The following is a 42,607-nucleotide window of genomic DNA, read 5'->3' on the forward strand; positions in this document are numbered from 1 at the left end:
GCCGCCGCCGCGGAGGCGGCCGCCGCGCGTTCGGCCGCCGGGCGTGGCGGGCAGATGGGGCCCATGGGGCCCGGTGGGCGCCGGGGCGAAGGCGAAGAAGACGACGAGCACCAGCGGCCGGACTACCTGATCGAGGCCGATCCGGACGCGATCTTCGGGACCGACCAGCGGACCAGCCCGCCGGTCATCGGCGAATAAGGCGAATAAGGCGAACAGGGCGACCAAAGCGAACAAGAGGCAGGTGGACGTGGCAACAGGCCGGGTGGACGTTCCGGTCGAGGCGCTGGCCGCGCTGGCCGACCGGGAACAGGTCGGCCAGCTGCACCTCACCCTGCGTCCGGAGCCTCTGTGGCTCTCGGACGACGAACGTGAGGAAGCCGGCAAGCGGGTCGACGCCGCGCTCGCCGAGGCCGGGCTCGTCGATGCCCGCGGCCGGGCCACCGTCGACTTCCTCGACTGGCTTCCGCTGCTGGTCAGCCCCGCGCGGGAGTGCTACGGCTGGGTCGGCACCGGCGGCCAGACCTACGGCGTCCTCGCCGCCGCGAAGGGGCTGCAGGCCGTCCTCGCCGTCTCCGACGGGACGCACGTCGGCGTGCAGGAAATCGACCGGAACCGGCTGGCCGAGGCGCTCGTCGAGCAGCTGCCGCCGGTCGGGCCCGGCGGGGGACACCCGCGGACCGTGCGGGTGGCCGACCTGACCGAGGCCGCCCGGCGCGGGCAGGCCGCGTACCCGCTGGCTCCGGCGGTCGCCGACGTCGTGAGCCTCGTGCAGCGGCCCGTCTCGGGCAGCGGGGAGCTCTACGTCGGCCGTCGTGACGACGTCGGGCGGCACGCCTGCCTGCAGCAGCCGCTGCACTACGCCGACACCGACTGGGGCCGCTACCTCAGCTACACGACCGGCTCGGGCGACGACGCCGTCATCCACATCGGCCCGGCGGGCCCGCGGGAGCTGGCCGACACGCTCACCGAGCTGGCCGGCACCCTGGGGTGACCGAAAAACGCGTGCGCGGGAACGCGTCCAGGCGATAATGTGACAGCGCTGTTGTATCCGGGCGGGAGGACGCGCCGATGTACCCCGAGATCGAACCCTACGACCACGGCCGGCTCGACGTCGGCGACGGACACGAGATGTACTGGGAGACCTGCGGCAACCCGCACGGTAAGCCCGCGCTCGTCGTGCACGGCGGCCCCGGCTCCGGCTGCTCGGCGAACGTCCGCCGGTTCTTCGACCCCGCGCGCTACCGGATCGTCCTGGCCGACCAGCGCGGCTGCGGCCGCAGCACCCCGCACGCCGGTGCCCCGGTCGCCGACCTGTCCGCCAACACCACCGGCCACCTGGTCGCCGACTTCGAGCGCCTGCGCACCCACCTCGGCATCGAAAAGTGGTTGCTGTTCGGCGGTTCCTGGGGTTCCGTGCTCAGCCTGACCTACGCGCTGCGCCACCCCGGGCGCGTCAGCGAGATGGTCCTGATGGGCCTCGCGACCGATCGCTTCGTCGAGATCGAGATGCTCATCCGCGGCCTCGGCGCCTACTTCCCGGAAGGCTTCGCCAAGTTCCGCGAAGGCGTGCCGGAAAGCGAGCGCGACGGCGACCTTTCGGCGGCCTACCACCGGCTCCTGATGGACCCGGACCCCGCCGTCCACCACCGGGCCGCGAAGGACTGGTGTGCCTGGGAGGACGCGATGCTGCCGGGCGTCCCGCCGCCCGACGTCTTCGAGGACCCGGCGTACCGGCTCTGCTTCGCCCGGATCGTCACGCACTACTTCAGCAACCGCGCCTTCCTCGAAGACGGCGAGATCCTGCGCCAGGCCGGGAAGCTCGCGGGCATCCCCGCGGTGCTGGCGCAGGGCGTGCTGGACACCAGCAACCTCGTCGGCACGCCCTGGCTGCTGCACCACGCCTGGCCGGGCAGCGAGCTGGTGATGCTGGACGACGTCGGGCACACCGTGTCGGCCGCGACGATGCAGGACGTCCTGATCGGCGCGACCGACCGGTTCGCGCTCAGGGGATGAGCAGGCCCGGCTCGCCTTCCGGGGCGAGCGCGGCGTCGGCGCGCCGGGCGCGGTTGGCTTCGGCGAGCCGCAGCCCGGTGACGCGCAGCGGCAGCCGGTCCAGGTTCCACTCCGCCAGCAGCAGCGCGATCTTCGCCTGCATTTCGGTGCGCAGCCGCAGGAACGAGTCGGCCGGGTCCGCACCGACCTCGCCCAGCAGCAGCCACCACGCCCAGGCCGCCGCGCCCGCGTTGGCGACGAAGTCCGGCACCACCGCGATCCCGCGGGCCGACAGCGCGGCCTCCGCGTCCGGCGTCGTCGCCGCGTTGGCCGCTTCGACGACCACCTTGGCCTTCACCACGCTCTCGTTGTCCGGCCGCAGCGCGTAGGAGATCGCGGCCGGCACGAGGATGTCCGCGTCGATCCCGACGATCGTCTCGCGCGGCAGCGCACGGACCCCGGCGGGCAGCTGGGAGCGGTCCACCTCGCCGAAGCGGTCACGCAGGTCCAGCAGCGCCGGGACGTCGAGCCCGGTGGGGTCGTACAGCGTGCCCGCGGCGTCGGCCACCGCGACCACCTTCACCCCGGCTTCGTGCAGGTACCAGGCCGCGCCGCCGCCCATCGTGCCGATGCCCTGGATCGCCACCGTCGTCTCGCGCACGTCCCAGTCCCACGCCGCCGCGACGCCCAGGCACGCCTGCGCCACGCCGTAGCCGCCGACGACGTCGCCGAGCAGCAGCCCGCCGGGGACCGGGGCGTTGAGGCCCGCCTGCACCCGGCGCAGGGTGCGGGCCGGATCGGCCGAACGGCGGATCGCCGCGTGGTACGACTGCTCCAGCCCGAGCTCGGCGAACACCGAGTCGATCAGGTGCTGCGGGACGCCCAGGTCCTCGGCGGTCACCCAGTGCGCGTCCAGCCACGGCCGCAGGAACGCGCAGAAGCGCTTCAGCACGTCGAAGGCGCGCGGGTCCTTGGGGTCGAAGTCGAGGCCGCCCTTGGCCCCGCCGACCGGCAGGTTGAAGGTCGCGGTCTTGTTCGCCATGCCCCGGGCGAGGTCCTCGACCTCGGACATCGTGCAACCGGCCCGCATTCGGGTGCCGCCGGTGGCGACACCGGAGACCAGGCTGTGCACGACCAGGTAGCCGTGCGCGCCAGTGACGGGGTCGGTCCACGTGAGCCGCATCAGCGGTTCGGCGGGGGTCATCGGGCCACTCACCTCCAGGGAAGTCCGGGGCGGCCTCGTGACCGCCATCACGAGCGTGCGCCCCCGGTGGCCCGCCCGTCCATTTAACGCTGCTGCACGATCTCGTTTAAGTTTTGTGTATGGAGCTTTCGTTGCACCGCTTGCGGATGCTGCGCGAGCTGCACCGCCGGGGCACGGTCACGGCGGCGGCCGCGGCCCTGCACTACACCGCTTCGGCGGTGTCGCAGCAGCTTGCGCAGCTCGAGCGGGACGTGGGGGCGAAGCTGTTCGAACGGCTCGGCCGGCGCGTCCAGCTGACCGAACTCGGCACCCTGCTCACCGAGCACGCCGAGGAGATCCTCGGCTCGGTCGAGCGGGCGACCCTCGCCCTCGAGGAGGCCCAGGACGCCCGCACGGTCCGGCTGACCGCCGGGGTGTGGGCGTCGGTGGCCTCCGGCCTGCTGCCCACGGCCCTGACCGCCTTGGCCGGCGCACACCCCGGCATCGAGGTGCGCACCCGCGAACTGGCCCCGGAAGACACCGCCGAGGCGGTCCGGGACGGCAGCCTCGACCTCTCCTTCGTGATCGACTACTCCGACGCGCCGACGCCGTGGGACGCCGGGCTGGAACGCGCGGTCGTCGCCGTCGAACGGCTGCACGCCGCGGTGCCGCGGGGCGCCGTGCCGTCCGGATCGGCGGCCCTGGACGAGCTGGCCGAACACCCGTGGATCCTGGCCGGCGCCAAGTCGCACTTCGGGCGTGCGATGCGCACCGCCTGCCTGCGGCACGGCTTCTCGCCGAAGATCAACCACGAGGTCGAAGAACAGTCGACGGCGATGGCGATGGTGGGGGCCGGGCTCGGCATCACCCTCGTGTCCGACCTGGGGCTGCGCCTGCTGCGGCCGCCCGGGATCGACGTCGTCACGCTCACCACGCCGCTGCTGCGGACGGTGTCGATCGCCTACCGGCGCACCGCGTTCCGGCGGCCCGCGCTGCACCTCGTGATCGACGCGGTGCGGGCCTCCGCGGCCGAGCTCGGACTCGGCACCGAACCGGCTTTGCCCTGATCAGGGACTTCTTACAGGGTGGTGAACACCTCCCGGCCCGCAGGATCCGCCCTGAATTTGTCGTACCCCGCGTGTAGCGTCCGAAGGCGAGAAGTTCCCCCATCCACGGAACAGGAACGGACATGACAGCGGTGCACGATTTCCCCGAGAAGTCGGGTAGTGCGTCGAACCGCACCGCGCGGGTCCTGGCGGATCGCGCGGCCGGCGAGGCGTACGTCGCATCGGTGTGCTTCAAGCACGGACCACCGCGCCTGACCGGCGTGGAGCTGGAGTTCACCGTGCACCATGCCGACGACCCGGCCAGACCCCTCGATCCCGACGTCCTCGCCGCGGCGCTGGGCCCGCACACCCCGCGGACGCTCCGCCCCGGCAGTCCCGCCGCACCACTCCCGGCCGGCTCGCCCGTGAGCCTCGAACCCGGGTGCCAGGTCGAGATTTCCGCCCTTCCCCAGGCCTCGCTGCGCGAGCTCGACGCAGTCGTCACGGCCGACCTCCACCACCTGCGCGACAGCCTCGCCCGGCACGACCTCGTCCTGGGCGAAACGGGCATCGACGCCCACCGCGCGCCCCGCCGGCTCCTCCACACCCCGCGGTACGCGGCCATGGAGCGCCGGTTCGCGCCGATCGGTCCCGGCGGCCTCACCATGATGTGCAGCACCGCCGGCTTGCAGATCTGCCTCGATGCGGGGGAGCCCGAGCACTACGCGGCGCGGTGGGCGGCCGCGCACGCGATGGGCCCGCCGCTGCTCGCCCTCTTCGCCAACTCCCGCGTCCACGCCGGACGGGACACGGGACACGCCTCCGCCCGCTGGCTGGCGGTGCACGACACGGAAGCGGTGCGCACGCGCACGGCCGCCGTGGCGGGCGACGACCCGGCCGGCGCGTGGGCGGAGCGCCTGATGGACGTCCCCCTGATGGTGCTGCCCCGCGGCGACCGGCCGTGGGACGCGCCCGAGGGGCTGACGTTCGCCGACTGGATCGACGGCCGGGGCGCGGCGGCGCTGCTGCCGCGGCCGACGGTGGCCGATCTCGACTACCACCTCACGACCATGTTCACGCCGGTCCGCCCGCAGGGGTACCTGGAGATCCGGTACCTCGACGCGCAACCGCCGGACGAGTGGCTGGCCCCGGTCGCCCTGGTGTCGGCGCTGCTCGCCCGGCCCGCCACCGTCGAGAAGGTGCGCGAAATCTGCGCGCCGGTCGACGGCCGGTGGACCACGGCGGCGCGGCGCGGCCTGGCCGACCCGGACCTGGCGGCCGCCGCGGCGGCGCTGGCCGGCCTCGGCTGCGCCGAGCTGGGCGTGACCGGGCTGGCGGAGGAGTCGATCACCGGGATCAGCGAGAGCGTGCTGGGGCGCGCGGACCGATCGAGGAGCGAAGCATGAGCACGGAAGCACTGGGCGAACTGAGCGCGCAGGACCTGCGCGCGCGGGCGGCGGAGGCGCTGACCCGGGCGCGGGCGCGCAGTGTCGCGCTGACCGACGCGGTCGACGACGAAGACCTCGTCCGCCAGCATTCGAAGCTGATGTCGCCGCTGGTCTGGGACCTGGCGCACATCGGCGTCCAGGAGGAGCTGTGGCTGGTCCGCGACGTCGGCGGCCGGGAACCGCTGCGCCCGGACATCGACGACATCTACGACGCCTTCCAGCACGCCCGCGCCGACCGGCCGGAGCTGCCGCTGCTCGGCCCGGCCGAGGCGCGCGCGTACGTCAAACAGGTCCGCGAGAAGGCCTTCGACGTGCTGGAGCACGCGCCGATGGACGGCCGGCGGCTGACCGAGCAGGCGTTCGCGTTCGGCATGATCACCCAGCACGAGCAGCAGCACGACGAGACGATGCTGGCCACCCACCAGCTCCGCAAGGGCGATCCGGTGCTGCACGCGCCGGAGCCGCCCCCCGCGCGGTCGGGCACGCTGCCGGCCGAGGTGCTGGTCCCGGGCGGAGCCTTCACGATGGGCACGTCGGCCGAGCCGTGGGCCCTGGACAACGAGCGTCCGGCGCACGAGGTCGCCGTCGAGGCGTTCTGGATGGACACGGTGCCGGTGACCTGTGGTGCCTACGCCGACTTCCTCGACGGCGGCGGCTACGACGACCGGCGGTGGTGGAGCGAGGCCGGCTGGGCCTACCGGACCGAAAACTCCATCACCGCGCCGCGGTTCTGGAAGCGGGAGCAGGACGGCTGGTGGCGGACCCGCTTCGGCGTGTACGAGCGGCTGCCGGCCGACGAGCCGGTCGTGCACGTCTCCTACCACGAGGCCGAGGCGTACGCGGCCTGGGCCGGGCGGCGGCTGCCGACCGAGGCGGAGTGGGAGAAGGCGGCGCGGTTCGACCCGGCCACCGGCCGGTCGCGCCGGTTCCCCTGGGGCGACGACGAACCGGCGGCCGAGCACGCCAACCTCGGCCAGCGGCACCTGCGCCCGGCGCCGGCGGGGGCGTACCCGGCCGGCGCGTCGCCGACCGGCGTGCACCAGCTGATCGGCGACGTCTGGGAGTGGACGTCGACCGATTTCCACGGCTACCCGGGGTTCTCCGCCTTCCCGTACCGGGAGTACTCGGAGGTCTTCTTCGGACCCGAGTACAAGGTGCTGCGCGGCGGGTCGTTCGGCACCGACTCGGCGGCCATCCGGGGCACGTTCCGCAACTGGGACTACCCGATCCGGCGGCAGATCTTCGCCGGCTTCCGCACCGCCCGCGACGCGGCCCCCGGCGAGGTGGGGTAGGCGCATGTGCCGCCACATCGGCTACCTCGGCGAGCCGCTTTCGCCCGCCGAGGCGCTCTTCCACGCCCCGCATTCCCTGCTGGTGCAGTCGTACGCGCCGGCGGACATGCGCGGCGGCGGCTCGGTCAACGCCGACGGGTTCGGGCTGGGGTGGTACCCCGGCCCGGGCTCGCCGCCGCTGCGCCACCGGCGTTCGACTCCACTGTGGACGGACGAGACGCTGCCGCCGCTGGCCGCGGCGGTCGCTTCGGGCGCGTTCGTCGCCGCGGTCCGCAACGGCACCACCGGCCTGCCGGTGACCGAGGCGGCCGCGGCGCCGTTCACCGCCGGGCCGTGGCTGTTCAGCCACAACGGCGTCGTGCGCGGCTACCCGGATTCGCTCGCGGAACTGGCGAAGACCCTGCCGGTCACCGAACTGCTGACCCTGGAGGCGCCGACGGACTCGGTGGTGCTCTGGGCCCTGCTGCGCGCCCGGCTCGCCACGGGCGCGGACCCGCTGACCGCGGTGGCGGAACTGACCCTCGCCGTCGAAGCGGCCGCGCCCGCCTCCCGGCTGAACTTCCTGCTCACCGACGGCACCACGCTGATCGGCACGACCTGGACGCACGCGCTGTCCGTGCTGGAGACCCCGGCCGGAGTGTGGCTGGCGTCCGAACCCCTCGACGGCGACCCGCGCTGGCGGGCAGTCCCCGACCACCACGCCGTGCGCGCCACCGCAGCCGGCGTCGACCTGCTTCCCCTGACCCAGGAGCTGTCATGACCGAAGTCGATCTCGACCACCACCGCTCCGGCGACGCCGTCACCGCGGAACTGCGCGCGGACGTCGTCGCCGGGCTCACCGCGGCGCAGAAGTGGCTGCCGCCCAAGTGGTTCTACGACGCCGACGGCAGCGAGCTGTTCGAGAAGATCACCCAGCTGCCGGAGTACTACCCGACCCGCAGCGAGCGCGAGGTGCTGGCCGCGCACGCCGGCGACGTCGCCGAGCTGACCGGCGCGCACACGCTCGTCGAACTCGGCTCGGGATCGAGCGAGAAGACCCGCCTGCTGCTCGACGCGCTCACCGGCCACGGCACCCTGGAGGCGTTCGTCCCCCTGGACGTGTCCGAATCCGCGCTGGCCGAGGCCGCCGAGGCGATCTCGAAGGACTACCCGGAGCTGGCGGTGCGCGGGGTCGTCGGCGACTTCACCCAGCACCTCGACCTGCTGCCGGACGGCCAGCCGCGGGTGGTCGCCTTCCTCGGCGGCACGATCGGCAACTTCCTGCCCGCCGAACGGGCGACCTTCCTCCGGTCGGTCCGGGGGGTCCTGGACGAGGGGGAGTGGCTGCTGCTCGGCACCGACCTCGTCAAGGATCCCCGGATCCTCGAACGCGCCTACGACGACGCGGCCGGCGTCACGGCGGAGTTCGACAAGAACGTGCTGCGGGTGATCAACGCGCGGCTCGGCGCGAACTTCGACGTCGACGAGTTCGAGCACGTCTCCCACTGGGACGCGGAAAACGAGTGGATCGAGATGCGCCTGCGGGCCCGGCGGGCGCTGACCGTCGAGATCCCGGGGGCGGACCTGACGGTGCGCTTCGCCGAGGGCGAGCACGTCCGGACGGAGATCTCGGCGAAGTTCCGCCCGCGCGGCGTCGAGGAGGAGCTGGCCGCGGCCGGGTTCGCCCTCGAGCACTGGTGGACCGACTCCCAGCAGCGGTTCGGGGTGAGCCTGGCAAAATCCGTGCGTGGCTAATCCTCTCCGCGCGCTGGCGCGGGCCGCCGGCACGAAACCGTGGCTGATGCGCACGGCCCGGTTCGTCGTGTGGGCGGACCGGAAACTGCACAAGGCGTTCGGCGGCCGGGTGAGCCTCGTGGCGCTCGCCGGGCTGCCGTCCCTGCGCCTGACGACAACGGGCCGCAAGAGCGGGCTGCCCCGCAGCACCAACCTGCTCTACTACCCCCGCGGCGACGGTTTCGTGCTGACGGCCTCGAACTGGGGCCGCCGGCACGACCCGGCCTGGGCCCACAACCTGCGGGCGAACCCGAAGTGCACGGTGGCCCTGGCGGGCAAGCCGGTCGACGTCGTGGCGCGGGAGCTGGCCGGTGACGAGTACGAGCGGATGTGGGCGGAGCTGCTCGCCTTTTGGCCGGGTTATGCGATGGAGCAGCGTGAGGCGGCCCGGACGTTGCCGGTTTTCGTGCTGGCGAGGGTGGCTCGATAGGTTCTGACCATCCGTTCGGCCGGTGCCGGGATTCACCGGTTTGTGCCAGTCTCTCCCGGGTAACGCGCCGTGACGTCGTGACCTCGCGGCGAAGTGTGCGACCCAGGGAGGAACCATCTTGCCGAGATCCACACAGGGCCGGGTGCGGTCGTTCGCGCTGGTGGGGGCGCTCGTGGCCGGCGTGGGGCTGGCCGGGCCGGCCGGGACCGCCGCCGCGGCGGAAGACTCGGTCGTCAAGCCCGCCGCCGTCGGCGCGACCCCGGCCGTCGCCTGGGGCACCTGCGCCGGCGACGTCCTCGCCGGCGTGCCCGCCGACCAGGTCAAGTTCTACAGTTGCGCCCGCTACCGCGTCCCCATCGACCACGACAACGCTTCGCTGGGCACCATCGACATCGCGCTGCTCAAGCGCGCCGCGCGCACTCCCGGCCAGCGCGTCGGGTCGCTGTTCCTCAACCCCGGCGGTCCCGGTGGCCCGGGCCTGACCCTGCCGATCGCCGGCCAGGCGATCTTCCGGCCGCAGGTCCTCGACCGGTTCGACCTGATCGGCTTCGACCCGCGCGGGGTCGGCGCGAGCAACCCGCTGCGCTGCTTCACCACCCAGGAAGACGCCGACGAGGTCTTCGCCGCCCAGATCGGCGTGCCGATTTCGCGCGCCGAAATCTCGGGCACCCTGGCCAGTTACCGCGACTACGGCCGGTTCTGCAAGAACAACGCCGGTTCGCTGCTCGACCACATGTCCACCAAGGACGTCGTCCGCGACCTCGACACGCTGCGCGCCGCCGTCGGCGACCGGAAGCTGAACTACGTCGGCTTCTCCTACGGCACGCTGATCGGCTCGACGTACGCGGCGATGTTCCCGAAGCAGTCGCGCGCGATCGTGATCGACGGCAACGTCGATCCGGCCCTGCGCACCAGCGACGGCGTGCAGTACGACCGGGAACGCGCGCAGGGCTTCGAGATCGCGCTGGACGCCTTCCTCAAGCGCTGCGACCAGGTCGGCCCGAAGTGCGCCTTCAGCGACGGCAACCCGCGGGCGAAGTTCGACGAGCTGCGGGAGTACCTCCGCAAGCAGCCGATCACGCTTCCCGGCTCCGACCCGCTCGACATCAGCGAGTTCACCGGCACCGTGGGCGGTGTCCTCTACAGCCCGGGTGCGTTCGCCGCCCTGGCCGACTGGCTGCAGACGCACTACACCGCGATCCACCCGTCCGCGCAGGCGCAGACGCAGTCGCTGCGGCCCCGGCCGCTGACGGCACCCGCCCTCGGGCACCGGGGCCTGGCCGACCTGAGGCCGGACAGCCCCTACACCGGCGACGACTCCTACTTCGCCGTCAACTGCGCCGACAAGCCGTTCCGGATCAGGCAGGAGCAGGTGCCGGACATCGCCGCGAAGTGGGAGCGCGAGTCGCGGACCTTCGGCCGGTCGCAGGCGTTCTCGGACACCGCGGCCTGCCCGGTGTGGCCGGCGAAGAAGCCGGACGCCTACCGGGGTCCGTGGCGCGCCAAGACCGACGTCCCGGTGGTCGTGGTCGGCAACTACTACGACCCGGCCACGCGGTACAAGTTCGCCCAGCGGATGGCGGCCGAGCTCGGCAACTCCCGGCTGCTGTCGGTCGACGCGTTCGGCCACTGCATCCTGGGCGACTCCCTCGGTGTCGACCAGGCCGTGGCCGACTACCTGACCGACCTGAAGGTGCCGGCGAACGGGCAGGTGTTCCAGCCGAACGTCCAGCCCTTCGGAGTGTGAGCCCGGTCCCGCGGCCCTTCCCCGGGCCGCGGGACCGGCTACCCTGGCCGGGTTGATCATCGACGAACACGGGAAGCGAGGTGAGCGGCACATGCCAGCGGACAGTCCCCGGACGGCCGGGCGCGCGCTCACCGGAGGTTTCCGGCGGGGCTAGCTTCCGGCCGCCCCCTGTCCGGCAGTGCGCGCACGCCGGAAAAGAGCCGGATCATGACCATTTTCGACATGCTGCTGCGCGTGGGCGCCGGTGTCGGCCTGGGTGCCGTCATCGGGGTCGAGCGCCAGTTCCGCGCCCGGATGGCCGGGCTGCGCACCAACGCCCTGGTCGCGGTGGGTGCCACCTTGTTCGTGCTGCTGTCCGCCCACGGCTTCGGCGGCCTGGCCTCGAGCGGTGACGCCGACCCGACCCGGGTCGCGGCGCAGATCGTTTCGGGCATCGGGTTCCTCGGCGCCGGAGTGATCCTGCGTGACGGCCTCAACGTCCGCGGCCTCAACACGGCCGCCACGCTCTGGTGCTCCGCGGCGGTGGGCGCGCTGGCCGGAGCCGGGTTGTACGTCGTCGCGGCGGCCGGGACGGCCGTCGTGGTCGGAGTGAACGTGGTGCTGCGGCCGCTGGGCCGCGTCGTCGACCGCCGGCCCGACGCCGGCGACGAGACGCCGACGAGGTACGCGTTCCAGGCCGTCACACGCGATGCGACGGAAGCGCACGTACGTGCGTTGCTCGTGCAGTCGTTGACGCGCACCGACTTCCGGTTGCTGTCGGTGCTGAGCACGGACCGGGACGACCGCACCGTGGAAGTCCGCGCCGAGCTGGTCGGCGACCAGCGCGACGACGCCCAGATGGAGGCGGCGGTCTCGCGGTTGTCGCTGGAGCCGTCGGTGTCGAGCGTGCGCTGGGAAGCCGTGCCCGCATGAGAAAGGGCCTCCCCGCTCGAGCGAGCGGGGAGGCCCTGAACCGCAGAACCCTTACGCCTGCGTCATCTTCCGCAGCACGTACTGCAGGATGCCGCCGTTGCGGTAGTAGTCCGCTTCACCCGGGGTGTCGATGCGGACGACCGCGTCGAACTCGACCTTGGTGCCGTCCGCCTTGGTGGCCGTGACGTGCACCGTGCGCGGGGTCGAGCCCTCGTTCAGCGCCGTGATGCCCGCGATGTCGAACGTCTCCGTGCCGTCCAGGCCGAGCGACGAAGCCGACTCGCCCGCCGGGAACTGCAGCGGGATGACGCCCATGCCGATCAGGTTGGACCGGTGGATGCGCTCGAACGACTCGGTGATCACCGCGCGGACGCCCAGCAGCGACGTGCCCTTGGCCGCCCAGTCGCGCGACGAGCCCGAGCCGTACTCCTCGCCGCCCAGCACGACCAGCGGGGTGCCCGCCGCCGCGTAGTTCTGGGCCGCGTCGTAGATGAACGCCTGCGGGGCGCCTTCCTGCGTGAAGTCGCGGGTGTAGCCGCCCTGGACGTCGTCGAGGAGCTGGTTGCGCAGCCGGATGTTCGCGAACGTGCCGCGGATCATCACCTCGTGGTTGCCGCGCCGCGAGCCGTAGGAGTTGAAGTCCTTCTTCTCCACGCCGTGCTCGGTCAGGTACTGCGCGGCCGGGGTGCCCGGCTTGATCGCGCCGGCGGGGGAGATGTGGTCGGTGGTGACCGAGTCGCCCAGCTTCGCCAGCACGCGCGCGCCGGTGATGTCGGTGACCGGGGCCGGCTCCGGCGTCATGCCCTCGAAGTACGGGGGCTTCCGGACGTAGGTGGACTCGGCGTCCCACTCGAAGGTCTTGCCCTCCGGGGTGGGCAGCGACTTCCAGCGCTCGCCGCCGTCGAAGACGTCCGCGTAGTCCTTGGTGAACATCTCCTGCGTGATCGCGTGGTCGATGGTCTCCTGGATCTCCTTGGCCGTCGGCCAGATGTCCTTGAGGAAGACGTCGTTGCCGTCGGTGTCCTGGCCCAGCGGCTGGTTCGCGAAGTCGAAGTCCATCGTGCCGGCCAGCGCGTAGGCGATGACCAGCGGCGGCGACGCGAGGTAGTTCATCTTCACGTCGGGGTTGATCCGGCCTTCGAAGTTCCGGTTGCCCGAGAGCACCGAGACCGCGGTGAGGTCGTTCTCCTGGATGGCCGCGGAGATCTCGTCCGAGAGCGGGCCGGAGTTGCCGATGCAGGTGGTGCAGCCGTAGCCGACCAGGTGGTAGCCCAGCTTCTCCAGGTACGGCCACAGGTTGGCCTTGGTGTAGTAGTCGGTGACGACCTGCGAGCCCGGCGCCATCGACGTCTTCACCCACGGCTTGACCGCGAGGCCCTTTTCGACGGCGTTGCGGGCGAGCAGCGCGGCGCCGAGCATGACCGACGGGTTCGAGGTGTTGGTGCACGAGGTGATCGAGGCGATCACCACGGCGCCGTGGTCGAGGACGAACTCGCCGCGGTCGGCGGAGCTGACCTTGACCGGCTTGCTCGGGCGGCCGGACGCGCCGTTCGCGGCGGAGCTGGTCACCGGCGCGGCGTCGTCCTCGGCGAACGACAGCGACGGGGCGTCACTGGCCGGGAAGGACTCCTCCGAAGCCTCGTCCATCTTGGTGTGCGGCGTGGAGTCCTCGCCGTCCACGTAGTCGTGGATCGACTTGCGGAACGAGGACTTCGCGTCGGACAGCTCGATGCGGTCCTGCGGGCGCTTCGGACCGGCGATCGACGGGACGACCGTCGACAGGTCCAGCTCCAGGTACTCGGAGTAAGAAGCCTCGCGCGACGGGTCGTGCCAGAGGCCCTGCTCCTTGGCGTAGGCCTCGACCAGCGCGACCTGCTCGGCCGAGCGGCCGGTCAGCTTGAGGTAGCGGACGGTCTCGTCGTCGATCGGGAAGATCGCCGCGGTGGAGCCGAACTCCGGGCTCATGTTGCCGATGGTGGCGCGGTTGGCCAGCGGCACCTCGGCGACGCTCTCGCCGTAGAACTCGACGAACTTGCCGACCACGCCGTGGCGGCGCAGCATCTCGGTGATGGTGAGCACGACGTCGGTGGCGGTGACGCCGGCCGGGATCTCGCCGGTCAGCTTGAAGCCGACGACGCGCGGGATGAGCATCGACACCGGCTGGCCCAGCATGGCCGCCTCGGCCTCGATGCCGCCGACGCCCCAGCCCAGCACGCCCAGGCCGTTGACCATGGTGGTGTGCGAGTCGGTGCCGACGCAGGAGTCGGGGTAGGCCTGGCCGCCCCGGCTCATGACCGTGCGGGCGAGGTGCTCGATGTTGACCTGGTGCACGATGCCGGTGCCCGGCGGGACGACCTTGAACTCGTCGAAGGCGCCCTGGCCCCAGCGCAGGAACTGGTAGCGCTCGCGGTTGCGCTCGTACTCGATCTCGACGTTGCGCTCGAAGGCGTCGGCGCGGCCGAAGACGTCGATGATGACCGAGTGGTCGATGACCAGCTCGGCCGGGGCGAGCGGGTTGACCTTGTCGGGGTCGCCGCCGAGGTCGGTGACCGCCTCGCGCATGGTGGCCAGGTCGACCACGCAGGGGACGCCGGTGAAGTCCTGCATGATCACGCGGGCCGGCGTGAACTGGATCTCGATCGACGGGTCGGCGTTCGGGTCCCACGAGCCGAGCGCGCGGATGTGGTCGGCGGTGATGTTCGCGCCGTCCTCGGTGCGCAGCAGGTTCTCGAGCAGGATCTTCAGGCTGTAGGGCAGGCGCTCGGCGCCCTCGACCTTGTTCAGGCGGAACACCTCGTACGAGGCGTCGCCGACCTTCAGCGTGTCTTTGGCGCCGAAGCTGTCCTTGCTGGCGGGTGAGGTCACGTCTAACTCCAGTGGCGGGGACACCGCGCCGGTGCGGCGCACGTCCCGGGTCAGTTCGGTCGGTTCGGTGGTGGCGAGTCTTGCGCACCCCCACCGTAGGACCGGATTCGGGATGCCACACCTCGCGGTGCTTCAAACAGTACGCGTGTCCTGTTTAACGGACAAGACGACACGCGGTGTGGGCTGCGCCATCTGATTCGTGGGTCCCTCAATGAGGGGAATTGGTGCCTACGTTGTGTAAGTTTCCGCTGATGCTTGTGATAGTGGTGTGACTGCAGTGACACGCGGTGTGCGCTGGTGAGCGGAGGTGGCGGTCTTGTTTGGACGGTGCCGTGATCCGAGGGTGCCGCGCGGCCGCCGGGGACTCAGCGTGAGCGCGCTCACGCTGGTGATCCTGCTCGGGGCCGGCGGCACGGGCCTCGCGGCGCCCCCGCCACCGCCCAACCCCAGCGACTCCGAGATCCAGGCCGGCAAGGCCGAAGCGAACGCCAAGGCCGGTGAGGTCGGCCGGCTGACCAACCAGCTGGCCCAGGCCGAGCAGAAGCTGACGCAGCTGCAGGACGACGTCGAGCTCAAGCAGGAGCAGGCCAACAAGGCCCTGGTCGACCTGCAGGCCGCGCAGGACGACGCGGCGCGGGCGGAGAACGACGCGAAGGCCGCGCGCACCGAGGCGGACGCGGCCTCGGCGGCGATCGAGCAGGCCCGGGCCGACCTCAGGACGTTCGCCGCGGCGAGCTTCCAGCAGGGCAGCACGGTCGGCTCGCTCTCGGCGTACCTGAGCGCGGACAGCCCCAAGGACATGCTGGCCCGCGCGCAGCTGCTCGACGCCGTCGGCGGCAACCGGCTCAACGCCCTCGACCGGCTCCAGCAGGCGCAGACCGAGAAGGCCAACAAGGACGCCGCCGCCCGCAAGGCCGCCGAGATCGCCCAGCAGAAGCAGGACGCGGCGCGCCGGGCGAAGAGCAGCGCCGACGCGGCGCAGACCACCGCCGAGCAGGCCCAGGACGGTCAGGCCGCGCAAAACGCCCATCTGGAGAAGAACAAGACCGACGTCGAGCAGCAGCTCTACGCCGCCCAGGCCAAGGTCAGCGGCCTGCAGGGGCAGCGGCAGCGGTACCAGGACTGGCTTGCCCAGAAGCAGCGCGAGGACGAAGAACGCGCTCGTCAGGCCGCGCTCGCCGCGTCCGGGGGCGGCGGCCGTCCCGCGGGCCGCCCGGCGCCGTCGGGCCCGGCCGGCTCGTCGATCGAGGCGGTGATCGCGCGGGCGATGTCGAAGCTCGGCATGCCGTACGCGTGGGGCGGCGGCAACGCGAGCGGCCCGACCCGCGGCATCCGCGACGGCGGGGTGGCCGACCGCTACGGCGACTACAACAAGATCGGCTTCGACTGCTCCGGCCTGATGATCTACGCGTTCGCCGGGGTCCGCGCGCTGCCGCACTACAGCGGCTACCAGTACTCGTCGGGCCGCCAGGTACCGCTGTCCCAGATGCGCCGCGGCGACCTGCTGTTCTGGGGCGGCCCGGGCGGCATCCACCACGTGGCGCTCTACCTCGGCGGCGGGCAGATGGTCGAGGCACCGCAGTCCGGCCTGCGGGTGCGGGTCGCCCCGGTGCGCTACGGCGGGATCATGCCGTACGCGACCCGGCTGATCGGCTAGCCGCCGGCGGCCTTGAGCTTGCGCCAGCCGCCCGCGCGGTTGTTGGCGATGATCTGGCGGAACATCGCCGTCAGAGCCGGGGCGTTGATCCGCTCGCCCTCGCGGAAGGCGACCGTCCGCGCGGTCTTGTTGCCGTGCCCGGCGGTGATGATGCCGTCCGGGTCGGGGACGATGCCGCCGTCGTAGACGAACACGTTGACGTGGTCCTTCGCCGCCAGCAGGGCGCAGATGTTGCCCTCGAGCACGAAGTAGGGCTGCCGGGTGCGTTTGATCGTCTCGACGACCTCGGGGTCGGCGGCGTGCACCAGCTCCCGGACCTCCCGGCAGATCGCCTGCTGCCAGCCGGGCAGGGCGTCGATGTAGGCGTCCACGCGAGGCTCGACGACGTAGGTCATGGGGCGAGTATGCGCGAAAACCCGGTCGACGGGGTCGCCGTCGGGGCTCCAGGATCGCCGGGTGGACGACGAACTGAACGCGCTGCGGCGCACCCGGATGCGCTGGAACACGCCCCTGTCCGAACCGCACGCGGAACTGCTGCTCGACCGGATGGCCCTGGACGGCGGGCACCTCGTCGACCTCGGCTGCGGCTGGGGCGAGCTGCTGCTGCGGGCGCTCGACCGTGCCCCGGTCCTGCGCGGGACCGGCGTCGACACCGACGAGACGGGGCTGGCGCGGGGCCGGGCGGCGGCCGCGGAGCGGGGTCTGGCGGCGGAGTTCACCGCCTCGGACGCCGCGACCTGGGACGTCCCGGCGGAACGCGCGTTCTGCATCGGCGCGGCCCACATCTTCGGCTCGACGAAGGCCGCCCTGGAAGCGCTCGCCCGGGTGGTGCGGCCCTCGGGCCGGCTGCTCTACGGCGACGGCTTCTGGGCGGCTCCGCCCGGCCCGGCGGCCCGCGGGATCTTCGGCCCCGACCTGCTGACCCTGCCGGAACTGCTCGACGCGGCCGACGGCGCCGGCTGGCGCGTGCTGCACTTCAGCACCGCCGACCAGCTGGAATGGGACGACTTCGAGTCGACGTCCCGGGCCGGCTGGGCCGAGTGGCTGGCGGCGCACCCGGCCGACCCGCGTGCTCCGGAGGTACGGGCGTGGCTCGACCGGCGGTTGCGGGAGTACGTCCGGGAGTACCGCGGCGTGCTGGGCTTCACCTACCTCGTGCTGGGCCGCTAGGGTGCCCCGGTGCGCTACGCGGGGATCGTGGTGGCCGGTGGGGCGGCCCGCCGGCTGTCCGGTGTGGACAAGCCGGCGCTGACGGTGGGCGGCAAACCGTTGCTGGCCCGCGCGATCCACGCCCTCGACGGCGCCGAGAGGGTGATCGCGGTCGGCCCCCGGCGGCCCGGTTTCGACGTGGTGTGGACCCGCGAGCCGGTGCCGGGCACCGGACCGGTGGCCGCGCTGGCGGCGGGCCTGGTCTTCGTCCCGGACGACGTCGAGGCGGTGGTGCTGCTGGCCGCCGACCTGCCGGGCGTCCGCCGGTCCACAGTGGACAGGCTGGTGTCGTCGATCGGCGACACCGAAGGAGCGGTCCTGGTGGACGCGGCGGGCCGGCGCCAGTGGCTCCTGGGCGCGTGGCGGCTCACGGCCCTGCGGGCGGCGGTGCCGGAGCAGGCGGAAAACGCGGCCCTGCGCCGGGTCCTGGGCGGGTTGGCGGTGGCGGAGGTCCCGGCGGAACGGGGCGAAGCGGACGACATCGACACCCCGGAGGACCTCGAGCGGCACGGCGCGGGGTGAGCGGTGCTCTTGGTTGTGAGCGGTGCGCTGCTCCGGTTCGAGAGCGGTGCTCTCGGTAGTGGATGGTGCGCTGCTCTGGTGTGTGAGCGGTGCTCTCGGTGGTGGGCAGTGCGCTGGTCCGGTGTGTGAGCGGTGCTCTCGGTGGTGGGTGGTGCGCTGCTCTGGTGTGTGAGCGGTGCTCTCGGTGGTGGGTGGTGCGCTGCTCTGGTGTGTGAGCGGTGCTCTCGGTGGTGGGCAGTGCGCTGCTCCGATTCGAGAGCAGTGCTCTCGGTGGTGGGTGGTGTGCTGCTCTGGTTCGAGAGCGGTGCTCTCGTCAGAGAGCACCGCTCCCCGGCCCGCTCCCGCTCGGTGCGTCAGGCCGACTCGCCGGTGGCCGGGTCGATCACCGACGCCACCTCGCGGATCGTCGTCACCGGGAAGCCTCCGCAGTCCGCGTGCTCCCGGACCGCGTCCTCGTTCTCCGCCAGGTACACGCACGTGATCGCGTTGCCGGTCACGTAGCTGTGCACCCACTGGGCCCGTCCGGCCATCCCGGCCAGGACCTGGTTGGACTTGGCCGAAATCGCCTGCAGCTCGTCCGCCGTCATGCGGCCGGCGCCGGGGATCTCGCGCTCGATGAGGTAGCGGGGCATGGCGTTCTCCTCTCTCGGTGCCCGTCCGGGCAGTAGCCGGAACAGAGCAGGCTCATCCGGGTGATGCGTCCGTCGGCTCCCGTGTCGGCGAACGCCTGCTGCTCGACCACGAACCAGCCGTCGCCGAGGCGCGCCGCGCGGAGCCGGGCGCGCCAGTGCAGGTGCAGGCGCGGGCCGATCTCCGAGGCGCCCGACGAGAGCAGCTCGAAGGCGAGCGTGTCGCCGAACCAGCGCGTGAACGTCGCCCGGATTCCGTCCGCTCCGTGGGCCTCCCGCAGCCCTCGCGGGACCAGTGCGCTCAGCTGGGCGTCACCGGCGAAGGCGGCGGCCAGCCGGGTGAAGTCCTGGGCGGCCAGGCCGTCGAGGAAGGTCCCGGGCGCCGTCTGGGTGGTGGTCATGCCCCCGTTCTACGGGCGACGGCGGCCCGGCGGATCGGGCATCCACCCGATAAGCCCGTTCCGCATCGCGAACAGCGCCGCCTGTGTCCGCGTCGAGACGCCGAGCTTCGCGTAGATGTGCTCCAGGTGCGTCGACACGGTCTTGCGCGAGACGGTCAGCGCCGTCGCGATCTCGGCGTTGGACAGTCCCCGCGCCAGCTGGACCAGGACCTCCGTCTCCCGGGACGTCAGCCCGGACCGGCCCGGCAGCGTCCGGCGCACCCGCCGCCCGGCCGCGGCCAGTACGGCGTCGACCGCCTGACCGTCGAGACGTCCCGCGCGGGCTTCCCCGGCCAGGACCTCCGCGGCCTCGGCGGGCGGCAGCGCCGCTCGGTGGGGACGGGGCTCACCCAGCGCGTGGTAGACGTCCGCCGCCGCGAGAACCCGCGAAGGCATCGGCAGGCCGTCGCCGGAAAGGGCGTGGGGATAGCCCGAGCCGTCGAGGCGTTCGTGGTGCTGGGCCGCGCACCGGGCCACCGAGGCCAGCGCCGGCACCCGGGCCATCATGCGTTCGGTGAGGTACGGGTGGGTCCGGGCCCGCTCGCGCTGGGACAGCGACCACGGCTTCGGCGCGTTCCACACCGCGCTCGGCACGCCGATCATCCCGATGTCGTGCACCCAGCCCGCCCGGCGGACCACCAGGACGTCGTCCGGGGCCAGGCCCAGCCGGGTGGCCGCGGCCGCCGCGAGCTCCGCGACGCCGCGGGAGTGCCCGAGCCGGTGCGGCGACTTGAGGTCGGCGAAGTCGGCGAACGCCTGCAGGGCCTGGTCGAGCTCGTCGTCGGGGAGCTGCTCGCCGAGCCGCGGGTCGAGCGCGATCACCTCGTCCCAGGCCCGGATCTCCTCGAGGCCGGCCAGCACCGCGGCGTGGTGTTCGACGAAGCAGTCCACGAGCCGCGGGTCGAACTGCGTGCCCCGGCGTTCGCGAGCGACCGCGAGCGCGCCCTCGACGCCGGCGGTGTGGTGGAACGCCTCGACGTTGTCGGCCAGCTGGACCAGCCGCATGGCCAGGGCGAGCTCGTCGCCGCCGGCCTGCCCGGGCACCCCGCGGCCGTCCCAGCGCTCGAAGGCCTGCAGCAGCGGGCGGCAGACGTCGTCGCCGAGCCGCAGCCGGTCCGCGAGCTCGCTGGCGCCCTGGCATTGCTCCTGCATCACGCGCTGCACCGACTTCCCGGCCGTGGCCAGGAACCGGCCGACCAGCCCGGCCCGCCGCAGCCGCGAGCTGCCCGCGCCGAGGTGGCGCGCGACGAACATCGCCATCGTGACCCCGGCCAGGTCGCCGTCGTGGCTGTCGGCGTAGAGCTGCGTCTCGTCCCCGAACAGCTCGGCCAGCTCGCTCGTGTCGGCCGCGCAGCCGATCCAGGTCAGCAGCGACGTGTAGTAGGCCGCGGCCCGGATCCCGTGCTCGACGCCGGCCGCGTCGGCCAGCCGCAGCGTGATCACCGTCTGGCGCAGGACGCGCTCCATGGGGCGGCCCATGCCGAGGTCGGCCACCAGCGACAGGGTGGCGACGAGCTCGGCGAGCCGGACACGGGTCACCCCCGCATCCTCGCTCAGCGCGGGGGCGCTGTCAGGTCGGAGGAGTGCTTCACAGGTGCCACACCGCTGACCGTGTTGGCTGATCGTGGGGCCCGGCTGTGGTCGTCCGCGTGCCGGATGCGCCGGCCGACCGGGGGCGCAGTACGGTCGCACCGCGTGATCACCGTCGCGGGGGCGGCGCACGAGAATTCGAGGAGGCAGAGTGACCGAGCCCGGCTACGCCGAGGGCGGGAACGGGCAGCAGCCCGCAACGCCGGCGCGGGACGCCCAGTTGCTGGAGCGGACCGTGTTCGAGGTCAAGCGGATCATCGTCGGCCAGGACCGCCTGGTCGAGCGGATGCTGGTCGGCCTGCTGGCCAAGGGCCACCTGCTGCTCGAAGGCGTGCCCGGTGTGGCGAAGACCCTCGCCGTCGAGACGTTCGCGCGGGTCGTCGGGGGCTCGTTCTCCCGCGTCCAGTTCACGCCCGACCTGGTGCCCGCGGACATCCTCGGCACCCGGATCTACCGCCAGGGCGCCGAGCGCTTCGACGTCGAACTCGGCCCGGTCGTGGCGAACTTCGTGCTCGCCGACGAGATCAACCGCGCGCCCGCCAAGGTGCAGTCGGCGATGCTCGAGGTGATGGCCGAGCGGCACGTGTCGATCGGCGGCCAGACGTTCCCGATGCCCGACCCGTTCCTCGTGCTCGCCACGCAGAACCCGATCGAGAACGAGGGTGTCTACCCGCTGCCGGAAGCCCAGCGCGACCGGTTCCTGTTCAAGATCGTCGTCGAGTACCCCTCCGCCGAGGAGGAGCGCGAGATCATCTACCGGATGGGCGTCACCCCGCCCACCCCGCACGAGGTGCTCAGCCCGGGCGAGCTGGTCCGGCTGCAGGGCGTCGCGTCGCAGGTGTTCGTGCACCACGCCCTCGTCGACTACGTGGTGCGGCTGGTGCTGACCACCCGGACGCCGAACGACCACGGCCTCGCCGACGTCGCCGGCTGGGTCTCCTACGGCGCTTCGCCGCGCGCGAGCCTCGGCATCATCGCCGCCGCCCGCGCGCTCGCTCTGGTCCGCGGCCGCGACTACGTGCTGCCGCAGGACGTCGTCGACGTCGTCCCCGACGTGCTGCGCCACCGGCTCGTGCTGTCCTACGACGCCCTCGCCGACGGCGTGCCCATCGACCACATCATCACGCGCGTGCTGCAGACCGTGCCGCTGCCGCAGGTCTCGGCCCGGCCGCAGGGCGGGGCGGGCCAGGGCGGCCCGGTCCCGGCGGGCGCGCCGGTCAGGTAACCCGGCGATGGCGAAGAACGAGCAGGGCGCGCGCCCGTCCTGGGCGCCGCCGGTCCTGCGCGGCGACCGCCTGGAAGCCGGGCTCCGGACGTTGGAGCTCGACGTCCGCCGCCGGCTCGACGGGCTGCTGCAGGGCAACCACCTCGGCCTGGTGCCGGGGCCGGGGTCCGAACCCGGCGAGGCCCGCCCGTACCAGCCCGGCGACGACGTCCGCCGGATGGACTGGGCGGTCACCGCCCGCACCACGACCCCGCACATCCGCGAGACCGTGGCCGACCGCGAACTGGAGACGTGGGTCGTCGCCGACCTTTCGGCGAGCCTCGACTTCGGCACCGCGCTGTGCGAGAAGCGCGATCTGGTGATCTGCGCCGTCGCGGCGGTCGCGCACCTCACCGGAGGCGGCGGCAACCGGATCGGCGCGCTGGTCTCCACCGGCGCCGACACGACCCGCATCCCGGCACGCGGCGGGCTGGCGCACGCCCGCGGGCTGGTCCGCAAGCTCGCCGAGACACCGCGCGCGGCCGAGGGCACCCGGGGCGACTTCGCCCAGGCCCTGGAGGCGCTGCGCCGTCCGCCGCGCCGGCGTGGCCTGGCCGTGGTGATCTCCGACTTCCTGGGCGACGAATCCTGGGAGCGGCCGCTGCGGGCCCTGGGCGGGCGCCACGAACTGATCGCGATCGAAGTCCTCGACCCGCGCGACGTCGACCTGCCCGAGGTGGGCACCGTCGTGCTGGCCGACCCGGAGACAGGGAAACAGCGCGAAGTGCACGCTTCGGCCTTGCTGCGCAAGGAGTTCGGGGCCGCGGCCCACGCCCACCGCCAGCGCGTGGCGGCCGGTCTGCGGCGCGCGGGGGCGGCCCACCTGACGCTGCGCACCGACGCCGACTGGATCGCCGACATGGTGCGGTTCGTCGTCGCCCGCAAGCGCCGCTGGTCGGGGGGTGTCGCGTGAGCCTGACCGGGTTCGCCGCACCCTGGTGGTTCCTGCTGCTGATCGCGGTCGCCGCGGTCGCCATCGGGTACGTGCTCGCCCAGCGGGCGCGCCGGAAGCGGACCATGCGGTTCGCGAACCTCGACCTGCTGGAGAAGGTCGCGCCGAAGAGCCAAGGCTGGGTGCGGCACGTGCCGGCGGTGCTGATCGTGCTCTCGCTGCTGCTGCTCACCGTGGCGCTGGCCGGGCCGACCGCCGAGCAGAAGGTGCCGCGCAACCGGGCGACCGTGATGCTGGTGATCGACGTTTCCCTGTCGATGGAGGCCACCGACGTCGCCCCGACCCGGCTGCAGGCGGCCCAGGAAGCCGCGACGAGCTTCGCGCGGAACATGACACCGGGCATCAACCTGGGGCTGATCTCCTTCGCGGGCACGGCGACGGTGCTGGTCAACCCGACCACCGACCGCAACGGCGTGATCAAGGCGATCGAAAACCTGAAGCTGGCCCAGTCGACGGCGACCGGTGAGGGCATCTTCGCGGCGCTGCAGTCGGTGGAGAGCTTCTCGAGCGTCGTCGGCGGTGCCGACGGGCCGCCGCCGGCGCGGATCGTGCTGATGTCGGACGGGAAGCAGACGGTCCCGGAGGACCTGTACGCGGCGCGCGGCGGGTACACCGCGGCGCAGGCGGCGAAGCAGGCCGGGGTGCCGATCTCGTCGATCTCGTTCGGCACCACCCACGGCTCGGTCACCATCGACGACAAGCAGCAGCCGGTCAGCGTGGACGACGAGTCCCTGCGCGAAATCGCCCGGCTGTCCGGTGGCGACTTCTACAAGGCGGCCAGTGCCGAGGAGCTGAAGAAGGTCTACGCCGACCTCGGGGAGCAGATCGGCTACGAGCTCAAAGACGCCGACGCGAGCAAGCCGTGGGTGGTGGTGGGGACGTTGATCCTCATGCTGGGCGCGGCGGCCAGCCTGTTCTTCGGGCAGAGACTGCCGTGACTCAGGCTCGGCGGACGCCGTAGAGGCTGCCGCCGAGCAGGGTCACCCCCGACAGCACGCCGCTGATGAACGGCACCCACTCCGCGGCGCTGCCGAGCAGGGCGAGGCCGACGACGCCGAGCGCGGTCAGGACGACGCCGACCACCAGGATCGAGCGGGTCTTCCACGCCGAGGCCAGCGCGACGAAGTGCAGGCCGACGACGGTCGCGATCCAGGCGACGTTGGCCTGCACGGGCGCTTCCAGCAGGCGCAGCACGAAGAACCCGGCGAAGAGCAGCACGACCTCGCCGAGCACGATGAACCGGTAGCCCGGCCCGAACATCGGGCGGCCTTCGAGCGTCGGCCGCCCGCCCGCGCGGACGCCCAGGACCACCACCGCCGCCAAGGCGAGCACGGCGAGGGCGCGCAGCACCCAGCCGAGCACGGACGGGACTGGGTCACCGGCGTTGACCAGGACGAAGACGGTACCGAACGCGGCGCCGATGAGCGCCCCCAGGAACTGCTGTCGCATCCGGCGAACCTACCGGAAGCCGATCAAGCGCCCGCGAACCCGTTCTGGCGCCAGGCTTCGTAGACCGTGATGGCCGCGGTGTTGGCCACGTTCAGCGATCGGTTCGACGGCCGCATCGGCAGCCGCACGCGGTCGGTCACCTCGGGCGCGTCCTGGACCGCCGCGGGCAGGCCTGCCGACTCCGGCCCGAACATCAGGACGTCGCCCGGTGCGTAGGAAACGTCGGTGTAGAGCCGGGTCGCCGAGGCGGTGAACGCGTAGATCTTGGCCGGCAGCAGCACTTCCCAGGCCGCCGCCAGCGAGGCGTGCACGTGGACCCGCGCGAGGTCGTGGTAGTCGAGCCCGGCGCGGCGCAACTGCTTGTCCTCCAACGTGAAGCCGAGCGGCTCGACCAGGTGCAGTTCGCAGCCGGTGTTGGCGGCCAGGCGGATCGCGTTGCCGGTGTTGGGCGGGATTTCCGGCTGGTAGAAGAGAACGCGGAACACGGCTCAGTCCCCGAGCAGGGCCGCGTAGACCTTGCGGACCGCGTCCGGCGGCGCTTGCGGGCGCAGCGTGGCCGGGTCGATGAAGACGTACCGGAGGGCCGCTTCCGCCACCAGGGTTTCGCCGCGATGGATCGCGAAGTCGAAGAGCAGCGACGTCGTCCCGAGGTGGTTCAGGTACTGCGAGACGACCAGGTCGTCGTCGTAGCGGGCCGGCGCGCGGAACTTGACGTTCGCCTCGGCGACCACGACGTCGGTGCCGTGGGCCAGGAACTCGTCGTGCGAGCCGAAGAGCGCCTTCTCCGCCTCGAACGAGCACATGTCCACATAGGCCAGGTAGTGGGCGTTGAAGACGATGCCCTGCCCGTCGCACTCGTGGTAGCGCACGCGCAGCGGCATCTCGGCGATCGGGCGGCGAGGTGCGGTCACCCGCTCAATCTAGTTCAGCCGTGCAGGGCCCGGTAAGCGGCTGCAGCGCCCGGCTGCAGGGGGACCGGCTGGGTCCCGATCAGCGTCCGGACGTCGAGGAACTGCGTTCCCACGGCCTCGGCGGGCACCAGTGCCGTCGCGCGTTCGACCAGGAGCCGGACCACGGCCGCGGCGACGTCGTCCGGCAGCGAAGGCGCGCACACCAGGAGGTTGGCCACGCCGATCGTGCTCAGCGCGCCGACCCCGCGGTACGCGCCGTCGGGGACCTGGACCTGGTCGTAGACCGGGCCGTAGGCCGCGCGCAGGGCGGGCACCACCGAATCCAGGGGGAGCAGCGCGATCGGGGTGGTGCGGGTGAGCTCGGCCAGTTTCGGCGTCGGGACACCGCCGGACCACAGCATGGCGTCGACGCGGCGGCCGGCCAGCGCCCGGACCGCGTCGTCGAACAGCAGGTGCCGGGCGTCCACCGCGACCCCCGCCTTGGCGAACACGCGCTCGCCGAGCTGCGCCGCCCCGGAGCCGCTCGCGCCCAGGGACACCGGCCGCCCGGCGAGGTCGGCGAGCTCGCGCACCGGGCCGTCCGCCCGCACGACGAGCTGCAGGTAGTTCTCGTAGACGCGGCCGAGCGCGAGCAGCGGCACCGTCCCGGCGAACGGCGCGCCGCCGGACAGGGCGGTCTGGGCGACGTCGGCGAGCACCAGCCCCAGGTCGGCCTGGCCCCGCTGCACCAGGCCGACGTTGGCGACGCTCGCCTCGGTCGGCACCGCGGTGGCGTGCAGCAGCGGTTCCGCGCGGTTCAGCTCGGCCGACAGCAGCTCGGCGAAGGCCAGGTAGAACCCGCCGCGCTCGCCGGCCGCGATGGTGAGCGGGCGGTCCGGGCCGCGGTAGCCGGCGCTCGAGCACCCGGTCAGGGCGAGGCCGAGGCCGCCGAGCAAGGCCGTGCGGCGGGTGAGTGTCATCCCGGCACCTCCCGCAGCGGCAGCGCGACGCGGACTTCGAGGCCGTGCGGGTGCGCCTGCCGCAGTTCGAGGACGCCGCCGCGGGTGCGCACCTGCTGGTGCGCGATGGCCAGGCCGAGGCCGGTGCCGCGCGGTGCCCCTTCGCCGCCCGCGCGCCAGAACCGCTCGGTCGCCCGCGCTCTGTCCTCTTCGGACAGTCCGGGTCCGTCGTCGGTGACGACGAGGGTCGCGGTTTCCCCACCGCTTTCCCAATCGGCCGTGATCTTCGCGCCGCGGCCGGCGTAGTGGACGGCGTTGTCGAGCAGGACGTCCAGGATCTGCGCGAGCTCGCCTTCCGGGCAGCGCACGGTCACCGGCTCGTCGTGTCCCGGCGGCGGCACGAGCGTCGCACCGGCGTCCTCGGCGGCCGGGCGCCAGGCGTCGACGCGTTCGGCGAGCACGGACGCGAGGTCGCAGGCCTCGTCGGCCCCGCCGGCGGCGACGCGGGTCGCGGTGCTCTCGGCCAGGGCGAGGGCGAGCAGGCCGTCGAGGAGCTTCTCCAGGCGTTCGACCTCGGCGACGGTCGCCCGGTAGGTCCGGTCGTCGCCGTCGATGCGCCCGGCCAGCGAGTCGACGCGCAGCCGCAGGGCCGCCATCGGGTTCCGCAGCTGGTGCGAGGCGTCGGCGACGAGCCGGTGCTGCTGCTCGGCGGCTTCGAGCACGGCCTCGGACATCCGGTTGACCTCGGCGGCCAGCGACCGCAGCTCCCGCGGCCCGGTGCGTTCCGGGACGTGCGCGCGGTGCCCGCCGGCCACCGCGAGCACCCCGGTTTCGAGCTCGTGCAGCGGCCGCACCATCCACCGGGCCAGCACCACGGCGAGCAGCACGAACACCATCGCGACCAGCATCGCGCCGGCGGCGATGGTGCCCCACCGGGTGGCGACGTCCGCGGCGGCCGCCGTCACCGACGCGCGCAGCACGACCACCCCGGACACGCGCGTGCCGGTGCCGACCGGGCGGGCGAAGTAGGCCGGTTCGGCCGACCACGGGTCGAGCCGGTCCACCCGCGGCGCCGGTTCGTTGCGCATGGTGGCTTCCACGAGCCCGCGGACTGCCGGGTCGCCCGCGGTCAGACCGCCCGCCTGGACGAGGGGGAGCCGCCGGGCGTCGACGATGACGACGCCTTCGCCGTACAGCTGGGCATAGCGCTCGGCGTCGGCCGCGAGGGCCGCGGGATCGTGGGTGTCGACGGCCTGCTGGGCGAGCACGACGAACCGGTCGACGTCGGCGGTGCGCGAGATGACCAGCTGCTGGGTGCGCTGCTCGGCGGTCGCCGTCAGCAGCGGCACGGCGAACGCGGCGACCACCGCGAGGGCGAGGGCGACCAGGACCACCAGGAGCCGGGTGCGCACGGGGTCAGTCCCGGCCGAGCCGGTAGCCGAAGCCGCGGATGGTGGTGAGCAGGCCCGGCCGGTCGAGCTTGGCGCGCAGCCCGGTGAGGTGGACGTCGAGCGAGCGGGACACCGCGAGGTAGGCGTCGCCCCAGACCTCGTCCATCAGCTGCTGGCGGCTGACCGCGGTGCCGGGGCGCGCGGCGAGCACGGCCAGGATCTCGAACTCCTTGGTGGTCAGCCCGACGTCGTGCCCGGCGACCAGCACCCGCCGGGCGCCGAGGTCGATCTCGACGTCTTCGACGCGCACGACGTCACCGGCCGGGGTGGCCCGGGCGACCGCCCGCCGCACGACGGCGTCCATCCGGGCCAGCAGCTCGGCCAGCCGCACCGGCTTGGTGAGGTAGTCGTCGGCGCCGAGCCGCAGCCCGCGCACGACCGAACGTTCGTCGCCGCGGGCGGTCAGCACGATCACCGGGACCGGCGAGACGGCCCGGATCTTGCGGAGGACGTCGAGGCCGTCGAGGTCGGGCAGGCCCAGGTCCAGCAGGACGAGGTCGGCGCCGCGGTGGTGGTGCAGCGCGTCGGCCCCGCGGGCGACGCTGGTGACGGGATGACCGCGCGCGTGCAGCGACTCGGCGAGCGCGCCGGCGACACCCGCGTCGTCTTCGACGAGGAGCACGCGCACGGCCATCTCCCTGTCAGCGTCGTTCCAGCTCCGAGGTCTTCGAGGTTTCCCGCATTGTGCCGTAGACGATCAGCGAGACCAGGACGGTGCCCGCGACGTACCAGAAGAAGACCTGCTCGTGCCCGGCGCTCTTGAGGGCCAGCGCGATGAACTCCGCGGTACCGCTGAAGATCGCCACGGTCAGCGCGTAGGGCAGGCCGACGCCGATCGCGCGGATCTTCGTCGGGAACAGCTCGGCCTTCACGATCGCGTTGATCGAGGTGTACCCGGCCACCACCACGAGCCCGGCCAGGACCAGGAAGAACGCGCCGACCGGGTTCCGGGTCGAGCCCATCACCGTCATGATCGGCACGGTGAGCAGCGTGCCGCCGATGCCGAAGAACAGCAGCAGCGGCCGGCGGCCGATCCGGTCGGACAGCCGCCCGAACACCGGCTGCAGGATCGCGGCGACCAGGATGGCCAGGAAGAGGACCACGGTGACCGACCGCCGCGGGATGTGCGCGGTGTTCTCCATGAACTTCTGGCTGTAGGTGGCGAAGGTGTAGAAGCTGACGGTGCCGCCGAGGGTCAGCCCGACGACGAGCGCGATCTCCTTGGGGTACTTCGCCAGCTCGCGCAGCGTGCCGCGGCTGCCCTTGGCCTCCCCGGCTTCGCGCCGGTAGCTCTCCGATTCGTCCATTCCGCGGCGCAGCCACATGACGCTGAGCGCGGCGACCGTGCCGACGGCGAACGCGATCCGCCAGCCCCACGCCGTCAGCTGCTGCTCGGTGAGCAGGGCCTGGAGGATCAGCTGGAGGCCGAGGGCGAGCAGCTGGCCGCCGTAGAGCGTCACGTACTGGAAGCTCGAGTAGAAGCCGCGCTTGCCGGGAGTGGCCACTTCGGACAGGTAGGTCGCCGAGGTGGAGTACTCGCCCCCGACCGAGAGACCCTGGACCAGCCGGGCGAGCACGAGCAGGATCGGCGCGGCGATCCCGATGGTCTGGTACCCCGGCGTGACGGCGATGAGCAGCGAGCCCCCGGCCATCATGGTGACCGAGAGCACCAGCGCACCCCGCCGCCCGAACCGGTCGGCGATCCGCCCGAGCAGCCACCCGCCGAGCGGCCGCATGAGGAACCCGACGGCGAACACCGCGGCGGACCCGAGGAAGGCGGCGGTGGTGTCGGTGGTGGGGAAGAAGGATTTGGCGAAGTAGGTGGTGAACGCCGCGTAGGCGTACCAGTCGTACCACTCGACCAAGTTGCCGATCGAGCCGCGCAGCACGTTGCCGATCACGCGCTTTTCGTTCACGGTCCCCGTGCTCGCGGGGCTGATCCGGGTTGTCATCGTCGACCTCCTGTGTTGCGACTCACGGTGACCAAGGGGTGAGGGGCGCAGCAAGGCCGGAGGGCAGTTCCTAACGTGGGCTTAGGACGGTGAGGTCCGCTGGGCGGTCAGCCGGCGGGCCATTCGTAGGACAGCTCGAAGCGGCCGGCCGCGAACACCATGTCGTTCATCTCCAGCGGCGCGCCGTCGGCGGCGTACGCGACGCGGGTGACGGTGACGACCGGCACCCCGCCGGCGAGCCGCAGCCGCGTCGCCTCGGCGGGTGTCGGCATCCGCGCGCCGACGTGCTCGGCGAACGAGCCGATCGTCCGCCCGGCCTCTTCCAGCCGCGCGTAGGTGCCGCCCGGTCCGGTGTCGACGTCCTCGATGGCGGTGCCGCGGGTCAGCTCGCGCGCGAGGCGGGAGACGGCCAGCTGGACCGGCTGCCCGTCCGCGCACATGACCCGGTCGCGGACGGTGACCTCGGCACCTTCGCCGAGGCCGAGGTGGCGGGCCACGCGTGGGCCGGCCGGCTCGAAGCGGATCTCGACGTTCGCCGACGGTGCGAAACCGCCGGCTGCCGCGTCGGCGAGGAACGCGCCGCGATCGCCCTCGCGCGCCTCGCGGGACAGCCGCGGCGACCGGGCGATCCGCTGGACACCGGCCGGCGGCTGCGGAGAGGCCGGAACTTCGCTCGTTCGATCGACCATGCGGCAAATCCTCCCACTCGCCTCGACGAGGTGCAGGGGTGAGCAACGACCGGCTGTGTTGCGACTCACGGTGACCAACCAGCGGGTAACCAGCAAGGTCGGGAAGCAGTTCCTAACACCCGCTTAGGACGGTCGCGGACACCGCGACGCGGGTGCGCGACCCGGCGGCGCTGCCGATAGCCTCGTGCCCGGCATCAGCGCACGTCGAAGAAGAGGGAGCACACAGTGGGACGGTCGGTTCTGGTCACCGGGGGCAACCGGGGCATCGGTCTGGCGATCGCCCGGGACCTCGCCGAGCAGGGGCACCGGGTCGCCGTCACGCACCGTGGTTCGGGGGCGCCCGAGGGGCTCTTCGGGGTTCAGGCGGACGTCACCGACACCGAGCAGGTCGACGCCGCCTTCAAGCTCGTCGAAGAGCACCAGGGGCCGGTCGAGGTGCTCGTCTCCAACGCCGGGCTGACCGATGACACGCTGCTGATGCGGATGAGCGACGAGCAGTTCGAGCGCGTCGTGAACGCGAACCTCACCGGGGCCTTCCGGGTCGCCAAGCGGGCCTCGCGGGGCATGCTGCGCGGCAAGTGGGGCCGGTTCGTCTTCATCTCCTCCGTCGTCGGCCTCTCCGGCTCGGCCGGGCAGGCCAACTACGCCGCGTCGAAGTCCGGGCTGGTCGGCTTCGCTCGGTCGCTCGCCCGGGAGCTCGGCTCGCGCAACATCACCTCGAACGTCGTCGCGCCCGGGTTCGTGCACACCGACATGACCGACGAGCTGCCCGAGGCGCGCAAGAAGGAAATCCTCGCGCAGGTGCCCTCCGGCCGGTACGCCGAGCCGTCGGAGATCGCCGCCGCCGTGCGGTACCTGGCCTCCGAAGAAGCCGGCTACGTCAACGGGGCCGTGCTGCCCGTCGACGGCGGCCTCGGCCTCGGCCACTGACCGAAAACCGACCCGAACAGAACTTGGAGGACCCGTGCCCGGACTGCTCGAAGGCAAGCGCCTGCTGATCACCGGCATCATCACCGACGCCTCGCTCGCCTTCCACGCGGCCAAGATCGCGCAGCAGGAGGGCGCCAAGGTGGTGCTGACCGGCTTCGGCCGCATGTCGCTCGTCGAGCGCATCGCCAAGCGGCTGCCCGAAGAGGCACCGGTGATCGAGCTGGACGTCACCAACCAGGAGCACCTCGACGGCCTCGCCGACAAGGTGCGCGAACACGTCGACGGCCTCGACGGCGTGCTGCACTCGATCGGCTTCGCCCCGCAGACCTGCCTCGGCGCGCCCTTCCTGGACGCCCCGGCCGAGGACGTCAAGACCGCGATCGAGATCTCGACGTACTCGTACATGTCGCTGGCGAAGGCGTGCCTGCCGCTGCTCGGCCGGGGTGCGTCGTACGTCGGCATGGACTTCGACGCGCGTGTCGCGTGGCCGGTCTACAACTGGATGGGTGTTGCGAAGGCCGGGCTCGAGTCGGTCAACCGGTACCTGGCCAAGGAACTGGGCCCGCAGGGCATCCGCGTCAACCTGGTCAGCGCCGGCCCGATGAAGACCATGGCCGCCAAGTCCATCCCGGGCTTCGTCGACCTGGAGGACGGCTGGGGCGAGCGGGCGCCGCTCGGCTGGGACAGCACGGACCCGGACCCGGTGGCGAAGAGCGTCTGCGCGGTGCTCTCGGACTGGCTCCCGGCCACCACCGGCTCGATGATCATGGTCGACGGCGGGGTCCACTTCCTCGGCGTCTGACCCTCACACGGCCACGAGTTCACGGTCGTCGCCGCGCTGGACGACGGCGGCGACCGTGAGCGCGGCCAGTGTGGCGACGCCGAGCGCGATCCCGGTCCACGCCACGCTAGGGAAGCCCAGCCCCGCGTCGATCGCGACACCGCCCAGCCACGGGCCGACGGTGTTGCCGACGTTGAACGCCGACGTCGTGCTGGCCCCGACGAGCGTCGGCGCGTCGCCGGCGGCCTGGAAGGCGCGCAGGTTCAGCGCCGGGTTGGCGCCGAATGCGGCCACGCCGAAGACGAGCACGGCCGCGACGGCCACGAGCGCGTCGGTGGTGAGGGCGAGCACGAGCAACGCGGCCAGCGCGAGCGCGAGGCAGCCGTAGAGCGTCGCGAACGGCCGCCGGTCGGCCAGCCGGCCGCCCGCGCTGATCCCGATCAGGGCGCCGACGCCGAACAGCGCGAGCACGCCCGGCACCCACTCGCCGGGCAGGCCGTCGGTCTCGGTCAGCAACGGCGCCAGGTAGCTGAACGCGGCGAAGATCATGGCCTGGCACAGGGCGATCACGCCGAGCGCGAGCCAGACCCGGCCGCGCCGGTACAGCCGCAGCTCGCCGCGCACGCTCAGCGGCCCGCCGGTCGTCTCCGGCACCAGCAGCGCCACCCCGGCGACCGCCACCAGCGTCACCACCGTCACCGCCCAGAACGCCGTCCGCCAGCCCGCGTGCTGGCCGAGGAACGTGCCGGCGGGCACCCCGGCGATGTTCGCCACGGTCAGCCCGCCGACCAGCACCGCCATCCCGCGTCCCCGCCGTTCGGCGGGGACGAGCGCGATCGTCGTCGCCAGCGCGACGGCCCAGAAGCCCGCACAGGCGAGCGCCGCGACCACGCGGGTCGCGAACAGGAGCGCGTACCCCTCGGCGAGGGCGCCGACGACGTGCGCGACGGCGAACACGCCGAGCAGGGCCAGCAGCGTGCGGCGGCGGGGGAGCCGCAGCGTCCCGATCGCCAGCAGCGGCGCACCGACGACCATGCCGATGGCGAACGCCGAAATCAGCAGCCCGGCGTCGGGGATGCTCACGTGCAGGTCGGCGGCCATGCCGGGGAGCAGGCCGGTGATCATGAACTCGGACGTGCCCAGCGCGAACACGCTGAGCCCGAGGACGAAGACGGCCAAGGGCATGGGTTCTCCTCCGGTTGTGTATTGATCAGTCCAAAATTGGGGTGTGCGTGGACCGGATCGGGCGGTGCTCAGCGCGTGATGGTGGAGAGGGCGATGTCGGCGACCGCGTGCATGCTCTCGCGGCTGGTGCCCCGGCGGGCCATCACCCGCAGGCCCGAGGTGGTGCTGAGCAGGAACTCCGCCACCTCGGCGGGGTCCAGGCCGTCCCGGAGGCTGCCGTCGAGCACGCCCTCGCGGACGCACTCGGTGAACATGGCGAGATTCCGGTCGGTGTCGGCCTGCAGGGCGGCGCCCACCTCGTCCTCGGGCAGGCCCAGCTCGGCCAGCGTGTTGACCACCAGGCAGCCGCGGCGACGCTCTTCGAGGTCGTCTTCGACGGCGCTGTCGAGGACCGCGGCGATCCGCTCGGCCGCCGTGCCCGGGCCGTCGAGGAGTGCCTGCCGCCGGTCCAGCTGCGTGCTGGTGTAGTGCGTCAGCGAGCGCCGGAACAGGGCCCGCTTGCTGGTGAAAGTGTTGTAGACGCTGCTGCGGCCGAGCCCGGTGGCCTCGCACAGGTCCTGGGTCGAGGTCGCTTCGTAGCCGCGTTCCCAGAAGGCGTGCATCGCCTTCTCGACGGCGGCGGTCTCGTCGAACTCCCGTGGCCTGGCCATGGGAAGACCGTAGCACAGTTTTGGACTGGTCGATTCATAACCGGCCCGAGTCGGCGTGCGGGCGGCCACATCGGCAAGATGACGGGGTGGGATACGACGCGTTGCTGTGGCTCTCGTTCGGCGGCCCGGAAGGGCCCGACGACGTCATGCCGTTCCTCGAGAACGTGACCAGGGGCCGGGGGGTGCCGCGCGAGCGGCTCCTGGAGGTCGCCGAGCACTACCAGCACTTCGGCGGGGTCTCGCCGATCAACAAGCTGAACCGCGACGCGATGGCCGCGGTCGAGAAGCAGCTCTCGGCGGCCGGCATGGACCTGCCGGTGCACTTCGGCAACCGCAACTGGCACCCGATGGTCGAGGACACCCTGGCCGCGCTGACGTCGGAAGGCGCGAAGAAGGTCCTCGTGTTCCCCACGAGCGCGTACGGCGGCTACTCGGCGTGCCGCCAGTACGACGAAGACATCGAACGCGCCCGCGCGGCGGTCGGCGAGGGCGCCCCCGAACTGGTGAAGCTGCGCCAGTTCTTCGACCACCCGCTGTTCGTCTCGGCGGTCGCCGACGGCGTGCGCGCGGCCCACGCGTCGCTCGGGAACGAGCCGGGGATCCGCACGGTGTTCACGGCGCACTCGGTGCCGGAGAGCGCCGATCGCGCCTCGGGCCCGCCGTCGGAAGGCGGCCGCCGGTACTCGCGCCAGATCGCGGAGGCGGCTCGCCTGGTCGCGGCCGAGGCGGGCATCGCGGAGTACGACGTCGTCTGGCAGTCGCGGTCCGGGCCGCCGCAGGTGCCGTGGCTGGAGCCGGACGTCGTCGACCACCTCGACGCGCTGCACGCCGCCGGGGTGCCGGGGGTGGTCGTCTCGCCGATCGGGTTCGTGTCCGACCACCTCGAGGTGATCTGGGACCTGGACAACGAGGCGGCGGAGCGCGCGGCCGAGCACGGGATGAAGTTCGCCCGCGCGGCGACGGCGGGCGCGGATCCCCGCTTCGCGGAGCTGGTGGTGGAGCTGATCCGCGAGCACACGCACGGCGTGGCGCCGCGCAAGCTGTCGCCGTTCCCCTCGGCGGGCTGCACGGTCAACGGCGCGCCCTGCGCGATCGGCTGCTGCGAACCGGCGAAGCGCCCGGGCCGCTAGGTCCGGCGCCCCACGAGGTGGAAGGCGCGGCTGAGCCGGCGGTACGGATCCCGCCGGCCGGCCTCGAACTCGACGGCCGCGATCCGTTCGGCGTCGGCCGGGTCCGGGCCGGCGCCGCTGAGGTCGAGCCAGTCGACGAACAGCCAGACCCCGTACCACGCAACGGGTTCCACCCCGCGGCGGCGGAGTGCCTCGCTCAGTTCGGCCACCGTGTCGGCGCGCGTCGGCAGGCCCAGCACCCCGATTTCGGTGCGGGTGCCGAACGCCTCCAGGGCGTCTTCCCAGCGTCCTTCCAGGGCCGGGCGCACGGCCGCGGCCTCGGCGTTGCCGGTCATGACCGAGACGAGCCCGCCGGGCGCGGCGCAGCGGCACAGCTGGTCGAGCACGGGGTCCGGGTCGGCCAGGTAGCCCAGCACGCCGTGGCACAGGACGGCGTCGAAACGACGGCCGCCGACCGCCTCCGCGGCGTTCGCGGCGTCGGCTTGCACGAGCGTCACCCGCTCCGGCAGCCGCTGCCGGGCCTTGGCGAGCATCGCCGCCGACGAGTCGAGCAGCGTGACGTCGTGGCCCGCGCGGGCCAGCGGGAACGACTGGTGACCGGCGCCGCCGCCGACGTCCAGCACCGAGGCCGGCGGGGCGGGCAGGTGCTCCAGGAGCTGCCGGTGCATCACGGAGGTGCGGACGCGCCCCTTGGCCGTCGCGTAGGCGCCGTCGGCGAAATCGCCGGCGACCGCGGCCCAGGTGTCGTCCGGCACCGCTCAGCCTTCGCGGGCCGTCTGCTCCGCGAACACCCGGACCGCTTCGTTGATCGCCGCGCAGCGGGCCGTCCGGACCGCGTCCGACAACGGCCGCAGCGCCTGGGCGCGCAACGTCGACGCCGACGCCGACAGCGCTCCGCCCGGGTCGTCGGAGGACGCGATCGCCAGGATCGCCGCGATCTCCTCCGCTCGTTGCAGCACCCGCAACGCGCGCCCGGGCGTGCCCGCGGGCCAATCCACGTTCGGGCGCGAGCGCAGGTGGGCCGACAGCTCCGCGCGCACCCCCGGCCGGTCCGAAGCCACGTCGAGGGTCTGCAACGCCCCGGCGCTGGCGCGGATCGCGTCGGTCAGCCCGTGCTCGGCCTCGCCGAGCGGGACGTACTCCGGGGTCGTCGGCGACGGCAGCGCGTAGACCGTCCAGCGCACCAGGCCCTCGGCGATCGGCTCCGGCACCAGGCCGAAGCCGAGGTCCGGCAGCACCAGCGCGTCACCCGCGCGCAACGCCGCTTCGGTGAACGGGCCGCCGCCGCCCAGGCCGCGGACGTCGCCCGGGACCGGCAGGACCAGGTGGAGGGATTTCGCTCCTTGCGAACGCAGCGCCATCAGCAGCTGCACCGGCGTGGCCGCCCGGTTGAACGCCAGCGGGAGCGCGAACGCGTCGGCCGCGGCCGCGTCGGCGGCCACGACGTCATGGGCCTCACCCCACGCGAGCAGGGCATCGAGGACATCGTCGGACGCGGCGGCCCCGTTGAGCCACGCGCTCGACCAGACGGCGAAAGTCGCACTGGGACGGCACACAGTTCGCTATTTTACTGCCCTATTTTACCGGGCGGCTCCGGATGCCGGGAGCGCGCCCACGCTGGAGCCGCTCCACATCGACGCACCGCCGATCCGGCAGTAGCGTCGAGGAGGTGAACGCTGTTCCAGACGCTCTTCCCCGCACCGCCGGGGCCCTGCGCGCGGCCGGGTACGAGCCGCGCCCGATCGCCCGAGAGATCCACGACAACCTGCTGACCGCGCTCAAGAACGGCGAGGACGCCTGGCCCGGCATCGTCGGCTTCTCGCGCACCGTGCTGCCGCAGCTCGAACGCGCGCTGCTGGCCGGCCACGACGTCGTCCTGCTCGGCGAACGCGGCCAGGGCAAGACCCGCCTGCTGCGCACCCTGGCCGGCCTGCTCGACGAGTGGACACCCGTCATCGAGGGCTCCGAACTGGGCGAACACCCGCTGCAGCCGATCACGCCCGCGTCGATCCGCCGCGCCGCCGAGCTCGGCGACGACCTGCCGGTGGCCTGGCGCCACCGCTCCGAGCGCTACACCGAAAAACTGGCCACCCCGGACACTTCGGTCGGCGACCTGATCGGCGACGTCGACCCGGTGAAGGTCGCCGAAGGCCGCAGCCTCGGCGACCCCGAGACCATCCACTTCGGTCTCGTCCCGCGCGCCCACCGCGGCATCGTGGCCATCAACGAGCTGCCCGACCTCGCCGAGCGCATCCAGGTCGCGCTGCTGAACGTGATGGAGGAGCGCGACATCCAGGTCCGCGGCTACACGCTGCGGCTGCCCCTGGACGTCCTGCTCGTCGCCACCGCGAACCCCGAGGACTACACCAACCGCGGCCGGATCATCACCCCGCTGAAGGACCGCTTCGGCGCCGAGATCCGCACCCACTACCCCCTGGACGTGGCCTCGGAAGTGGCGGTCGTGCGGCAGGAGGCGAACCTCGTCGCCGAAGTCGGCGAGCCGCTGCTGGAAGTGCTCGCCCGGTTCGTCCGGAACCTCCGGGAATCCACGGTGATCGACCAGCGCTCCGGCGTCTCGGCGCGGTTCGCCGTCGCCGCGGCGGAAACCGTGGCGGCCGCGGCGCTGCGGCGTTCGGCGCTGACCGGCGAGGAGCCCGCGGTGGCGCGCCCGGTCGACCTCGACGCCGTCCCGTCGGTGCTGCGCGGCAAGATCGAGTTCGAGCCCGGCGAAGAGGGCCGCGAGATCGAGCACCTCGTGCACCTGCTGCGGATGGCGATCGCCGAGACCGCCCGTGACCGGTTCGCCGGCCTCGACCTGCGGCCCCTGGCGGACGCGGTCGGCGAAGGGCACCTGGTGTCCACCGGCGAGCGCGTGCCGGGCAAGGACGTCCTCGAAGCGCTGCCGGAACTGCCGGTGCTGCACGAGGTCGCCCAGCGTGCCGGGGTCGCCGCCGACGAGCCCGCCGGGCGGATCGCGGCCGCCGTCGAACTCGCCCTCGAATCGCTGTTCCTCTCGCGCAGGCTCGCGAAGGACTCCGACGACGCGACGACCGTCTACGGCCGATGACCGCGGTCCCGCTTCCCGACGGCTACTCCTACGGCCCGTGGCACGACGGGCCGGACCCGCTCGCGCCGCCGGCCGACCTGCGTGACGCGCTGGACGAGATCGGCCAGGACGTCATGGCCGGCGCGTCGCCGCGGGCCGCGCTGGAGGAGATGCTGCGGCGCGGCACGCACCGCACCGCGGGCCTCGACGAGCTGACCCGCCGGCTGTGGCAGCGCCGGTCGCAGATCCAGCGGCGCAACAACCTCGACGGCACCCTGCAGGAGGTCCAGCGCCTGCTGCAGGAGGCCCTCGACGCCGAGCGCCGCGAGCTGTTCCCGGACCCGGACGACGACGCCCGGTTCCGGGAGGCCCAGCTCGACGCGCTGCCGCCGGGGACAGCCGCCGCCGTCAACGAACTGGCGAATTACGACTGGCGCTCGGAACAGGGCCGGGAGAACTACCAGAAGATCCGGGACCTGCTGGGCCAGGAGCTGATGGAGTCGCGGTTCCAGGGCATGAAGCAGGCGCTGCAGAACGCCGGGCCCGAGGACGTCGAGCGGATCAACGAGATGCTCTCCGACCTCAACGACCTGCTCGCCGCCCACGCCCAGGGCGCGGAGGACATCCAGCAGCGCTTCGACGACTTCATGGCCAAGCACGGCGAGTTCTTCCCGGAGAACCCGCGGAACGTCGAGGAGCTGATCGACGCGCTGGCCGAGCGGTCAGCGGCCGCTCAGCGGATGCTCAATTCGATGTCCGCGGAACAGCGCGCGGAGCTCGCCGAGCTGACCCAGCAGGCCTTCGGTGACCCCCGGCTGGCCCAGCAACTGTCCCGGTTGGACGGTCAGCTGCGGGCGGCCCGGCCGGGCGAGGACTGGACGGGCTCGGCGCGCTTCCGCGGCAACAACCCGCTGGGCATGGGCGAAGGCGCCCAGGCCATGCAGGACCTCGCCGAGCTGGACGCGCTGGCCGAGCAGCTCGGCCAGTCCTACCCGGGCGCGCGGCTGGAGGACATCGACCTGGAGTCCCTCGAGCGCCAGCTCGGCAAGGACGCGGGTGTCGACGCTCGCCGGCTGGCCGAGCTGGAGCGCGAGCTGCGTCGCCAGGGCCTGTTCGAACGCGCCGCCGACGGCTCGCTCCGGTTGTCGCCCAAGGCGTTGCGGCGCCTGGGTGAGACGGTGCTGTCCGACATCGTGAACGCGTTGCGCGGCAAGACCGGCGAGCGCGAGACCGAGTCGGCGGGTGCGGCGGGCGAGCCCACCGGCGCGTCGCGGCCGTGGCGGTTCGGGGACATGCAGCCCTGGGACGTGCCGCGCACCATCCGCAACGCCGTGCTGCGGTCGGTGTCGGTGGGGGAGCGGCAGGTGCGCCTCGACGTCGAGGACGTCGAGGTGGTCGAGACCGAGCACCGGACGCGCGCGGCGGTGGCGCTGCTGGTCGACACGTCGTGGTCGATGGTGCAGGAGGGGCGCTGGCTGCCGATGAAGCGCACGGCGCTCGCGCTGCACCAGCTGATCAGCACCCGGTTCCGCAACGACGCCCTGCAGCTGATCACGTTCGGCCGCTACGCCCAGTCGATGGAGCTGCCGGAGCTGGTGGGCTTGGAGGGCGCCTGGGAGCAGGGCACGAACGCCCACCACGGGCTGCTGCTGGCGGGTCAGCACCTGCGGCGGCACCCGGACGCCCAGCCGGTGGTCCTGATGGTCACCGACGGCGAGCCGACGGCCCACCTGGAACCCGACGGCGAGGCGGTCTTCGACTACCCGCCCCAGCCCCGGACCCTCCACAAGACACTGTCCGAAGTGGACCGCTTGGCCAAGCTGGGCGCATCGATCTCGGTGTTCCGCTTGGGCGACGACCCGAGGCTGACGGCGTTCGTGGACCTGATCGCCCGCCGCTCGGGAGGCCGCGTGATCGCCCCGGACCTGGACGGCCTGGGCGCAGCAGTGGTCGGCGACTACCTGCGCACCCGGCGGTGACCGGCGCGGGCGCTCACCCGGCTGGGTGAGCGCCCCGGCCGGGGCCCGGTCGCTGCGGCGGCCACTCGCGCCCGGCGGCGATTTCGGCGAGTGCGGGGCCGCCGGTGAGATGCGCTGCCCCCGGGGGTTGGGCGGACGCTCGACTGGCTGAGGGAGCGCCCGCGCTGCCACGCAAGCCGGCGGTGCGGCGGGGCTCGGTCGCTCGTGGCCGCGGCGGGTTCGCGGTGGTCGGCGAGGTGCGGCGGCCCCACCGCGCCGGCGCGGGCGCTCACCTGCGTGAGTGAGCGCCCGGGCGGCTCACGTGTGCCGGCTGCGCGTCGGGGCTCGGTGGCGGCCACTCGCGCCCGGCGGGTTCGCGCTGGTCGGTGAGGTGCGCTCGCCCCACCGGGCCGCGCTGCCCACACCAGCCGGCGGGGCTGCAAAACTTGCCACCGTGTGAAGGTCGCCTCCTAAGCTGGCCTGATGCAGTACTCGATCAGCCAGGTCGCGAAGGCGTCCGGCGTCTCGGCGCGGATGCTGCGCCACTACGACGCGATCGGCCTGCTGCCCCCGGCTTCGGTCGCGCCGAACGGGTATCGCTGGTATGGCCGGCTCGAGCTGCTGCGCCTGCAGCGCATCCTGCTGCTGCGGCGGCTCGGGCTCGGGCTGGCCGAGATCGGGGCCGTGCTCGGCGAGCAGGTCGACGAGGCCACCGCCCTGCGCGGGCACCTCGCGCAGCTCGAAGAAGAGCGGCGGCGCCTCGATCGGGTCATCGGGACCGTCGAGGAGACGCTCGGTGACCTCGGCCGGGCTCGGATCGAGGATCCCGAGCGGTTCTTCGCCGGCCTCCGGAAGGACAGCGCCGCCCTGCGGCAGCACTACCGCGAGACATTCGGCGAGGGGGCCGCCGTGGCGTTCGACACCGCCCAGGCCGCCCAGGAGGGGCTCACCGCCGCCGACTACGAGCACGCCGCCGCCCGGAGTGCGGCCCTCTTCCGGCGGCTGGCCTCCGTCATGCGGTCCGGGGCGGCGCCGGACGATCCCGCCGCGCTCGACGCCGTCGCCGAGCACCACCGGTCCGTCAGCCACTTCTGGCAGCCGACCGCCGCGGCCTACGCGGCGATGGGCGGGCTCTACGTCACCGATCCGCGGCAGCGGGCGCTGGCCGAGCGGGCCGATCCGGCGCTCCCGGCGTGGCTGGCGCGGGCGATCGAAACCTACGCCCGCGTGAGGCTCGTCCCACCGCTCGGGAAGGCGTGACGCACCAGCCTTACAGTCGAGGTATGCAGACTTGGTCATCGGTCGACGTGCCCCGCATCCCCGGCACCCCCCGCCCGCTGCGGCTCCACGACACGGCCACCGGGCAGATCCGCCCGACCGCGCCCGGCGCCACCGCCCGGATGTACGTCTGCGGCATCACGCCCTACGACGCGACGCATCTGGGGCACGCCGCGACGTACCTCGCCTTCGACCTGGTGAACCGCATCTGGCGGGACAACGGGCACGACGTCCACTACGTGCAGAACGTGACGGACATCGACGAGCCGCTGCTGGAGCGGGCCGAACGCGACCAGGACGACTGGGTCGTGCTGGGCATGCGCGAGACGGCGCTGTTCCGCGAGGACATGGTCGCCCTGCGTGTGTTGCCGCCGAAGCAGTTCGTCGGCGCCGTCGAGAGCATCCCGGAGATCGTCGAGGTCATCGCGAAACTGCTGGCCAACGGCGCCGCCTACCGCGCGGACGACCCGGAGTTCCCCGACGTCTACTTCGACCACAACGCGACCGGGAAGTTCGGCTACGAGTCGAACTACGACGAGCCGACCATGCGGAAGTTCTTCGCCGAGCGCGGCGGCGACCCCGACCGCGCCGGCAAGCGCCACCCGCTGGACGCGCTGCTGTGGCGCGTTGCCCGCGAAGGCGAGCCGTCCTGGGAGTCCGAGCTCGGCGCCGGACGGCCCGGCTGGCACATCGAGTGCAGCGCGATCGCGGTCAACCGGCTGGGCCTGGGCTTCGACCTCCAGGGCGGTGGTTCGGACCTGATCTTCCCGCACCACGAGTACAGCGCGGCGCACGCCGAGGCCGTCGCCAAGGACGGCCCGTTCGCCCGCCACTACGTGCACGCCGGGATGATCGGCCTCGACGGCGAGAAGATGTCGAAGTCGCGCGGGAACCTCGTGTTCGTCTCGCGGCTGCGCGCCGACCGGGTCGACCCGGGTGCGATCCGGCTCGCGCTGTTCGCCGGCCACTACCGCGAAGACCGCCCGTGGACCGACGCGCTCCTCGCCGAAGCCGAAACCCGGCTCGCGCGCTGGCGCGAAGCCGTCTCCCTGGCCACCGGACCGGCGGCGGAGGACACCGTCACGCGGCTGCGCGACCACCTGTCCGACGACCTCGACACGCCGAAGGCCCTGGTGGCGATCGACGCGTGGGCGAGCGAGGCTCTGCGTCGCGACGGCACCGACCCGACGGCACCCGGCCTGATCCGCGACGCCGTCGACGCCCTCCTCGGCGTCGCCCTCTGACGAACCCGGGCCCGGCACACCCGCGAGTGCCGGGCCCGGTCCCGGGGTAACACCCTATACAGGC

40 protein-coding genes and 2 pseudogenes are annotated in these 42,607 nt (G+C 72.9%); 24 read left to right on the top strand and 18 right to left on the bottom strand.

The window, feature by feature from the left end; genetic code table 11:
* The 3 genes and pseudogenes from ACWEVN_RS15955 to pip form a co-directional block, all read left to right on the top strand.
* Positions 1-198, top strand: a pseudogene (locus ACWEVN_RS15955) (hypothetical protein); the annotation flags it as partial.
* 64 nt (positions 199-262) lie between these two features.
* On the top strand, positions 263-991 hold the full coding sequence (locus ACWEVN_RS15960) for an ESX secretion-associated protein EspG (protein WP_452051756.1): 729 nt from the start codon (positions 263-265) through the stop codon (positions 989-991).
* A 77-nt stretch (positions 992-1,068) separates the two neighbouring features.
* The gene (pip, locus tag ACWEVN_RS15965) at positions 1,069-2,013 is read left to right on the top strand and encodes a prolyl aminopeptidase (RefSeq protein WP_452051731.1); all 945 of its coding nucleotides are present in this window, start codon (positions 1,069-1,071) and stop codon (positions 2,011-2,013) included.
* Here the strand turns inward: pip and ACWEVN_RS15970 are convergent.
* Complete coding sequence (locus ACWEVN_RS15970; RefSeq protein WP_452051732.1) at positions 2,003-3,196, bottom strand: Glu/Leu/Phe/Val dehydrogenase dimerization domain-containing protein; 1,194 nt, start codon at positions 3,194-3,196, stop codon at positions 2,003-2,005. The genes pip and ACWEVN_RS15970 overlap by 11 nt on opposite strands.
* Before the next feature lie 119 nt (positions 3,197-3,315).
* Between ACWEVN_RS15970 and ACWEVN_RS15975 the strand changes: the two genes are divergently transcribed.
* From ACWEVN_RS15975 to ACWEVN_RS16010, 8 genes are all read left to right on the top strand, one after another.
* Complete coding sequence (locus ACWEVN_RS15975) at positions 3,316-4,242, top strand: LysR substrate-binding domain-containing protein (RefSeq protein WP_452051733.1); 927 nt, start codon at positions 3,316-3,318, stop codon at positions 4,240-4,242.
* A gap of 122 nt (positions 4,243-4,364) precedes the next feature.
* The gene (locus ACWEVN_RS15980; protein WP_449681703.1) at positions 4,365-5,627 is read left to right on the top strand and encodes a glutamate-cysteine ligase family protein; all 1,263 of its coding nucleotides are present in this window, start codon (positions 4,365-4,367) and stop codon (positions 5,625-5,627) included.
* Positions 5,624-6,961: an ergothioneine biosynthesis protein EgtB gene (gene egtB / locus ACWEVN_RS15985; protein WP_449681702.1), complete on the top strand. Its 1,338-nt coding sequence runs from the start codon at positions 5,624-5,626 to the stop codon at positions 6,959-6,961. Before ACWEVN_RS15980 ends, egtB begins: the two co-directional genes overlap by 4 nt.
* Positions 6,962-6,965: 4 nt before the next feature.
* Complete coding sequence (gene egtC / locus ACWEVN_RS15990; protein WP_452051734.1) at positions 6,966-7,721, top strand: ergothioneine biosynthesis protein EgtC; 756 nt, start codon at positions 6,966-6,968, stop codon at positions 7,719-7,721.
* Positions 7,718-8,695, top strand: coding sequence for an L-histidine N(alpha)-methyltransferase (egtD, locus tag ACWEVN_RS15995; protein ID WP_452051735.1), 978 nt, complete (start codon positions 7,718-7,720; stop codon positions 8,693-8,695). The genes egtC and egtD overlap by 4 nt, the downstream gene beginning before the upstream one ends.
* A 46-nt stretch (positions 8,696-8,741) precedes the next feature.
* Positions 8,742-9,164, top strand: a complete 423-nt coding sequence (locus ACWEVN_RS16000; RefSeq protein WP_452051757.1) for a nitroreductase family deazaflavin-dependent oxidoreductase — start codon at positions 8,742-8,744, stop codon at positions 9,162-9,164.
* Positions 9,165-9,306: 142 nt separating this feature from the next.
* Positions 9,307-10,911, top strand: a complete 1,605-nt coding sequence (locus ACWEVN_RS16005; protein ID WP_452051758.1) for an alpha/beta hydrolase — start codon at positions 9,307-9,309, stop codon at positions 10,909-10,911.
* Positions 10,912-11,118: 207 nt separating this feature from the next.
* Positions 11,119-11,823, top strand: a complete 705-nt coding sequence (locus ACWEVN_RS16010; protein ID WP_449675305.1) for an MgtC/SapB family protein — start codon at positions 11,119-11,121, stop codon at positions 11,821-11,823.
* A 51-nt stretch (positions 11,824-11,874) separates the two neighbouring features.
* Here ACWEVN_RS16010 and ACWEVN_RS16015 read toward each other — a convergent pair whose 3' ends face one another.
* Positions 11,875-14,688, bottom strand: coding sequence for an aconitate hydratase (locus ACWEVN_RS16015; RefSeq protein ID WP_452051736.1), 2,814 nt, complete (start codon positions 14,686-14,688; stop codon positions 11,875-11,877).
* Positions 14,689-15,031: 343 nt separating this feature from the next.
* Between ACWEVN_RS16015 and ACWEVN_RS16020 the strand changes: the two genes are divergently transcribed.
* On the top strand, positions 15,032-16,345 hold the full coding sequence (locus ACWEVN_RS16020) for an NlpC/P60 family protein (RefSeq protein ID WP_452051737.1): 1,314 nt from the start codon (positions 15,032-15,034) through the stop codon (positions 16,343-16,345).
* On the opposite strand, the gene ACWEVN_RS16025 is transcribed toward ACWEVN_RS16020, so the two are convergent.
* Positions 16,342-16,740: a DUF1801 domain-containing protein gene (locus ACWEVN_RS16025; protein ID WP_310972995.1), complete on the bottom strand. Its 399-nt coding sequence runs from the start codon at positions 16,738-16,740 to the stop codon at positions 16,342-16,344. The two genes, ACWEVN_RS16020 and ACWEVN_RS16025, sit on opposite strands and share 4 nt — an antisense overlap.
* A 61-nt stretch (positions 16,741-16,801) precedes the next feature.
* Between ACWEVN_RS16025 and ACWEVN_RS16030 the strand changes: the two genes are divergently transcribed.
* Positions 16,802-17,515: a class I SAM-dependent methyltransferase gene (locus ACWEVN_RS16030; RefSeq protein WP_452051738.1), complete on the top strand. Its 714-nt coding sequence runs from the start codon at positions 16,802-16,804 to the stop codon at positions 17,513-17,515.
* A gap of 9 nt (positions 17,516-17,524) precedes the next feature.
* Positions 17,525-18,076 carry a molybdenum cofactor guanylyltransferase gene (gene mobA, locus ACWEVN_RS16035; RefSeq protein ID WP_452051739.1) on the top strand — a complete coding sequence of 184 codons (552 nt, stop codon included), beginning with the start codon at positions 17,525-17,527 and terminating at the stop codon, positions 18,074-18,076.
* A 353-nt stretch (positions 18,077-18,429) separates the two neighbouring features.
* On the opposite strand, the gene ACWEVN_RS16040 is transcribed toward mobA, so the two are convergent.
* The 3 genes from ACWEVN_RS16040 to ACWEVN_RS16050 are packed head-to-tail and all read right to left on the bottom strand — an operon-like array spanning position 18,430 to position 20,684.
* Positions 18,430-18,708, bottom strand: a complete 279-nt coding sequence (locus ACWEVN_RS16040) for a DUF4242 domain-containing protein (RefSeq protein ID WP_452051740.1) — start codon at positions 18,706-18,708, stop codon at positions 18,430-18,432.
* Positions 18,660-19,106 carry a nuclear transport factor 2 family protein gene (locus ACWEVN_RS16045; protein ID WP_452051741.1) on the bottom strand — a complete coding sequence of 149 codons (447 nt, stop codon included), beginning with the start codon at positions 19,104-19,106 and terminating at the stop codon, positions 18,660-18,662. Before ACWEVN_RS16045 ends, ACWEVN_RS16040 begins: the two co-directional genes overlap by 49 nt.
* Before the next feature lie 9 nt (positions 19,107-19,115).
* Complete coding sequence (locus ACWEVN_RS16050; RefSeq protein WP_452051742.1) at positions 19,116-20,684, bottom strand: HD domain-containing phosphohydrolase; 1,569 nt, start codon at positions 20,682-20,684, stop codon at positions 19,116-19,118.
* Between the two features lie 202 nt (positions 20,685-20,886).
* Between ACWEVN_RS16050 and ACWEVN_RS16055 the strand changes: the two genes are divergently transcribed.
* Genes ACWEVN_RS16055 through ACWEVN_RS16065 form a run of 3 tightly spaced genes read left to right on the top strand, consistent with a single transcriptional unit; the run spans position 20,887 to position 23,889 of the window.
* A complete protein-coding gene (locus ACWEVN_RS16055) occupies positions 20,887-21,960 on the top strand; it encodes an AAA family ATPase (protein ID WP_452051743.1) in 1,074 nt (357 codons plus the stop codon).
* A gap of 7 nt (positions 21,961-21,967) precedes the next feature.
* Positions 21,968-22,912 carry a DUF58 domain-containing protein gene (locus ACWEVN_RS16060; protein ID WP_310972988.1) on the top strand — a complete coding sequence of 315 codons (945 nt, stop codon included), beginning with the start codon at positions 21,968-21,970 and terminating at the stop codon, positions 22,910-22,912.
* The gene (locus ACWEVN_RS16065; RefSeq protein WP_449681692.1) at positions 22,909-23,889 is read left to right on the top strand and encodes a VWA domain-containing protein; all 981 of its coding nucleotides are present in this window, start codon (positions 22,909-22,911) and stop codon (positions 23,887-23,889) included. The genes ACWEVN_RS16060 and ACWEVN_RS16065 overlap by 4 nt, the downstream gene beginning before the upstream one ends.
* A gap of 1 nt (position 23,890) precedes the next feature.
* On the opposite strand, the gene ACWEVN_RS16070 is transcribed toward ACWEVN_RS16065, so the two are convergent.
* The 8 genes and pseudogenes from ACWEVN_RS16070 to ACWEVN_RS16105 form a co-directional block, all read right to left on the bottom strand.
* Entirely contained in the window at positions 23,891-24,400 is a 510-nt protein-coding gene (locus ACWEVN_RS16070) for a hypothetical protein (protein WP_452051744.1), read from the bottom strand.
* 23 nt (positions 24,401-24,423) lie between these two features.
* Positions 24,424-24,885 (bottom strand): tRNA (cytidine(34)-2'-O)-methyltransferase, encoded by a 462-nt coding sequence (locus tag ACWEVN_RS16075; protein WP_452051745.1) that lies wholly within the window; start codon positions 24,883-24,885, stop codon positions 24,424-24,426.
* Positions 24,886-24,888: 3 nt separating this feature from the next.
* Positions 24,889-25,311 carry an acyl-CoA thioesterase gene (locus tag ACWEVN_RS16080; protein WP_452051746.1) on the bottom strand — a complete coding sequence of 141 codons (423 nt, stop codon included), beginning with the start codon at positions 25,309-25,311 and terminating at the stop codon, positions 24,889-24,891.
* 14 nt (positions 25,312-25,325) lie between these two features.
* On the bottom strand, positions 25,326-26,270 hold the full coding sequence (locus ACWEVN_RS16085) for a TAXI family TRAP transporter solute-binding subunit (RefSeq protein WP_452051747.1): 945 nt from the start codon (positions 26,268-26,270) through the stop codon (positions 25,326-25,328).
* On the bottom strand, positions 26,267-27,661 hold the full coding sequence (locus ACWEVN_RS16090) for a sensor histidine kinase (protein WP_452051748.1): 1,395 nt from the start codon (positions 27,659-27,661) through the stop codon (positions 26,267-26,269). The genes ACWEVN_RS16085 and ACWEVN_RS16090 overlap by 4 nt, the downstream gene beginning before the upstream one ends.
* Before the next feature lie 4 nt (positions 27,662-27,665).
* A complete protein-coding gene (locus ACWEVN_RS16095) occupies positions 27,666-28,334 on the bottom strand; it encodes a response regulator transcription factor (protein WP_310972981.1) in 669 nt (222 codons plus the stop codon).
* Positions 28,335-28,341: 7 nt separating this feature from the next.
* Positions 28,342-29,652 carry an MFS transporter gene (locus ACWEVN_RS16100; protein WP_449681686.1) on the bottom strand — a complete coding sequence of 437 codons (1,311 nt, stop codon included), beginning with the start codon at positions 29,650-29,652 and terminating at the stop codon, positions 28,342-28,344.
* A gap of 107 nt (positions 29,653-29,759) precedes the next feature.
* Positions 29,760-30,305: pseudogene (locus ACWEVN_RS16105) on the bottom strand (GntR family transcriptional regulator); the annotation flags it as partial.
* A gap of 261 nt (positions 30,306-30,566) precedes the next feature.
* Here ACWEVN_RS16105 and fabG point away from each other — a divergent pair.
* Complete coding sequence (gene fabG / locus ACWEVN_RS16110) at positions 30,567-31,271, top strand: 3-oxoacyl-ACP reductase FabG (RefSeq protein WP_449681685.1); 705 nt, start codon at positions 30,567-30,569, stop codon at positions 31,269-31,271.
* A 34-nt stretch (positions 31,272-31,305) separates the two neighbouring features.
* Positions 31,306-32,073, top strand: coding sequence for an enoyl-ACP reductase FabI (gene fabI / locus ACWEVN_RS16115; RefSeq protein ID WP_285996419.1), 768 nt, complete (start codon positions 31,306-31,308; stop codon positions 32,071-32,073).
* Positions 32,074-32,076: 3 nt separating this feature from the next.
* Here the strand turns inward: fabI and ACWEVN_RS16120 are convergent, their stop codons facing one another.
* Together ACWEVN_RS16120 and ACWEVN_RS16125 are read right to left on the bottom strand one after the other, a co-directional pair.
* The gene (locus ACWEVN_RS16120; RefSeq protein ID WP_452051749.1) at positions 32,077-33,237 is read right to left on the bottom strand and encodes a Cmx/CmrA family chloramphenicol efflux MFS transporter; all 1,161 of its coding nucleotides are present in this window, start codon (positions 33,235-33,237) and stop codon (positions 32,077-32,079) included.
* A gap of 68 nt (positions 33,238-33,305) precedes the next feature.
* Complete coding sequence (locus ACWEVN_RS16125; RefSeq protein ID WP_452051750.1) at positions 33,306-33,887, bottom strand: TetR/AcrR family transcriptional regulator; 582 nt, start codon at positions 33,885-33,887, stop codon at positions 33,306-33,308.
* Positions 33,888-33,973: 86 nt separating this feature from the next.
* On the opposite strand from ACWEVN_RS16125, the gene ACWEVN_RS16130 reads away from it, so the two are divergent.
* Complete coding sequence (locus ACWEVN_RS16130; protein WP_452051751.1) at positions 33,974-35,017, top strand: ferrochelatase; 1,044 nt, start codon at positions 33,974-33,976, stop codon at positions 35,015-35,017.
* On the opposite strand, the gene ACWEVN_RS16135 is transcribed toward ACWEVN_RS16130, so the two are convergent.
* Complete coding sequence (locus tag ACWEVN_RS16135) at positions 35,014-35,772, bottom strand: methyltransferase domain-containing protein (protein WP_452051752.1); 759 nt, start codon at positions 35,770-35,772, stop codon at positions 35,014-35,016. The genes ACWEVN_RS16130 and ACWEVN_RS16135 overlap by 4 nt on opposite strands.
* 3 nt (positions 35,773-35,775) lie before the next feature.
* Positions 35,776-36,573: a hypothetical protein gene (locus ACWEVN_RS16140; RefSeq protein WP_310972975.1), complete on the bottom strand. Its 798-nt coding sequence runs from the start codon at positions 36,571-36,573 to the stop codon at positions 35,776-35,778.
* A gap of 113 nt (positions 36,574-36,686) precedes the next feature.
* Between ACWEVN_RS16140 and ACWEVN_RS16145 the strand changes: the two genes are divergently transcribed.
* The 4 genes from ACWEVN_RS16145 to mshC all read left to right on the top strand — a co-directional run bounded on the left by ACWEVN_RS16145 (position 36,687) and on the right by mshC (position 42,543).
* The gene (locus tag ACWEVN_RS16145; RefSeq protein ID WP_310972974.1) at positions 36,687-38,084 is read left to right on the top strand and encodes an ATP-binding protein; all 1,398 of its coding nucleotides are present in this window, start codon (positions 36,687-36,689) and stop codon (positions 38,082-38,084) included.
* Positions 38,081-40,042 (top strand): hypothetical protein, encoded by a 1,962-nt coding sequence (locus ACWEVN_RS16150; RefSeq protein WP_452051753.1) that lies wholly within the window; start codon positions 38,081-38,083, stop codon positions 40,040-40,042. The genes ACWEVN_RS16145 and ACWEVN_RS16150 overlap by 4 nt, the downstream gene beginning before the upstream one ends.
* Before the next feature lie 462 nt (positions 40,043-40,504).
* The gene (locus ACWEVN_RS16155; RefSeq protein ID WP_452051754.1) at positions 40,505-41,281 is read left to right on the top strand and encodes a MerR family transcriptional regulator; all 777 of its coding nucleotides are present in this window, start codon (positions 40,505-40,507) and stop codon (positions 41,279-41,281) included.
* Positions 41,282-41,304: 23 nt separating this feature from the next.
* A complete protein-coding gene (gene mshC, locus ACWEVN_RS16160) occupies positions 41,305-42,543 on the top strand; it encodes a cysteine--1-D-myo-inosityl 2-amino-2-deoxy-alpha-D-glucopyranoside ligase (protein ID WP_452051755.1) in 1,239 nt (412 codons plus the stop codon).
* The last annotated feature ends 64 nt before the right edge of the window (positions 42,544-42,607 follow it).

The sequence above is a fragment of the Amycolatopsis sp. NPDC003861 genome (assembly GCF_053605405.1).

Excerpts from the sequence above, each read along its gene's own strand:
- pip (WP_452051731.1), top strand. The coding sequence starts at position 1,069 with ATGTACCCCGAGATCGAACCCTACGACCACGGCCGGCTCGACGTCGGC.
- ACWEVN_RS15970 (WP_452051732.1), bottom strand. The coding sequence starts at position 3,196 with ATGACCCCCGCCGAACCGCTGATGCGGCTCACGTGGACCGACCCCGTC.
- ACWEVN_RS15975 (WP_452051733.1), top strand. The coding sequence starts at position 3,316 with ATGGAGCTTTCGTTGCACCGCTTGCGGATGCTGCGCGAGCTGCACCGC.
- ACWEVN_RS15980 (WP_449681703.1), top strand. The coding sequence starts at position 4,365 with ATGACAGCGGTGCACGATTTCCCCGAGAAGTCGGGTAGTGCGTCGAAC.
- egtB (WP_449681702.1), top strand. The coding sequence starts at position 5,624 with ATGAGCACGGAAGCACTGGGCGAACTGAGCGCGCAGGACCTGCGCGCG.
- egtC (WP_452051734.1), top strand. The coding sequence starts at position 6,966 with ATGTGCCGCCACATCGGCTACCTCGGCGAGCCGCTTTCGCCCGCCGAG.
- egtD (WP_452051735.1), top strand. The coding sequence starts at position 7,718 with ATGACCGAAGTCGATCTCGACCACCACCGCTCCGGCGACGCCGTCACC.
- ACWEVN_RS16000 (WP_452051757.1), top strand. The coding sequence starts at position 8,742 with ATGCGCACGGCCCGGTTCGTCGTGTGGGCGGACCGGAAACTGCACAAG.
- ACWEVN_RS16010 (WP_449675305.1), top strand. The coding sequence starts at position 11,119 with ATGACCATTTTCGACATGCTGCTGCGCGTGGGCGCCGGTGTCGGCCTG.
- ACWEVN_RS16025 (WP_310972995.1), bottom strand. The coding sequence starts at position 16,740 with ATGACCTACGTCGTCGAGCCTCGCGTGGACGCCTACATCGACGCCCTG.
- ACWEVN_RS16040 (WP_452051740.1), bottom strand. The coding sequence starts at position 18,708 with ATGCCCCGCTACCTCATCGAGCGCGAGATCCCCGGCGCCGGCCGCATG.
- ACWEVN_RS16045 (WP_452051741.1), bottom strand. The coding sequence starts at position 19,106 with ATGACCACCACCCAGACGGCGCCCGGGACCTTCCTCGACGGCCTGGCC.
- ACWEVN_RS16060 (WP_310972988.1), top strand. The coding sequence starts at position 21,968 with ATGGCGAAGAACGAGCAGGGCGCGCGCCCGTCCTGGGCGCCGCCGGTC.
- ACWEVN_RS16070 (WP_452051744.1), bottom strand. The coding sequence starts at position 24,400 with ATGCGACAGCAGTTCCTGGGGGCGCTCATCGGCGCCGCGTTCGGTACC.
- ACWEVN_RS16085 (WP_452051747.1), bottom strand. The coding sequence starts at position 26,270 with ATGACACTCACCCGCCGCACGGCCTTGCTCGGCGGCCTCGGCCTCGCC.
- ACWEVN_RS16095 (WP_310972981.1), bottom strand. The coding sequence starts at position 28,334 with ATGGCCGTGCGCGTGCTCCTCGTCGAAGACGACGCGGGTGTCGCCGGC.
- ACWEVN_RS16100 (WP_449681686.1), bottom strand. The coding sequence starts at position 29,652 with ATGACAACCCGGATCAGCCCCGCGAGCACGGGGACCGTGAACGAAAAG.
- ACWEVN_RS16120 (WP_452051749.1), bottom strand. The coding sequence starts at position 33,237 with ATGCCCTTGGCCGTCTTCGTCCTCGGGCTCAGCGTGTTCGCGCTGGGC.
- ACWEVN_RS16125 (WP_452051750.1), bottom strand. The coding sequence starts at position 33,887 with ATGGCCAGGCCACGGGAGTTCGACGAGACCGCCGCCGTCGAGAAGGCG.
- ACWEVN_RS16150 (WP_452051753.1), top strand. The coding sequence starts at position 38,081 with ATGACCGCGGTCCCGCTTCCCGACGGCTACTCCTACGGCCCGTGGCAC.
- ACWEVN_RS16155 (WP_452051754.1), top strand. The coding sequence starts at position 40,505 with ATGCAGTACTCGATCAGCCAGGTCGCGAAGGCGTCCGGCGTCTCGGCG.
- mshC (WP_452051755.1), top strand. The coding sequence starts at position 41,305 with ATGCAGACTTGGTCATCGGTCGACGTGCCCCGCATCCCCGGCACCCCC.